This is a genomic window from Micromonospora sp. NBC_00389, assembly GCF_036059255.1.
Classification (GTDB): Bacteria; Actinomycetota; Actinomycetes; order Mycobacteriales; family Micromonosporaceae; genus Micromonospora.
On sequence record NZ_CP107947.1, the window covers coordinates 2,156,963 to 2,212,260 of the forward strand.

The 55,298-nt window shown below is 71.0% G+C and carries 57 protein-coding genes, 1 tRNA gene and 3 pseudogenes (2 of these 61 running past the window's edge); 37 read left to right on the forward strand and 24 right to left on the reverse strand.

The features are described 5' to 3' along the window. Positions 1–1,245, forward strand: the 3' portion of a protein-coding gene (locus OG470_RS10305) for a glycoside hydrolase family protein (RefSeq protein ID WP_328423087.1). It extends 174 nt beyond the left edge of the window; 1,245 of the gene's 1,419 nt are visible here — the last part of the coding sequence; its start codon lies off the left edge, out of view; its stop codon occupies positions 1,243–1,245. 11 nt (positions 1,246–1,256) lie between these two features. Here OG470_RS10305 and OG470_RS10310 read toward each other — a convergent pair whose 3' ends face one another. Then, complete coding sequence (locus tag OG470_RS10310; protein WP_328423089.1) at positions 1,257–1,817, reverse strand: GNAT family N-acetyltransferase; 561 nt, start codon at positions 1,815–1,817, stop codon at positions 1,257–1,259. 136 nt (positions 1,818–1,953) lie between these two features. Between OG470_RS10310 and OG470_RS10315 the strand changes: the two genes are divergently transcribed. From OG470_RS10315 to OG470_RS10340, 6 genes are all read left to right on the forward strand, one after another. Beyond that, on the forward strand, positions 1,954–2,676 hold the full coding sequence (locus OG470_RS10315; protein WP_328423091.1) for a siderophore-interacting protein: 723 nt from the start codon (positions 1,954–1,956) through the stop codon (positions 2,674–2,676). A gap of 92 nt (positions 2,677–2,768) precedes the next feature. Continuing rightward, positions 2,769–4,256: an MFS transporter gene (locus tag OG470_RS10320; protein WP_328426263.1), complete on the forward strand. Its 1,488-nt coding sequence runs from the start codon at positions 2,769–2,771 to the stop codon at positions 4,254–4,256. A gap of 79 nt (positions 4,257–4,335) precedes the next feature. After that, a complete protein-coding gene (locus OG470_RS10325; RefSeq protein WP_328423093.1) occupies positions 4,336–5,505 on the forward strand; it encodes an ATP-grasp domain-containing protein in 1,170 nt (389 codons plus the stop codon). Further along, positions 5,502–7,127 carry an IucA/IucC family protein gene (locus OG470_RS10330; protein ID WP_328423095.1) on the forward strand — a complete coding sequence of 542 codons (1,626 nt, stop codon included), beginning with the start codon at positions 5,502–5,504 and terminating at the stop codon, positions 7,125–7,127. Before OG470_RS10325 ends, OG470_RS10330 begins: the two co-directional genes overlap by 4 nt. Then, entirely contained in the window at positions 7,124–8,722 is a 1,599-nt protein-coding gene (locus tag OG470_RS10335) for an IucA/IucC family protein (protein ID WP_328423097.1), read from the forward strand. The genes OG470_RS10330 and OG470_RS10335 overlap by 4 nt, the downstream gene beginning before the upstream one ends. Then, a complete protein-coding gene (locus tag OG470_RS10340; RefSeq protein ID WP_328423099.1) occupies positions 8,719–9,864 on the forward strand; it encodes an alanine racemase in 1,146 nt (381 codons plus the stop codon). The genes OG470_RS10335 and OG470_RS10340 overlap by 4 nt, the downstream gene beginning before the upstream one ends. A 72-nt stretch (positions 9,865–9,936) precedes the next feature. On the opposite strand, the gene OG470_RS10345 is transcribed toward OG470_RS10340, so the two are convergent. Beyond that, entirely contained in the window at positions 9,937–10,125 is a 189-nt protein-coding gene (locus tag OG470_RS10345) for a hypothetical protein (protein ID WP_328426881.1), read from the reverse strand. Here OG470_RS10345 and OG470_RS10350 point away from each other — a divergent pair. The 3 genes and pseudogenes from OG470_RS10350 to OG470_RS10360 all read left to right on the forward strand — a co-directional run. Next, positions 10,103–10,915 (forward strand): annotated as a pseudogene (locus OG470_RS10350) (RNA polymerase sigma factor); the annotation flags it as partial. The gene OG470_RS10345 and the pseudogene OG470_RS10350 sit on opposite strands and share 23 nt — an antisense overlap. A 200-nt stretch (positions 10,916–11,115) precedes the next feature. After that, on the forward strand, positions 11,116–12,546 hold the full coding sequence (locus OG470_RS10355) for an MFS transporter (RefSeq protein ID WP_328423101.1): 1,431 nt from the start codon (positions 11,116–11,118) through the stop codon (positions 12,544–12,546). 101 nt (positions 12,547–12,647) lie between these two features. Further along, entirely contained in the window at positions 12,648–13,502 is an 855-nt protein-coding gene (locus tag OG470_RS10360; protein WP_328423103.1) for an alpha/beta fold hydrolase, read from the forward strand. Positions 13,503–13,514: 12 nt separating this feature from the next. Here OG470_RS10360 and OG470_RS10365 read toward each other — a convergent pair. Together OG470_RS10365 and OG470_RS10370 are read right to left on the reverse strand one after the other, a co-directional pair. Further along, positions 13,515–13,905 (reverse strand): annotated as a pseudogene (locus OG470_RS10365) (transposase); the annotation flags it as partial. Positions 13,906–13,960: 55 nt separating this feature from the next. Further along, entirely contained in the window at positions 13,961–14,674 is a 714-nt protein-coding gene (locus OG470_RS10370) for a TetR/AcrR family transcriptional regulator (protein WP_328423105.1), read from the reverse strand. A gap of 3 nt (positions 14,675–14,677) precedes the next feature. Between OG470_RS10370 and OG470_RS10375 the strand changes: the two genes are divergently transcribed. The 3 genes from OG470_RS10375 to OG470_RS10385 are packed head-to-tail and all read left to right on the forward strand — an operon-like array spanning position 14,678 to position 16,748. Beyond that, positions 14,678–15,373 (forward strand): NAD(P)-dependent oxidoreductase, encoded by a 696-nt coding sequence (locus tag OG470_RS10375; RefSeq protein ID WP_328423107.1) that lies wholly within the window; start codon positions 14,678–14,680, stop codon positions 15,371–15,373. Next, positions 15,370–15,972, forward strand: coding sequence for a pyridoxamine 5'-phosphate oxidase family protein (locus tag OG470_RS10380; RefSeq protein ID WP_328423109.1), 603 nt, complete (start codon positions 15,370–15,372; stop codon positions 15,970–15,972). Before OG470_RS10375 ends, OG470_RS10380 begins: the two co-directional genes overlap by 4 nt. Continuing rightward, positions 15,954–16,748: an endonuclease/exonuclease/phosphatase family protein gene (locus OG470_RS10385; RefSeq protein WP_328423111.1), complete on the forward strand. Its 795-nt coding sequence runs from the start codon at positions 15,954–15,956 to the stop codon at positions 16,746–16,748. The genes OG470_RS10380 and OG470_RS10385 overlap by 19 nt, the downstream gene beginning before the upstream one ends. A 36-nt stretch (positions 16,749–16,784) precedes the next feature. Here OG470_RS10385 and OG470_RS10390 read toward each other — a convergent pair whose 3' ends face one another. After that, positions 16,785–18,110: an IS4 family transposase gene (locus tag OG470_RS10390; protein ID WP_328423113.1), complete on the reverse strand. Its 1,326-nt coding sequence runs from the start codon at positions 18,108–18,110 to the stop codon at positions 16,785–16,787. 555 nt (positions 18,111–18,665) lie between these two features. On the opposite strand from OG470_RS10390, the gene OG470_RS10395 reads away from it, so the two are divergent. Genes OG470_RS10395 through OG470_RS10405 form a run of 3 tightly spaced genes read left to right on the forward strand, consistent with a single transcriptional unit; the run spans position 18,666 to position 19,385 of the window. Beyond that, positions 18,666–18,845 carry a hypothetical protein gene (locus OG470_RS10395; protein WP_328423115.1) on the forward strand — a complete coding sequence of 60 codons (180 nt, stop codon included), beginning with the start codon at positions 18,666–18,668 and terminating at the stop codon, positions 18,843–18,845. A 28-nt stretch (positions 18,846–18,873) separates the two neighbouring features. After that, complete coding sequence (locus OG470_RS10400) at positions 18,874–19,023, forward strand: hypothetical protein (RefSeq protein WP_328423117.1); 150 nt, start codon at positions 18,874–18,876, stop codon at positions 19,021–19,023. Further along, the gene (locus OG470_RS10405; RefSeq protein WP_328423119.1) at positions 19,020–19,385 is read left to right on the forward strand and encodes a hypothetical protein; all 366 of its coding nucleotides are present in this window, start codon (positions 19,020–19,022) and stop codon (positions 19,383–19,385) included. Before OG470_RS10400 ends, OG470_RS10405 begins: the two co-directional genes overlap by 4 nt. A 257-nt stretch (positions 19,386–19,642) precedes the next feature. Here the strand turns inward: OG470_RS10405 and OG470_RS10410 are convergent, their stop codons facing one another. Then, positions 19,643–20,584, reverse strand: coding sequence for a DMT family transporter (locus OG470_RS10410; protein ID WP_328423121.1), 942 nt, complete (start codon positions 20,582–20,584; stop codon positions 19,643–19,645). A gap of 99 nt (positions 20,585–20,683) precedes the next feature. Here OG470_RS10410 and OG470_RS10415 point away from each other — a divergent pair, with 99 nt between their 5' ends. Together OG470_RS10415 and OG470_RS10420 are read left to right on the forward strand one after the other, a co-directional pair. After that, positions 20,684–21,673, forward strand: a complete 990-nt coding sequence (locus tag OG470_RS10415) for a LysR family transcriptional regulator (protein WP_328423123.1) — start codon at positions 20,684–20,686, stop codon at positions 21,671–21,673. Continuing rightward, complete coding sequence (locus tag OG470_RS10420) at positions 21,654–21,944, forward strand: helix-turn-helix transcriptional regulator (RefSeq protein ID WP_328423125.1); 291 nt, start codon at positions 21,654–21,656, stop codon at positions 21,942–21,944. Before OG470_RS10415 ends, OG470_RS10420 begins: the two co-directional genes overlap by 20 nt. A 265-nt stretch (positions 21,945–22,209) precedes the next feature. Here the strand turns inward: OG470_RS10420 and OG470_RS10425 are convergent, their stop codons facing one another. Continuing rightward, the gene (locus tag OG470_RS10425) at positions 22,210–23,124 is read right to left on the reverse strand and encodes an AraC family transcriptional regulator (protein ID WP_328423127.1); all 915 of its coding nucleotides are present in this window, start codon (positions 23,122–23,124) and stop codon (positions 22,210–22,212) included. 142 nt (positions 23,125–23,266) lie between these two features. Here OG470_RS10425 and OG470_RS10430 point away from each other — a divergent pair, with 142 nt between their 5' ends. Further along, the gene (locus OG470_RS10430; RefSeq protein ID WP_328423129.1) at positions 23,267–23,677 is read left to right on the forward strand and encodes an organic hydroperoxide resistance protein; all 411 of its coding nucleotides are present in this window, start codon (positions 23,267–23,269) and stop codon (positions 23,675–23,677) included. Positions 23,678–23,781: 104 nt separating this feature from the next. Beyond that, positions 23,782–25,248, forward strand: coding sequence for an MFS transporter (locus tag OG470_RS10435; RefSeq protein ID WP_328423131.1), 1,467 nt, complete (start codon positions 23,782–23,784; stop codon positions 25,246–25,248). A 321-nt stretch (positions 25,249–25,569) separates the two neighbouring features. On the opposite strand, the gene OG470_RS10440 is transcribed toward OG470_RS10435, so the two are convergent. Beyond that, on the reverse strand, positions 25,570–25,788 hold the full coding sequence (locus OG470_RS10440; RefSeq protein ID WP_328423133.1) for a hypothetical protein: 219 nt from the start codon (positions 25,786–25,788) through the stop codon (positions 25,570–25,572). 402 nt (positions 25,789–26,190) lie between these two features. Between OG470_RS10440 and OG470_RS10445 the strand changes: the two genes are divergently transcribed. The 5 genes from OG470_RS10445 (at position 26,191) to OG470_RS10465 (ending at position 29,802) form a co-directional block, all read left to right on the forward strand. After that, positions 26,191–26,266: transfer RNA gene (locus tag OG470_RS10445), tRNA-Arg, on the forward strand. Positions 26,267–26,404: 138 nt separating this feature from the next. Next, positions 26,405–26,905: an HIT family protein gene (locus OG470_RS10450; protein ID WP_328423135.1), complete on the forward strand. Its 501-nt coding sequence runs from the start codon at positions 26,405–26,407 to the stop codon at positions 26,903–26,905. A gap of 250 nt (positions 26,906–27,155) precedes the next feature. After that, a complete protein-coding gene (locus OG470_RS10455; protein WP_328423137.1) occupies positions 27,156–27,992 on the forward strand; it encodes a CPBP family intramembrane glutamic endopeptidase in 837 nt (278 codons plus the stop codon). Beyond that, entirely contained in the window at positions 27,992–29,146 is a 1,155-nt protein-coding gene (locus tag OG470_RS10460) for a sensor histidine kinase (RefSeq protein ID WP_328423139.1), read from the forward strand. Before OG470_RS10455 ends, OG470_RS10460 begins: the two co-directional genes overlap by 1 nt. Further along, positions 29,143–29,802 carry a response regulator transcription factor gene (locus tag OG470_RS10465; protein ID WP_328423141.1) on the forward strand — a complete coding sequence of 220 codons (660 nt, stop codon included), beginning with the start codon at positions 29,143–29,145 and terminating at the stop codon, positions 29,800–29,802. The genes OG470_RS10460 and OG470_RS10465 overlap by 4 nt, the downstream gene beginning before the upstream one ends. 89 nt (positions 29,803–29,891) lie before the next feature. Here OG470_RS10465 and OG470_RS10470 read toward each other — a convergent pair whose 3' ends face one another. The 5 genes and pseudogenes from OG470_RS10470 to OG470_RS10490 all read right to left on the reverse strand — a co-directional run. Further along, positions 29,892–30,656: a hypothetical protein gene (locus OG470_RS10470; protein WP_328423143.1), complete on the reverse strand. Its 765-nt coding sequence runs from the start codon at positions 30,654–30,656 to the stop codon at positions 29,892–29,894. Between the two features lie 293 nt (positions 30,657–30,949). Next, positions 30,950–31,549 (reverse strand): ClpP family protease, encoded by a 600-nt coding sequence (locus OG470_RS10475; protein ID WP_328423145.1) that lies wholly within the window; start codon positions 31,547–31,549, stop codon positions 30,950–30,952. Positions 31,550–31,684: 135 nt separating this feature from the next. Beyond that, a complete protein-coding gene (locus tag OG470_RS10480) occupies positions 31,685–32,182 on the reverse strand; it encodes a helix-turn-helix domain-containing protein (protein ID WP_328423147.1) in 498 nt (165 codons plus the stop codon). 113 nt (positions 32,183–32,295) lie between these two features. Then, positions 32,296–33,414: a hypothetical protein gene (locus OG470_RS10485; protein WP_328423149.1), complete on the reverse strand. Its 1,119-nt coding sequence runs from the start codon at positions 33,412–33,414 to the stop codon at positions 32,296–32,298. 13 nt (positions 33,415–33,427) lie between these two features. Next, a pseudogene (locus OG470_RS10490) lies at positions 33,428–33,898 on the reverse strand (SigE family RNA polymerase sigma factor); the annotation flags it as partial. Between the two features lie 210 nt (positions 33,899–34,108). Here OG470_RS10490 and OG470_RS10495 point away from each other — a divergent pair. Further along, complete coding sequence (locus OG470_RS10495; RefSeq protein WP_328423151.1) at positions 34,109–35,122, forward strand: potassium channel family protein; 1,014 nt, start codon at positions 34,109–34,111, stop codon at positions 35,120–35,122. A gap of 16 nt (positions 35,123–35,138) precedes the next feature. Here OG470_RS10495 and OG470_RS10500 read toward each other — a convergent pair whose 3' ends face one another. Next, positions 35,139–35,624, reverse strand: a complete 486-nt coding sequence (locus tag OG470_RS10500; protein WP_328423153.1) for a MarR family winged helix-turn-helix transcriptional regulator — start codon at positions 35,622–35,624, stop codon at positions 35,139–35,141. 82 nt (positions 35,625–35,706) lie between these two features. Between OG470_RS10500 and OG470_RS10505 the strand changes: the two genes are divergently transcribed. Continuing rightward, complete coding sequence (locus OG470_RS10505) at positions 35,707–36,351, forward strand: FMN-dependent NADH-azoreductase (protein WP_328423155.1); 645 nt, start codon at positions 35,707–35,709, stop codon at positions 36,349–36,351. 69 nt (positions 36,352–36,420) lie between these two features. Here OG470_RS10505 and OG470_RS10510 read toward each other — a convergent pair whose 3' ends face one another. The 3 genes from OG470_RS10510 to OG470_RS10520 all read right to left on the reverse strand — a co-directional run bounded on the left by OG470_RS10510 (position 36,421) and on the right by OG470_RS10520 (position 41,056). After that, complete coding sequence (locus OG470_RS10510; RefSeq protein ID WP_328423157.1) at positions 36,421–37,455, reverse strand: 2-oxoacid:ferredoxin oxidoreductase subunit beta; 1,035 nt, start codon at positions 37,453–37,455, stop codon at positions 36,421–36,423. After that, positions 37,448–39,295: a 2-oxoacid:acceptor oxidoreductase subunit alpha gene (locus OG470_RS10515; protein WP_328423159.1), complete on the reverse strand. Its 1,848-nt coding sequence runs from the start codon at positions 39,293–39,295 to the stop codon at positions 37,448–37,450. Before OG470_RS10515 ends, OG470_RS10510 begins: the two co-directional genes overlap by 8 nt. A gap of 315 nt (positions 39,296–39,610) precedes the next feature. Further along, on the reverse strand, positions 39,611–41,056 hold the full coding sequence (locus OG470_RS10520) for a hypothetical protein (RefSeq protein WP_328423161.1): 1,446 nt from the start codon (positions 41,054–41,056) through the stop codon (positions 39,611–39,613). 129 nt (positions 41,057–41,185) lie between these two features. Here OG470_RS10520 and ndhC point away from each other — a divergent pair, with 129 nt between their 5' ends. After that, positions 41,186–41,563 carry an NADH-quinone oxidoreductase subunit A gene (gene ndhC / locus OG470_RS10525; protein ID WP_328423163.1) on the forward strand — a complete coding sequence of 126 codons (378 nt, stop codon included), beginning with the start codon at positions 41,186–41,188 and terminating at the stop codon, positions 41,561–41,563. A 67-nt stretch (positions 41,564–41,630) separates the two neighbouring features. Here the strand turns inward: ndhC and folP are convergent, their stop codons facing one another. Further along, positions 41,631–42,500, reverse strand: a complete 870-nt coding sequence (gene folP, locus OG470_RS10530) for a dihydropteroate synthase (RefSeq protein ID WP_328423165.1) — start codon at positions 42,498–42,500, stop codon at positions 41,631–41,633. 152 nt (positions 42,501–42,652) lie between these two features. On the opposite strand from folP, the gene OG470_RS10535 reads away from it, so the two are divergent. The 4 genes from OG470_RS10535 to OG470_RS10550 are packed head-to-tail and all read left to right on the forward strand — an operon-like array spanning position 42,653 to position 45,050. Continuing rightward, complete coding sequence (locus OG470_RS10535) at positions 42,653–43,279, forward strand: DivIVA domain-containing protein (protein WP_328423167.1); 627 nt, start codon at positions 42,653–42,655, stop codon at positions 43,277–43,279. Next, positions 43,276–43,773 carry an SRPBCC family protein gene (locus OG470_RS10540; RefSeq protein WP_328423169.1) on the forward strand — a complete coding sequence of 166 codons (498 nt, stop codon included), beginning with the start codon at positions 43,276–43,278 and terminating at the stop codon, positions 43,771–43,773. Before OG470_RS10535 ends, OG470_RS10540 begins: the two co-directional genes overlap by 4 nt. A 58-nt stretch (positions 43,774–43,831) precedes the next feature. After that, a complete protein-coding gene (locus OG470_RS10545) occupies positions 43,832–44,413 on the forward strand; it encodes a DNA-3-methyladenine glycosylase I (protein ID WP_328423171.1) in 582 nt (193 codons plus the stop codon). 13 nt (positions 44,414–44,426) lie between these two features. Next, positions 44,427–45,050 (forward strand): hypothetical protein, encoded by a 624-nt coding sequence (locus OG470_RS10550; RefSeq protein WP_328423173.1) that lies wholly within the window; start codon positions 44,427–44,429, stop codon positions 45,048–45,050. A 12-nt stretch (positions 45,051–45,062) separates the two neighbouring features. Here OG470_RS10550 and OG470_RS10555 read toward each other — a convergent pair whose 3' ends face one another. Together OG470_RS10555 and OG470_RS10560 are read right to left on the reverse strand one after the other, a co-directional pair. Then, positions 45,063–45,854, reverse strand: coding sequence for an enoyl-CoA hydratase-related protein (locus OG470_RS10555; RefSeq protein WP_328423175.1), 792 nt, complete (start codon positions 45,852–45,854; stop codon positions 45,063–45,065). Positions 45,855–45,858: 4 nt separating this feature from the next. Continuing rightward, positions 45,859–46,677: a PaaX family transcriptional regulator gene (locus OG470_RS10560; RefSeq protein ID WP_328423177.1), complete on the reverse strand. Its 819-nt coding sequence runs from the start codon at positions 46,675–46,677 to the stop codon at positions 45,859–45,861. A 189-nt stretch (positions 46,678–46,866) separates the two neighbouring features. Between OG470_RS10560 and OG470_RS10565 the strand changes: the two genes are divergently transcribed. Further along, positions 46,867–47,034: a DUF3117 domain-containing protein gene (locus OG470_RS10565; protein ID WP_007455245.1), complete on the forward strand. Its 168-nt coding sequence runs from the start codon at positions 46,867–46,869 to the stop codon at positions 47,032–47,034. Between the two features lie 147 nt (positions 47,035–47,181). Then, positions 47,182–48,657, forward strand: a complete 1,476-nt coding sequence (locus OG470_RS10570) for a leucyl aminopeptidase family protein (RefSeq protein ID WP_328423179.1) — start codon at positions 47,182–47,184, stop codon at positions 48,655–48,657. 6 nt (positions 48,658–48,663) lie between these two features. Here OG470_RS10570 and OG470_RS10575 read toward each other — a convergent pair whose 3' ends face one another. Then, complete coding sequence (locus OG470_RS10575; RefSeq protein ID WP_328423181.1) at positions 48,664–49,251, reverse strand: O-methyltransferase; 588 nt, start codon at positions 49,249–49,251, stop codon at positions 48,664–48,666. A 281-nt stretch (positions 49,252–49,532) separates the two neighbouring features. Here OG470_RS10575 and OG470_RS10580 point away from each other — a divergent pair, with 281 nt between their 5' ends. Together OG470_RS10580 and OG470_RS10585 are read left to right on the forward strand one after the other, a co-directional pair. Next, positions 49,533–50,993 (forward strand): S1C family serine protease, encoded by a 1,461-nt coding sequence (locus tag OG470_RS10580; protein WP_442931187.1) that lies wholly within the window; start codon positions 49,533–49,535, stop codon positions 50,991–50,993. 76 nt (positions 50,994–51,069) lie between these two features. Continuing rightward, on the forward strand, positions 51,070–51,492 hold the full coding sequence (locus OG470_RS10585) for a preprotein translocase subunit TatB (protein WP_328423183.1): 423 nt from the start codon (positions 51,070–51,072) through the stop codon (positions 51,490–51,492). A gap of 154 nt (positions 51,493–51,646) precedes the next feature. Here OG470_RS10585 and OG470_RS10590 read toward each other — a convergent pair whose 3' ends face one another. From OG470_RS10590 to OG470_RS10600, 3 genes are all read right to left on the reverse strand, one after another. After that, a complete protein-coding gene (locus OG470_RS10590) occupies positions 51,647–52,795 on the reverse strand; it encodes an Mrp/NBP35 family ATP-binding protein (protein ID WP_109819779.1) in 1,149 nt (382 codons plus the stop codon). Positions 52,796–52,884: 89 nt separating this feature from the next. Continuing rightward, complete coding sequence (locus OG470_RS10595; protein ID WP_328423187.1) at positions 52,885–53,535, reverse strand: DUF1003 domain-containing protein; 651 nt, start codon at positions 53,533–53,535, stop codon at positions 52,885–52,887. Beyond that, complete coding sequence (locus OG470_RS10600) at positions 53,528–54,814, reverse strand: magnesium transporter MgtE N-terminal domain-containing protein (protein ID WP_328423189.1); 1,287 nt, start codon at positions 54,812–54,814, stop codon at positions 53,528–53,530. The genes OG470_RS10595 and OG470_RS10600 overlap by 8 nt, the downstream gene beginning before the upstream one ends. 33 nt (positions 54,815–54,847) lie before the next feature. Here OG470_RS10600 and OG470_RS10605 point away from each other — a divergent pair, with 33 nt between their 5' ends. Next, positions 54,848–55,298 carry the 5' portion of a PhzF family phenazine biosynthesis protein gene (locus OG470_RS10605; RefSeq protein ID WP_328423191.1) on the forward strand. It continues 419 nt past the right edge of the window, so 451 of the gene's 870 nt are visible here — the first part of the coding sequence; it begins with the start codon at positions 54,848–54,850; its stop codon lies beyond the right edge, outside the window.

Below are 55,298 nucleotides of genomic sequence, written 5' to 3' on the forward strand. Positions count from 1 at the left end.
CCCAATCCACTGTGGCGCAAACGACTGGCCCGGCACGTCCGGGACTGCGCGTCCTGCGGGCGCCTGGGCACCGGCCTGGTGCCGATCGACCGGCTGCTCGCCGGTCTGTCGCTGCTGCCGCTGCCGGCCAGCCTCAGCGCCCACTTCCCGAGCGCGGCCCTTCCCCCGGCCGCCTCGCAGGCCGTCGGGTACCACCCCCCGGACCCGACGGCCGGGCACACCGCCGGGACGACCCCACCCGGCGGTGTGCCCGCCGACATCGGCAGCGGACAGGGCATCGCCAACCTGGCGGTGAACCGGCCCCGCGGCCTGCTTCCGGCGCTGGTCGGTGGCGCCGCAGCCGTCATCCTCGCCCTCACCGCGTTGGTGGTGATCCGACCGGACGATCCGCCCGCACCCTCGTGGGCCGTCCCGCCCGCCGTGACACCTGCCGCCGTCCCATCCCCGAGCGGCGCGCCGTCACCGAGTGCGCGACCGTCGTCGAGGGCGCCGGCCGCACCGGCGGTCAGTTCGACGAGGAAGGGCGTCGGGGTGTGGAACTTCGCCGGGGTCAGCCAGGCGTTGGCGAACTCGAAGGCCGGCTGGTACTACACCTGGGGCACCCAGCGCCCAGGGATCAGCAGTCCGCAGGGTGCGACATTCGTACCGATGATCCGCGGCGCGGAGAATGTCACCGCCGCCGATCTGGCCCGGGCCAGGGCGGCCGGGCCGTACCTGCTCACGTTCAACGAACCGGACCTGCCCGAGCAGGCGAACATGACCGTCGAGCGGGCGCTGGACCTGTGGCCGCAGTTGATGGCGACCGGAAGCAGGCTGGGCAGCCCGGCGGTCGCCTGGGGCGGGGCCGACCCGCAGGGCTGGCTCGACAGGTTCATGACCGGCGCGACCACCCGCGGCCACCGGGTCGACTTCATCACCCTGCACTGGTTCGGTGCCGAGTTCACCACCGCCACCGCGGTGAACCAACTCAAGCAGTACCTGCAGGCCGTGTACCAGCGGTACAAGAAGCCGATCTGGCTGACCGAGTTCGCGCTGATCCGCTTCGACGGCGGGCGCCAGCAGTTTCCCAGTCAGGAGCAACAGGCGGCCTTCCTCACCGCGGCCACCAGCATGCTGGGCCAACTCTCCTACGTGCAGCGCTACGCCTGGTTCGGCCTACCCGCCACCGACAAGGACCGGTCCGGGCTGTTCAGCGACGGCACCGAGGCGACCCTGGTCGGACGCGCGTTCCAGGCCGCCCGCTGAGCAGCCGACGGTCAGGCCGACGTCGGGTGGTTCGACTCAAACCGGGCGCGCGTCAGGAACGCGAGTTGGGCACGCTTGTCCGGCATGTCGATCTCGGACCCGAAGGTGAAGCCCTCGCTCTCCAGCCGGCGTAGCGCGAGGTGGTTGCGGACGTCCGGCTCGACCACGATCCGCTGGGCAGCGGGGTCACGGAACAGGAAGCGGGCGAGGGCGGGGCCGACGGCGCTGGTGATGCCCTGGGCGAGGCGCCGGTCAGGGCTGAGCAGCAGGTGCATCCCGACATCGCCGGGCCGCACCGGGTAGCGCTCGCCGACCGGGTCCGCCTCGGGCTGATAGGTCTGGAAGAGGCCGACCGGTTCCGCGTCGATCATGATCAGGTACGCGTGGTGCGTCGGCAGGCTGTCGACGTACGCGTAGATCTCGCGTACCTCTTCCAGGGTGTGCGACCCCATGCCCCAGAAAGAGTTGCGGGGCCGGGTCACCCAACTGTGCAGCAGTTCGGCGTGCAGGTCGGGTTGCACGGTTACCAACGACAACTCGCCGAGGCCCGAGATCTTCTCCTGGTATGTCATGAGGCGCCGTCCCTTGCTGCGGAGTGGTGAGTGGCTCATCGGTGCGTGGCACCGAGGCGAGAGGAATGCATGTTCCGTCGGGCGCTCAACTTAGGTTACCCTGCCCTAATGAAGGCTGACCTTACTTGGAGGGTGCGTGAAACGGAACTGGGAGGCCCTGGTCCTCAAGGCCATGGGAGGCCGGGACTTTCGGTTGACCGTGCTGGGCACCGAGTCGGTCGGAGGGCACTACCAGCGGCTGCTCCTGGACGGTGGCGGCCTGCTGGAGGCGTGCGGGGTTCACCCCACCATGTGGATCCGGCTGTGGTTCGACAACGACGGCCGGGCGCACCAGCGTGCCTACACGTTGGTGGACCCCGACCCGGCCACCGGCCGATTCAGCCTCGAATTCGCCATCCACGACGGCTGCGCCGCCCGCTGGGCCACCACGGCGCAGGTCGGCGACACCATCGGCGCCACCGTCCAGGGCAGCGCCTACCAACTGCCCGACCCCGCGCCCGAGCACCTCTACCTCGTCGGCGACGCGGCGTCTCTGCCAGCGGTGAACAGCCTGCTCGACGCCGGCGCCGACATCCCGGCGACGGTCTGGCTGGAGTACGCCCACGAGGGTGAGAAGGCACTCGCGCCACGGGCTCGGGCGCACCACGACGTCACCTGGGTGCCCCGGCGCGACGCGGGTCAACACCTGGTCGACGCGGTCTGCGCCACCCTGCCGGCCAGCGACACCGCCCACTACTGGGTGGCCTGCGAGGCGGCCAGCACCCGCGGCATCATCCGGCACATCCGCCGTACCCTGGGCGTCGACAAGAGCCAGCTGATCTTCCTCGGCTACTGGAAAGCCGCGAAGGCCGTGGCGTGACCCCCGCTGGCCGACGCGGAGCGGTCGTCGACACGTCGACGAACACCCACGCGGCGGTTCAACCGACCGCCGCGCTCACGGCATCGACCCGGTTGCCCCACCGGTGGCTCATCCTGGCCGTGCTCTGCGTCGCCCAACTCGTCGTGGTGCTGGACAACACGGTGCTGACCGTGGCGGTGCCGGTACTCACGACCGAGCTGGGCGCCAGCACCGCCGATGTGCAATGGATGATCAACGCGTACGCGCTGGTGCTGTCGGGTCTGCTGCTCACCGCCGGCAGCGCCGCGGACCGGTACGGGCGCCGCCGGATGTTGCCCGCCGGGCTCGTCCTGTTCGGACTCGGCTCGCTCGCCGCCGGGCTCGCCACCACCAGCGGGCAGTTGATCGCCGCCCGGGCCGGAATGGGCGTCGGCGGTGCGCTGCTGGCCACTTCCACCCTCGCGATCGCCATGCAGGTCTTCGACGGCGCCGAGCGGTCCCGGGCGATCGGCATCTGGGCCGCCACCAGCGCGTTGGGCTTCGCCGTCGGGCCACCGATCGGTGGCACCATCCTCGCCCACCTGCCGTGGGGCGCGATCTTCCTGATGAACGTCCCCATCGTGCTGGTCTGCCTTGTCGCCGGCCGTGCGCTGATACCCGAGTCCCGCGGCCCGGCCGGTGGCCGCCTCGACGTGGTCGGCGCGGCGCTCTCCACCGCCGGACTGACCGGGGTCGTCTGGTCCATCATCTCCGGGCCGGACCGGGGGTGGGCGTCGCCCGAGGTGCTCGGCACGGCAGCCGTCGGCGTGCTCCTGCTCGGGCTCTTCGTCCGCTGGGAGCGGCGGATCTCCGACCCCATGCTGGACATGCACTTCTTTCGGGACCGGCGCTTCGTCGGCGCGGTCTCCGGGGTCGTCCTGATCACGTTCGGGGCCACCGGCGCGCTGTTCCTGCTCACCCAGCACCTGCAGTTCGTCCGCGGCTACCCCGCCTGGGAGGCGGGCCTTCGGATGGCACCCTTCGCCCTGTCCATCGTGCTGCTCAACGTCAGCGGCGTCGCCGCCGCCCTGATCCGTCGGCTCGGCCTGGCGGCCGCCATCGCCGTCGGCATGACGCTGCTCGCGGGTGGCCTCGCGGTGATCACCCTCGTCCCCTCCGACGGCTACGGGCTGCTGCTGGGTGGGCTGCTCATCATGGGCGTCGGCTGCGCGCTGGCCAACCCGGCGATCGTCGAGGCGGTGATGAGCGCGATCCCGGCGGAGAAGGCCGGTGCCGGTGCCGGCGTCGACGGCACCATGACCGAGGTCGGCAGCAGCCTCGGCATCGCGGTGCTGGGCGCCGTGCTGAACGCCCGGTTCGCCGCCCTGCTGCCCGCCGCCCTGGCCGGCGCCGGGTCGTTCCCCGCAGCGCTCGCCGCTGCCAGCGAGGGGCCGGAGCGGGAGGCCGTCACCGTCGCCTTCGCCTCGGCGCTGGAGACCGGGCAGACGGTGGGCGCTGCCGCTGTGCTCGTCGGTGGCCTGGTCGCCGCCGGGCTGCTGCACCGGGCGCAGCGGTCGGAGTCCGTGCGCCCCGGGCCAGCCGATCCGGCCGTTGGCAGATAGTCAGGACAAGCCGCTTACATCCTGACAATAAGGGTAGGCTACCCTAATCACGACGATCGTCGCCCTCGACGGAGGCCGTATGCGGCTGTACATCACCGCGCTCAACCCCACCGACGCCGTCCTGGAAGGGTTCCTCCCAGCGGCGGCCGCACTCGAACTGCCGGTCACCGTGCTGACCGACCGGCCCGAGCAGTGGCCGGCCGAGGTGCCGGTGGTGCGGTGTGCGATCCGGGACGCGGCAGCGGTGGTCGCGGCGACAGCAGGGGACCGACCGGCGGCGCTACTGTCCAACAGCGACCACCTTCAGGAGGTCACCGCGATCGCCGCCCGCAAGCTCGGCCTGCCCGGCAACGATCCCGACGCCGCCCGGCTCTGCAAGGACAAGGCCGCCACCCGCCGGGCGATCGAGGCTGCCGGGCTCGACCTGGTCCGCGCCGTCGCCGTCGACCCTGGTGTCCCACCCGCCGTGCCGGGCGAGATGTTCCCGGCGGTGGTCAAACCCCGCGAGGGGGTGGCCAGCGAGGACGCCTACCTGGTGGCCGATCACCGAGAGCTGGACGCCCGGGTCGCAGAGATCCGTGGCCGGCGGCCGGATGTGGCACTGGTGGTCGAGGAGTACCTCGCCGGGGAGCTGCGGACACATGACACTCTCGGCGACGGTACGGCGCTGGCTGTCCTCGGCGGGTGGCGCACCCACCTCGGCCCGCCACCGACCTTCACCGAGGAGAGCCTCGACTGGTCGCCCCCGGCGGAGCAGATCAGCACCCAGCTTCGGGCGTGCCTCGACGCGCTCGGTGTCGGCCTGGGCGCCTGCCACACCGAGTACGTCGTCCAGGACGGCCGGGTCCGGCTGATCGAGGTGAACTACCGCCTCATCGGCGACCGGATGGACCTGATCCTCGCGGAGCTGCTCGGCGTGCCGCTGTTCGAGTACGTCATCCGGCTGCACCTCGGCGAGCCGCTGGCCGCCCTCGACCTGCCCGCCACCGTCGACCGGTACGCCCGGGTCGAGTACGTCTGCGCGGACCGGTCAGGCCGGCTCACCGCCGCACCCGGCCCACTGGACACGGTCCACGGCGAGGTCCGGTTGGGCTGCCGACCCCTGCGCGAGCTGGGCCGGATCGCGGACCGTACCGGCACGAACCGCGACTACCTCGCCGCGCTGCACGCGATCGGCCCCGACCAGGACACCGTCCGGGAGTCGCTGGCCGCCTTCCACCAAGGGTTGCAGTGGACGATCGTCGAGTGAGCGACGACTGCGAGCGGGAGGTGTTCGTCCGGGTGCTCGACGCCCTGCTGCGCGAGGACCACCTCGGTCTGCTCAGCCGAGGCCGGCCGGACGGCCCCGACAGGTGGGAGGTGCCGCACGGTGCCGGGCTGCTGCGGATACCGGTCCGCGCTGGCGGCTTCCAGCAGGCCCTGCGCAGCGCCGCACCGATGGTGCACGTCGTCGTGGACGGAGACACCCGCCGGACGGACACCGTGGAGGGGCTGCTGACGTTGCTCGCTCCGCACGACGACTCCGAGGCCGAGGCAGGCTGGCGGGACTTCGGAGCCGAGTGCCGAGCCGACCTGCGGGCGCGACGGCTCGCCACCGCTGCCCGGCCACGGGTGCTCGCCGAGGTGGCCGTCGAGCGCGCGATCACCCCCACGGGTATGCCGGCGGCGCTCCTGGACGACGTACTCGCCGCGCACCACGGTCATCCGGTCTACCCCACCGACCGCTCCCGTCCGGGGCTCAGCGACGACGAACTGCTCCGCTACGCCCCCGAACACGCGCCGCGTTTCCGGCTGAGCTGGTACGCCGCCTCCGCCGAACAGGTGCGGCTCACCGGTGATCTCCCGCCGTGGTGGCCGCGGGCACAGCGCCAGGATCAGCTGCTGATGCCGGTGCATCCGCTCATCGCGGCACGCGACGCGCTACCGGTGGCGGACCTGCCGACGTTCTCCGCGCGGCCCACCCTCTCCATGCGGACGGTGGCGCTCGACCACGACCCGTACGTTCACCTGAAGTTGCCGCTGCCGACAGCGGGCCTCGGCGCCCGCAACCGGCGGACACTGGACCCGGGCTCGCTCGCCGACGGCGCGGCGGTCGCCGGGCTGCTCGACCGGATCGCCAGCGCGGAACCAGCCTTTACCGGCCGGATCCGGCACGCCGACGAGAGCACCTACGCACACGTCGACGGCGACGAGCGCCGCAGTTTCCTGCTGCGCCGCTTTCCGCGCGACCTGACCGGCGTGCACGTGGTGCCGGTCGCAGCCCTCGCCGCACCCGACCCGGTCGCGGGCACCGTCCTCGAACGCATCAGCGCCGGGCAGCCCGAGAGGGTGCTCGGGTCCTACCTGGACCTCCTGCTCGACTGGCATGTCTGTCTCTGGCTACGCCACGGGGTGGCCCTTGAGGCGCACCCGCAGAACATCCACCTGCTGGTGCACCCCGACGGGTCGATCGGCCTGCTCTACAAGGACAACGACGGCGCCCGACTGGACCTCCGGCATCGCGGTCCCGGCGGGCTCCCGCTGCGGGACGACCGGATGTGGGCGCGCGATCCGCAGGAGCTCGCCGACGTGTTCATCACCATCACCCTGCACCTGGCCGCGGCGGCGCCCCTGATCGCCCTGGCCGCCCGAGGCCTGCCCGTGCCGTCACCGGCCGCCGCGCTGGCACCCCGGCTGGCCGCAGCCCGCGACCGTTGGGGCGACGGGCCGGCGGTGCGATCCTTCACCGAGGGGGTTCTCCAGGCGGCCCGACTACCCATCAAGGCGATGCTCACCGCCGGCACCCTGCTGCCCAAGCAGCGGCTGGGCTGCGCCGACATCAACAAGTACTACCGGCGCACCGGCCCGAACTACCTACAGGAGACACGATGACGAGCGCACAGTTGCGCTCCCGGCCGGGCCTCGACACCAGCCAGCGCGCCGACCTGGCCACCGCCCACGCCGTGTTCGGCTGTCTGCTGCGGGAGATCGCCCTGCCCGACGGCGACACCACCGTGGCCGGCGGTGCCGCGCGTCTGCTGTTGCGGCACCTCGACGTGACGCTGCGCTGCGCCGTCGCGCGAACCTCCCCGCTCGGCGCGCACCGCTACGCAGGCCCGGTGCAGCGGATGGCCGACGACGGCCGGTGGGAGGACCTGGACGCGGACGGGTTGGCCACGCTGGTCGCGGCGGAACTCGCCGCCCGTACCGGCCTGGTGAACGACGAGTTCGTCGGGCAGGTCCGGGCCAGCCGCGACACGGTGGCCCGGCTGCTGGCCGAGCGCCCGGCAGAGGACCCCACTCCCACCGGCGAGCCGGCCATCGACGCGTACGTCGACTCCGAGCAGTCGCTGGTCTTCGGCCACCCGCACCATCCGGCGCCGAAGTGGCGCAGCGGTGATCCGGACATCTGGCGGGGGTACGCGCCGGAGCTGCGTACCGCGTTCCGCCTGCACTGGCTCGCCGTGCCGGACGACCTCGTCGCCGGCGCCGGGCCGTTCGACCCGCTCATCGCCGCCCTCGACCCGCCGCGCCCCCCGGCCGGGCACCGGGTGCTGCCGGTGCACCCTTGGCAACTGTCGCTGATCCCGCCAGCGCATCCCCGGCTGCGTCACCTGGGTGCGTCCGGTGTTCCGGTACGGCCGACGGCGAGCGTCCGCACCCTCTACGCCCCCGAGGCCGATCTGTTCGTCAAGACCAGCCTGCACGTCCGGATCACCAACTGCCTGCGCAAGAACGCGCGGTACGAGCTCACCGGCGCGGTCACCCTGACCGACCTGCTGGCCAGGGTGCCGATGCCGGCCGGGGTCGGGCTGCTGGCCGAGCCCGCCTACCGCACGGTCGACCTCCCGGGAGCGGACGAGGCGTACGGGACGATCCTGCGCACCGGCCTGCGCCCGCACCTGCGACCCGGGGACACTCCGATCCTCGCGGCGGCGTTGGCCGCCGCGCCGCTGGCGGTACCGGATCCGGTGGCCTGGTGGCGGGCGTACATCGGGCTGCTGGTGCCGGCGGTGCTGCGCTGCTGGCTCAGCCACGGCGTCGTGCACGAGGCACACCTGCAGAACGTGGTCGTGGTGCTCGACCGGGAGCGCCGTCCGGTACGGATGCTGCTGCGCGACCTGGAGGGGGTGAAGCTGGACACCGACCGGTGGGTCACCTGGCCGGACGGCGTCCCACCGCAGGCCGGCTACGGTCCGCGGGCCGCTCGCCGCCGAATCGTCTACTGCCTGTTCGTCAACCACCTGGCCGGCGTCTGCGGTGCGCTCGCCGACGCGCAGCCGGCGATCGAACGGTCGCTGTGGCAGGAGCTCCGTGCCGTCGTCGCGGCGGTGGCCGCCGACCTCGGCGAGCCGCCCGAGCTGCGCGGGCTGCTGAACGGGGAGCCGCTGGTGGCCAAGGCGAACCTGCTGGTCCGGTGGCGACGCGACGCCGACCGGGCCGCGCCGTTCGTGCCGGTGCCGAACCCGATGGGCGGGCCACGGTGACCCGACCGGTCTACGTCCACGACCTCGACGGGCTGGCCGCGCACGTCCGATCCATCCGTGCCGCGCTGCCACGGCGGGTGGAGCTGCTCTACGCGGTCAAGGCGAACCCGGATCCGGGGGTGCTGCGTACCCTGGCTCCGGTTGTCGACGGGTTCGAGGCCGCCAGCCGCGGCGAGCTGCGGAGGCTGTCCGAGGTGCTGCCGGGGCAGGAGCCGGCCGCGTACGCCGGGCCCGGCAAGACCGACGAGGACCTCGCCGCCGCCCTCGCCGCCGGGGTGCACCGCATCCACGTCGAGTCGCCGACCGAGCTACGGCGTCTCGGCGCACTGGCCGCCGCCTCCGGCAGGTGGGCCCAGGTGCTGCTGCGCGTGAACCTGCCGGTTGACGCGCCCGGGGCGAGCCTGGTCATGGGCGGCGGACCCAGCCCGTTCGGCATGGACCCGGCCGACGCGGTGGAGTGTGCCCGCCGCCCACCTGCCGGCATCGAGGTACGCGGAATCCACGCCCACCTGGCCAGCGGGCTGGACGCCCCGCTCGCCGGCGAGGTCGCCGCTGCCGTGGTCCGCTGGTCCGTCAGCGAGATCGATGCCGCCGAGGTCGACGTCGGCGGTGGCATGGCGGTCGACTACGCCGACCCGACGGCACGGTTCGACTGGGTGAGCTACGGCCGGGCGCTGGCGGAGGTCGTCGACGCGTACACGCACCTGCGGCTGCGCATCGAGCCGGGCCGGTCGGTCACCGCCTACTGCGGGGCGTACCTCACCGAGGTGATCGACGTGAAACGCTCCTACGGCGAGTGGTTCGTGGTGGTGGCCGGCGGCACCCACCACCTGCGCACACCCGTGGCGAAGGGTCACCCGCAGCCGTTCCGCGTGCACCGGCGACGGGGTGTCGACGTTCCACGGACCGACGGAGGGCCGGTCACCGTGGTCGGGCAGCTCTGCACCCCGAAGGACGTGCTGTCCCGCTCGGCCACCGCGGGGCCGATCGGCGTGGGGGACGTGCTGGCCTTCGCCATGGCCGGGGCGTACGCCTGGAACATCAGTCACCGCGACTTCCTGCTGCACGAGCCGCCGCTGTTCCGGACCGGTGACCCAGATGAACTCGCCGCCGACTGGGCGGCCCGACCGCTGGGGTCGTGACCCCGGCAGGGGCTGGATGCCGGTGGGCCGTCGGAGCGCAGCGCGCCGACGGCCCGTGGTCGTCAGTTGCCGTCAGCCGTTGTCGATCAGGCTGGCGATCTCGTTGTAGATGAGGTGTGCCTTCGCGCCCTGGTTCGACGGGCAACCGCCGAGGTGGTGCAGGGCGATCACCCGGTGGCTGGCGTTCAGCACCGGCGAGCCCGAGTTGCCGCCGGAGGTGTCACAGCTGTAGCTGATGTTCCTGGTGCAGGGGACCACCATGGAGCAGCGGATCACCCGCGCGAAGGCCAAGATCAAGGCGGCCCGCATCCCGTATCGGATGCCGTCCGCGGACGATCTGCCGGCTCGTGTCTCCGGCGTACTCGCCGTCCTGTTCCTCGTGTTCAACGAGGGCTACCTGGCCAGCGGCCCCGACACCGACCCGGTGCGACACGACCTGACCACCGAGGCGATCCGGCTCACCCGCCTGATCCGCGCGCTCCTGCCGGACGACGGCGAGGTGGCCGGCCTGCTGGCGCTGATGCTGCTCACCGAGGCTCGCCGCACCGCCCGCATCTCGGCCAGCGGCGAACTGATCGCCCTCGACGAGCAGGACCGTGGGGCCTGGGACACGGACCTGATCGCCGAAGGTCACCGGCTGGTGCGCGAACGCCTCGCCGCTGCCGCCGCCGGGGAGGCCCCGGGTCGCTACCAAGTCCTCGCCGCGATCAACGCCGTGCACACCTCCGCCCGCGACATCCGCGACACCGACTGGTCACAGGTCCTCGCCCTCTACGACCAACTCGTCCGCCTCGACCCCTCGCCGATCATCGCCCTCAACCGGGCCATCGCCGTGGCCGAGCTCGACGGACCGGAGGTGGCGCTGGCCATCGTCGACCGCCTCGCCGAGGCGTTGGCCGGCTATCACGCCTACCACGCCACCCGCGCCGACCTGCTGCGCCGGCTCGGCCGCAGTCAGCAGTCGCGCGCGGCCTACGACAAAGCCGTCGACCTGGCGGGCAACACCGCCGAGACCGCCAACCTGACCCGCCGCCGCGACCAACTGCGGTAGCACCCACGGATCCCGATCGAAACTCCGCGCAGCGGCGACCGGCCCCGGGGCGCCCCGCCGATGCATCCCGCAACCGGCGAGAGGCGCGCCTGACGTTCTGGAAAAGATCTCGAAGGCGGTGTCGGATCGGACCCGGGGTGTTCGTAGTGGAGGTGAGGCCGCCCAGGAGGGCGCCCGGGGGTAAGGGAAGGACGTTCCTCATGACCACCTTGACGGAGCCGAGCACAGTCACCACACGCCGCTCCAGTCGCCGGATGTGGGCGATCCTGGGGCTGGTCCTGCTTGCCGACGCCATCGACGTGATCGATGGGACCATCACGAACATCGCGGCCCCCACCATCGCCCGCGAGCTCAACGGCGGTGAGAGTCTGATCAAGTGGTTGGGACCGGCGTACATGCTGGCCATGGGTGTCCTGCTCCTGATCGGCGGACGGCTGGGTGACAAGTTCGGCCAACGCAGGCTCTTCCTGATCGGCATGGGCGGGTTCACCCTGGCCTCAGCGGTCATCGGGTTCTCACCCGATCCGACCCTGCTCATCGCCGCCCGGGTTGCTCAGGGAGCGTTCGGGGCCATGCTCATCCCGCAAGGCATGGCGATCATGACGAAAGCGTTCAGCCGCGACATGCTCGCCAAGGCGTTCGGGCTGTTCGGCCCGGTTCTCGGTATCTCCAGTGTCGGCGGCCCGGTCCTGGCCGGATTCATCATCGACGCCGACCTGTTCGGCCTGTCCTGGCGCCCGATCTTCCTCGCGAACATCGTCCTTGGCGCTATCGGGCTGGTCATAGCCGTCAAGATCCTGCCGCGTGACGACGACGGCGACCGGGCCACCGTCGTCGACGGTTGGGGCTCCGGCCTGCTCGCGGTCACCATGCTCGGTCTGCTGTACGGCCTGATCGAGGGCTCGACCAACGGCTGGAGCGCCGTCGCTGTCGCCTCGATCGCCGCCGGCGTCCTGTTCTTCGCCGCCTTCGCCTACCGTCAGCGCACCGCAACCCACCCGCTCATCAAGCCCTCGCTGTTGAAGAACCGAGGCTTCACCTCCGCAATGATCGTGGGCCTGGCCGTCTTCGCCGCCGCCACCGGCCTGTTCTTCGTGCTGTCGCTGTTCCTGCAGGAGGGACTGCACGCCAGCCCGCGGGACGCCTCGCTCGGCCTGGTGCCGCTCACCCTGGGGCTCATCGCCGCCAGTTTCGCCGCCATGGGCGGCCTGGTCGCCAAGCTCGGTCGCAGGCTCGTCTCCATCGGCCTGGTCGTCACCCTCGTCGGTTGTGGTTGGGTCCTGGCCCTCGTCGATCACTCCGGGACGAACGTCAGCCTCTGGGCGCTGGCCCCGGCGTTCGGCGTCATCGGCCTCGGTACCGGCCTCTGCTTCGCCACGATCCCCACCGTTGCCCTCGGCGACGCGCAGCCAGACGAAGCCGGCAGCGCCAGTGGCTCGCTCGGCTCGATCCAGCAACTCGCTTCAGCGATCGGCTCGGCCGCGGTCACGTCGGTCTTCTTCCAGGCCGCGACCTCCGGACTGGCCCATGCGATGAACGTTGCCCTCATCGTCGTTCTGGCCGTCACCGCCCTCAGCCTGCCGATCGTCGCCCTGATGCCCCGCAAGGCGCCGCAGGAACCCAGCCATTGAGTGATCCCGGTCGCGCGTTCGTTCGGCCGGTGGGTTTCGATCAGGCCGATGAGTTTCCGGGCGCTGGTACGTACCAACTGATGAATCGGAAGGAGCTGAACATGCAGATCAAGGTCAACGGTGTCGAGTTGTGCGTGGAAACCTTCGGGGACCCGGCGGATCCGCCGGTGCTGCTGGTCGGCATCACCGTGCTGAGCTGGCCGCAGGAGCTGTGCACGGCGCTGACCGGGCGGTACGTGGTGCGCTACGACCTGCGCGACGCGGGCCTGTCGACGTTTGTCGACCCGGACGCGCCCACCTACGACCTGCGCGATCTGGTGACCGACGCGTCCGAGCTGGTGGTGGCGCTGGGTCTGGGGCGTACGCACGTGGTCGGGATGGGAATCGGCGGTTTCATCGCGCAGCTGCTCGCGCTCGACCATCCCGACCGGCTCGCGTCGCTCACGCTGGTCTCCACCCGTCCGGTCGCGCCCGGGCTGGTCGATCCTGACCTGCCCGACCACGCGCCGGAGGTGATGGCGCAGGTGTTCGGGCGTACGGGGCCGGACTGGACCGATCGCGACAGCGTGATCGGGTACATGACCGGTTCCGCGCGGCTGATGTCCGGGTCGCGGGGATTCGACGAGCAGGACGTACGGGCGGCGGTCGGGTCGGTCTTCGACCGAGCGCGACGCACGGCGAAAGCCCAGCGTGCGAGCCATCTTGGCAGCATGTTCGCGGCCATCGACTGCCGACCGCGGTGGCGCGAGCGGCTCGACGAGATCACCGCGCCGACCCTGGTGGTGCACGGGGACGAGGACCCGTTCTTCCCGCACGGCAACGGGGTCGCGCTGGCCGCGGAGATCCCGGGCGCCACGCTGCTCACCCTGCCCGGCATCGGTCAAGGCGTGCCGCGCGTGACGTGGCCGGCCGTCGTGGACGCCCTGCTGCGCCACACCTCCCAACGGCCGCTGTGACCCACGCCAACCGTCGTGTTTCAACTCGTCCCAGTACCGCCGTGAGGTGAGCCGGAACGTGTTGCGGATCAGATGGATGATGCAGACGTCTGCACGATCTTCGCGGTCACACGTTCGTGACCACCTCCGGCAGGCCTTTCAGGCCGTCGCAGACGAGGAAGAACACGTCCTTCACGCCCCGGTTACGCAGGTCGGTCAGCACACTCGTCCAGAACCTCGCACCCTCACCACCGGTGCCGGCCCAAAGCCCGAGGATGTCCTTCTCCCCGTCGAGGGTGACCCCGATCGCCGCGTAGAACGGCCGGTTCGCGACCTGCCCGTTCCTCGCCTTGACCACGATGGCGTCGATGAACACGGCCGCGTAGATCTCGTCCAACGGGCGGTGCGACCAGTCGGTCATCTCAAGACAGCCCATTCAAGACGATCTCCAGAGACAGAATCCTTGACGATGTCACCCTCTATTGGCTGACGCGGACCGGCGGTCGGGCCGGTCGGGATGGAAGGCCGGCGCGGTGCGGAGCGCGGGCGTGAAGCGCGGCGCGCAGGGCCGGGCCGAGGATCCGCCGCACGTCGGCGGCGGAGAGATCGGCGATGGGCGCGAGCGGGTTGAGGTGCCTCGTGAAGATGAGACCGCCGATCACAGCGACCGCCGCGGTGGCGCGTTCGGTCGCGTCAGGGCCGCCGAGAAATTCAGCAATCCGACCAAGAAGTTCACGTTCCAGATATTCCCGCAGTGCGCGCATAGTGTCGTCGTCCTGCAGCGCGATCCGGTTCTCACTCGGGGTGGTGGCGCCCCACAGGCTGGTGACGGCAGCCAGGAGCCGGTCGGCGAGCCCGGCCTGATCGCCGCGCAGTGCATGGTCCAGCGCGGTCGACTCGACACACAGCAGGTTGAGGCACTGCCCGAACAGGCCCTGTTTGGAGCCGAAGTGGTAGCTGATGAGTGCCGAGTCGACCCCCGCCGCCACGGCGATCGCACGCACGGTCGTGCCCCGGTAGCCGTGCTCCAAAAATAGGCCACGGGCGACCTCGGTGATGCGGGCCTTGGTGTCCGGGTTGCCGCGGGGCCGGCCCCGAGATTTATTCATCACGGTTGAATACTGCGGGGACCGGGCGGCAGTGTCAACGCCATCAATGCCTGGCACCACCGGGCCACAGCGAGAATCGAGCACCTCATGCGCACTGTCATCTTCGGCGCGAACGGCCCAACCGGCCGCCGGCTCACCGACCAGGCCCTGGCCGCCGGGCACGAGGTCGCCGCGGTGACCCGCCGTCCGGGCAGCATCCCGGCCCGCGCCGGACTCACCGTCCTCACCGCCGACATCACCGACCCCGCCGCCGTCGACAGGGCCGTCGCCGGCAGCGACGCAGTCCTCTCGGCGTTGGGCGTCCCGCCCACCCGCAAACCCATCACCGTGTACTCCCACGGCGCGGCCAACATCATCGAGGCCATGCACCGACATGGGGTGAAGCGCCTCGTCACCGTCAGCTCCAGCGTCATGGACCCGACCTGGCGACCCACCGGCGAGCACTTCTTCAACCACGTCATGGACCCACTGATCAACCGACGGGTAGCCCGGACCGCGCACGCCGACATGCGCCGGATGGAAGCCATCGTCGGCTCCAGTGACCTGGACTGGACGATCGCCCGACCGTCCGGGCTGTTCGACCACCCGACCGTCACCGACTACCGGGTCGCCCAGGACGTCGCCGACGGACTGTTCACCGCCCGGGCCGACCTCGCCGCAGCCATGGTGGCGCAGTTGACCGACGACCGGTTCGTCCACCGCGCCATGGCCGTGATCACCACCCGGGTCAGGCCCAGCATCCTGGGTCTGATCTGGAACGAGGCCGTCAAGAAAAAGTTGTGACGACGCTCCCGAGCCTGTCGACCCGTGCCAGGGCGTTCCTCACCGGGCCGCACGTCTGCACCCTGACCATGCTGCGACCCGACGGCTCCCCGCACGTGGTGGCGGTCCGGTTCACCTGGGACCGGGCCGCCGGCCTCGCCCGAGTGCTGACCGTCGCCGCCAGTCGCAAGGCCCGCAATCTGACGGTGAACCCGGGCAGCCGCGTCGCGGTCTGCCAGGTTGAAGGCTTCCGGTGGCTGACCCTCGAAGGCACCGCGACCGTCACCGACGACCCGACCCGGATCGCCGAGGGGGTGCACCGGTACACCGAGCGCTACGCGGCCCCGCCGCCCGAACCCCTCGGCCGGGTCTTGATCGAGATCACCGCGACCGGGTCCTCAGCCTCAACCTCTGATGTCCACGCCCCTTGGCGACGGCGATGGATGCGTCGACGCGCACAAGTAGCCGATGACAGGACATCCGTCGAGCGGCGTACCCGTCCGAATCGCTGCACCTCCGGCGCATTAAAATCGAGTCCCTGCCAGGCAGGCAGGGGCGGGCGGCGGGTAGGCGTCGACTCAGAGATGGCAGGTGTGTCGTTTTGCGGATCGCGAGTGTAAACGCCTGGGGTGGCGCGCTGTACGACGAGCTCATCAAGTGGTTGCCCGACAGCGGGGCGAACATCGTCTGCCTCCAGGAAGTGACTCGGACTCCTGGTCTGACCGGATGGACCCGCTTCGAAGACGGTGACTGCATCCTGCCCCAGCGAGCTGACTTGTTCGATGATGTCCGCATCGCGTTGCCGCACCATCAGGCGACCTTCCTCGCCAGCGACTCAGGACCTGTGCATGACGACAAGGGCGTCCGGCATCGACAAGACTTCGGTCTCGCGACCTTCGTCGCCGAGCAACTGCCGGTCATTGGTGTCGACTCCGCCTTCGTGCACGGCCAGTTCATCGACCATGATGCGTGGACAATCACAGACCGTCCACGCATCGCACTCGCGATGCGCACCGTTGACCGCGCCGCCGGCCGGTCGGTGTGGGTAGTGCAGGTACACGGATTACGCGATCCGGTCGGCAAGGCTGACACCCCAGCGCGGCTCCGCCAAGCGGAGCGACTCGCGGAACTCGTGAACCGGGTACGCAGTCCGCAGGACCTGGTGGTGGTCTGCGGTGACTTCAACCTGTTACCTGGCAGTGAGACATTCGACGTTCTAGCCGAAATCGGCCTGATGGACCTGGTCGGCGCGGCCAACACCCGGACGTCTCATTACCCTAAACCGATGCGGCATGCGAGCTACCTGCTCGTCTCCGATCTCGCCGCCGTCAAGCAATTCGAGATCTTGACCGAACCAGAGGTCTCCGACCACCGTGCCCTGATCCTCGACATCTAGCTCCAACGCCGTTCAGTTAGGCGGTTGGTGTGGGCGTCAAGGGTCGGGGATGACGATGTCGATGCTGGTGGTGGCTTGATAGCTGCGTCGGTCGATGTTGGGGCCGCGGGCTTGGTATTTGCTGTTCGAGCGTTTGATCATGCGTGTCTTGGTGCGCAGGCGGCGGTCGGGGAGCAGGTGGGCCAGAACATCGGCGCCGATGACGCCGACCAGGTCGATGGCGGTGTCGGCGATGACGCCGGCGGCGTGCACGATCTGGTCGCGGGCGGTGTTCAGGGCGGTGGTGAAGCTGGCCCGGTCGGGGTCGAGGCCGGGCCGGCTGTCGGTGGCGTCGACCATCGCGGTGCGGAGCAGTTGGTAGGCGCTGAGCAGGGCGTAAATTTCTTGCTGAACGCCGTCGGGGGTGCGGGCGCGTAGGACACGTCCGCCCAGGATCGAGGATTTGAGTTCGAGGTAGGCGGTCTCGATCTCCCAGCGCTGGTGGTAAAGCCGGATCAGTTCGGCGCCGGGATGGGTGACTGGGTTGAGCAACGTGGTGATCAGTCGGTAGCCGCTGGTGCGGGTGTCCTCGGTGGTGGTGATGCTGATCTGCGCGTCGATGACCCGGATCGGCAGCCCGCCGATGATCGAGGAGAAGGAGCCGTCGCGGTGGCGGCGCAGAGTCGGCAGTTTGCGGCCGTTCTTGCAGCGGATGAGCAGGTGCGCGCCGGTCGCGGCCAGGGTGGTGACCAGGTCGGCGGCGGCGTAGTTACGGTCGGCCAGCAGCAGCATCCCGGGCCGCAGGCTGCGGGCGAGGTGGCGGGCCTGGTCGAGTTCGCCGGTGCTGACCGGGTCGAACACGGCGTCCAGGACCGAGCGGGTGCCGCAGGACAGCAGGGCACTGAGCCGTAGTTGGGGGTAGCCGGAACCGCCGTTGTTGCATCGCTGTTTGGCATAGCGGCTGGTGTTCGCGGCTGAGTCCGCGACCGTCAGGAGGGTTCCGTCGATCACCGCCAGCAGCAGACCACGCCAGCGCACCTGGGCGGCGCTGGTGGCGGCCGGGCCACGCAGCAGATCGAACAACGCCCGCACCGGTTGCGGGCCGAGGCGTTGCCGGGCCTGGCGCAACGCGCTGCCGCTGGGCGAGACGATCGGCAGGCCGGACAACCCGCTGGTCACCTTGCGCCATACCTGCTGGTATCCCAGTTCGGCGAACAGGCATCCCGCGAGCAGTAAATACATCACGACCCGGGCCGGCAACAGCCGGACCCGTAACTCGGTACGCCTGGTCGAGGCTAGGACATCATCGACCATCTCGAACGGCACCAGACGAGTCAACTCGCCCAGGTGACCCGGCGCGAACACACCCGCGGCTACCGTCACCGTCCGAGTTATGGCAATCTGATCAGCCAGCGGAGCTCCAGGTTCAAGGGCGTCTTAGAGTGACCACCCTCTATACCGGAGCTCCGCTGCTTCGTCTCCACGACACGCTTGACAACCCACCACGCCGCCTAACTGAACGGCGTTGCATCTAGCTCTAGCTGGCGTGGGCTCGTCGCAGGCACGTACGAATCTGCCGCCGACCGGGCGTCGCGTTGAGTGACGGACCGCGATGGTGGCCTGCGCCGAAGTCGAATATGGCCATTCGTTGTCCGAGGCGACGTGGATGGTGGCTTCGTAGCGCACAGCAAACCCTGTCGAACGCGGTCGTGATCGCCCGACTGCATATCAGGCGGTTGATGCCGCACTCAATGGTGTGTCGCTGCTTGTAGAGCCCCGGGTCGACGGCCGGTGGTCGGCCGTCGACGGGGTGGTCGCCCTCAAACTGCGGGCTGTCGCCATGCTGCCCTGTCAACACGATCGACGTCGGCAACTCCCCTGTTCGCACGCCGGATGCACCTTCGTGTCACCCGCCACGGGAGCGATAACATTCTGCGCGTGACGCGCCCCGTACTGCTCCCGGGCATCGGCGGGCGCAGCGCCGCCGCGACGGTGGGCTGGTATGCGGTGCTGTTCGCCTCTTGGACCGTGTCGGACAGCTACCTGCCGCCACCCGAACCGAGTCCCTTCTTCACGCTCAGCCCGGCGTACTTCCTGATTCCCGCGTGTTCCTCGTAGGTGGCGGTGAAGCCGGTCGCTGGCGGGCGTGCTCAGCCTGCTCGTCTCGTTGGTGGTCGTATCGGTCATGGCGCGCCTACGGTTGCGGTCACAGCTGCTCGTCGGCGCGGTGGCGACGACGGCCGGCTGGGTCATCGTCGGCGGCGTTGCCGCGATGCTGTTCCGGGGTGCCGAGTGATCCGCCGCGCAGCCGGTGCCGGACCGGCCGTGCTCGTCGTTGGTTGGCTCTACGGTGGGGCGTTCCTGCTGCTGACCGGGGCCATGCTGTACTTCGACGACTGGCCCTCCGTGACCCGGCACGCCGGTGGGTACCTGTTGGCCGAGCTGCTCGTCGGGCTGCTCGTGCCGGTGGCGGGGCTGTTCATCGCCGCCGTGCTGCGCGGCGGTCGCTGGCTGCTCCGCTTCGGTGCTGCCCTGTGCGCGGTGCTGGTGGTGTGGGGCCTGGTGCAGCTGCGGCCGGAGTCCGAGCAGCCCTTCGAGCCCGGCGGGCGCGGCTGCTCCGTCCACAGCGGCGGCAGCAACACCTGCTCCGGCGGCTGACCCTGACGCGCCACGGCGACGGCGGCTCCCATCGACGAGCACGGAATCAGGCCGGGTGGCGGGTGGTGTGCGTCGGTGAGGACTGCTGCCCGTCGGGCGCGGACGGTCTTGGCTTGATCGCCTTGTACGGCGTTGGGGTGAGCAGCCCCAGACGGAGGACCCAGCTCCGGGTCAGACGGCATAATCGACTTGGAGGCGTCCTCCACGAATACGAACGTGCCGCCTGACTGTGCGTATGAGGTGCGGCAGGTACAGCGTCAGATTCTGGGCGTGGCCGGCGCCGCCGGGATTTCTTCCGGAGCCAGCGTCGACGGGGTCGGCTTCCTGAGGCGGGTCAGGCCGACCCCGACGAGTACCACCACCATCCCTGCGGCGATCCGGAGACTGAAACCCTCATCGAGCACGATGGCCCCCAGCGCCACCGAGACCACCGGCAGCAGATAGCCGACCGTCGCGGCGTTGGTGGCACCCTCGGCGGCGATGATCCGGTAGGTGAGGTGGAAGGTGATCCCGGTGGCTACGACGCCCAGGATGAGGACGACGATCAAGGTCTTCGGGCCGATCTCGATCGACGTCAGGCCACCGGCCGGCAGGGTCACTGCGGTCATTCCGGTCGCCGCGATGAGCTGCGCCGCGGATAGCGAAATGGTGGGGAAGCCCTTCCCGACCAGATTGCGGCCCATGTACGCGAAACCGATGGCGTAGCTCGCCGCCGCGACGACGATGGCGAGGGCGCCCCAGCCGACCGGCCCGGTGGTCTGCCATGGCGCGAAGATCAGCACTACCCCGGTGAACCCGAACAGGAGTCCGCCCAGCCTGACCGGGCGGAGCCCGCGCTCGGAGCCGATCACGACGCCGATCAGCAGGGACCACAGCGGGGTCGTCGCGTTCAGTACGCCGGCCACCCCGGAGTCGATGGTCTGCTGGCCGATGCTGAACAGGGCGAAGGGCAGGGCGTTGCAGAAGAAGGCTGCCACGCCGATGTGCCCCCAGGTCGCCCGGTCCTGAGGCAGCCGTCGACCCGAGCCGAGGCACGCGACCAGCAGGGTGATCGACCCGAGTACGCAGCGGCTGAGGGTGACCTGGACCGGAGTCAGGGCGTCCAGGGCCAGCTCGACCCAGAGGAAGGTCGATCCCCACAGCAGTGCGAGTACACCCACCCGCGCCCAAGCCCAGGTTTTGCCAGCGACACCGTTCACGCGTGATCTCCTTACTCGGACCTGACCTCCCGCGAACGGCGCCCTGACCGACCCGAAACGACAAGCGAAAGATTCTGCACTTACGTTAAGTTCTGCTACATGCTTGACGTGAGACGCATGCAGGTGCTGCGAGCGGTGGTCACCAGCGGGTCGGTGACGGCAGCGGCAGCGCACCTGGGCTACACCCCCTCCGCAGTCAGCCAGCAGGTGGCAGTGCTGGAAAAGGAGGCCGGCATCGCGCTACTCGAACGGGTCGGCCGAGGTGTACGGCCCACGGCAGCGGGCCGACTGCTCACCGGCCACGCAGCCATCATCAGCCAGCACCTCGCCGAGGCCGAGACCGCGCTGGCCGACCTGCGAGCCGGGCGTACGGATCGGTTGACGATCCGCTACTTCGCCTCGGTCGGGCCGACTCTGCTAGCCCCCGCCCTGGCTCGGCTCCGGCGCGAGCATCCGGGTGTGACGATCGATCCCAAACTGGCCGACCCGGATCCGCTGCCGGACGTGGAGCAGGGCAGCGCCGACCTGGCCATCGTGGTCCGCCGACCCGGCGACGAGAGCCGCCAGGGCATCCGGCTGGTGCACCTGCTCGACGACGCGTACCAGGCCGTGCTGCCCACCGGGCACCCGCTCGCCGCGCATCGGGTAATCGACCTGGCCGACCTCGCCGGCGAGCCCTGGATCAGTAGCGAACCGCCAGGTCCCTGCCTGGAGCCGATACTCGACGCTTGCGCCGGGGCAGGCTTCAGCCCGAAATTCGTGGCGAAGTCGGAGGACTACGCCACCGCCCAGGGATTCGTCGCCGCCGGTCTCGGAGTCAGCCTCATCCCCCGACTGGGACTGGGCACCCGCCATTCCGGCGTCACCGTCCGCCGGGTCCGCCGCCCGGAGCCGGCCAGGGCGATCTACGCCGCGGTCCGGGAGATCTCGCTGGCGCAGCCGGCGCTGGGCGCACTGATCGACGCTCTCAAGGCCGCCGCGAAGGAAGGAGACGCAGGCATCGCAGGTAACGGTCTCCACCCAGCAACCCGTCCAGTTCCCCACGCCCACCGATCCCAGCCTCCGGGCAGTGTGCGACCTGCTGCGTAACGACCCGGCCGACACCCGGACCCTCGCCGAACTCGGACGGCAGATCGGCGCGGGAGACCGGACCCTGAGCCGCCAATTCCGCACCGACCTCAGCATGACCTTTCCCCAATGGCGCACCCAACTGAGGCTCTACCACGCGCTGAACCTGCTGGCCGACGGCGACCCGGTCACCACCGTCGCCCTCCGCTGCGGCTGGTCTTCCACCAGCGCCTTCATCGACGCCTTCCGCCGCACTTTCGGCGAGACACCCGGCGCCCACCGCAAGCACTAAAACGACACCAACGACGACGTAAAACGATGGGCAAGACGGCGCGCTGCGCGAAGTCGCCAGACGCATTCGTCACCGACGAATCCGTGCTCGACTCCGAACCTCGCTGGTGATCCCACGATCGAGACCGTACTCGGCCGGGTCCCTGATGGCGGTAGCACTGAATGACGACGGTCGTCCGAACGGACATTAATCAAGGCGCGCTCATCGCGGCAGGTCAGGATGGTGTCCAACAGGAGGTCGTCGTCGTCACGGCGGGCTGAGCGGACTACCTCCGCGACTGCTGGCGGTACCGACCGGGGGCCAAGCCGTACTCTCGTTTGAACGCTTTGGCGAAGGCGAATTCGGAGGTGTATCCGGTGCGCTGCCCGACGGTTTGCACCGGTCTGTCGGTGTCGCGCAGCAGTTGCGCCGCCAGGGTCATCCGCCACCAGGTCAGGTAGCCCAGCGGCGGTTTGCCGACCAGCGAGGTGAACCGGCGGGAGAAGGCCGCCCTCGACAGTCCGGCTTTCGCGCCCAGCGATTCGACCGTCCACTGCCCGGCGGGTTCCTCATGGATGTGGCGCAGCGCTGCGGTGATCGCCGGGTCATGTAGCGTCGCAGCCCACCCGGTGGCCGGGCCGTCGTCGGTTTGCTCGTCGAGCCAGGCCCGCAGGATGTAGAGCAACATGATGTCCAGCAGGGCCGACACGACAGCTTCGGTCCCGTGGTCGGGGTTGGCGATCTCGTCTCCGAGCAGGTTGACGGCAGCATGGAGCGGCGTGCGGTGGCCGAGACGTGCCGGCAGGTGGATGACCTCGGGCAGTTCCTCGAACAGTGGATGTGGCCGGGTCTGGTCAAGCGTGTACGCGCCGCACAACAGGATCGTCGTGGCCCTCTCGCCGTCGTCGGCGCTCGGCGCTATCTCCCGCAGGGAGGCCGAGGGTGCGCCCGTCAGGGGCGTCGACGGGCTGTCGGCCAGAGCGTGCCCGCAACCGTGCGGCAGGCACACCACATCGCCCACGCTCAGGGCGATCGCGGCGCCCTCCGGAGGGATCAGCCAGCATGTCCCCTCCAGCACCACATGGAAGCCGGCCCCGGAGAACGGCTCGGCCCGCACTCCCCACGGAGCTCGCTTGCGGATCTCAGTGGAATGCGGGCGCCCCATACGCATGACACCGATTGCATCGCTGAGCACATCCATCACCAGATCGTATCGCTTAATGCCATCGAGCAAGACGATCAGATATGAAACGGAGACGGTGAGCCATGGGGGGCAGCTCCTGATCTTCTTAGGCTGAGTGCGTCAAACAGATTGACCGATCGGTCTACCAGAAGGGCAGGACATGAGCCTGTACACCGCCGTCGCGACCGCGACCGGCCGCGACGGCCGCGCCTTCAGTTCTGACGGCAAGTTGGACGTCGGGTTGGCCCTGCAGAAGGAGTTGGGCGGCACCGGCGACGGCATTAACCCCGAGCAGCTGTTCGCGGCGGGCTACGCGGCCTGCTTCGCCACCTCCATGCAACTGGTGGCGCTGGAGAAGCAGATCGACGTCTCGGGCATGTCGGTCACCGCCGAGGTCGGCCTCGTCCCCAACGGTCAGGGCGGCTTCCAGCTCGAAGTCACCCTGCGGACGAAGCTGCCGGAGAACCTGTCCCGGAATATCGGTCGCGAACTCATCGAGGCCACCCACCAGGTGTGCCCGTACTCCAACGCCACGCGCGGCAACATCCCGGTCGAGTTGCTCGTCGAGTAACCACCGTCGGCAGACCGCCACCTGGACCGCGGCAGTCCGCGATCCAGGTGGCGTTGTCGTTCCCGGTTGCCCCACAAGTCTGGACGAACAACCCGAGTCGGAGCATGAGCATGATAGAGACGTCTACGTCGTCCGCCTTCAGGCCGGATCCCGCCGCGACAGGCGGTGGCGCCGCCACGGGTGGACGCGTCAGGAACGCGGCGCTGCTGCTCTTCGTCGTGTGCGCGGCGCAGTTTCTCGACGCGATGGACATCGCGACGATGGGGCCCGCCCTACCGCAGATCCAACGGGAACTGGGCATGACGCCTGACGCCCTGCAATGGGTGGTGAGTGCCTACACGCTCGGCTTCGGCAGCACACTGCTGCTGGGTGGCCGGCTGGCCGACCTCTTCGACCGTAAGAAGCTGCTGATCGGCGGGCTGTTGGTGTTCGCGATAGCCAGCATCGCCGGCGGCTTGGCTGACGGGACTGCCGTTCTCGTGGTCGCGCGCCTGCTCAAAGGCGTCAGCGCGGGATTCACGGCCCCGGTGGCGATGGCCATCCTGCTTGACGCCTTCCGTGACGAGAAGGCACGCAACCGCGCCCTCGGCACGTTCCTGGCCATCACCACGGTCGGCTACTCGCTCGGTCTGGTCGTCGGCGGGGTCCTCGCGGGTGTCACCTGGCGGCTTGTGCTGTTCCTACCGGCGGCGGTCGCCGTCATCGTCGCCGCCCTGGCCCTCGTGGCGGTGCCGGGCGGCTCTGGCCGGCAGGAGCAGAACCGGCAGCGGATCGACGTCGTCGGCGCGGCCCTGGTGACGGGCGGTGCCATCGCGCTCGTCTACGGGATCAGCCGCGCCGCGGCCGTCGGTTGGACCGACATCGCCGTCATCGGCCCACTGGTGGCCGCGGCCGCACTGCTGGCGGTGTTCATCCTGGTCGAACGGGCACACCCGACCCCGTTGATCCCGTTCGCCATATTCACACGCCCTCAACTCGTGCGGGCCAACCTCTGCATCCTGATGTTCGGCGCCTACGTCGGCTTCCAATTCGTCCTCACGCTCTACTATCAGGACGAGCTGGACTGGTCGCCCCTGCAGGCCGGACTGGCTTTCCTTCTCGGCGCGGCGCTCACTGGTGCGACGGCTCGATACGCCGCCGTCGCCGTCACGAAATACGGACCCTGGCCGGTGGCGACTCTCGGCCTGCTCACGCTCGGCGTGGGCTACCTCGCCTGGGCCCTGCTCATCGGCCACACCAGCACGATGCTGATCCTTCTCGTGCAGCAGGTGCTCGGCGGCATCGGATTCGCGGCCGCCTACACCGCGCTCAACATCGCAGCCGTCGGAGGTGCCCGCCAGGATGAGCAGGGCCTGGCGTCCGGCCTGTTCAACGCTGCCAGCCAGATCGGGGCCGGGATCGTGCTCGCGGCGATCACCACCGCCTTCACCGCGCACGCCGACCATGGGCTGGGCAGCTATCGCGCCGGCCTGTGGACGATCACCGCAGTCTCCACCGCGATCACGCTGCTCGCCGCCACGGGAATCCTCGCTAATCGCACGAAAACTCGGCTTCCTGACCTCCTCGCTTGACCCTCCTGAGCCTGCCGAACGCAACAAGAGACGGTGCTCCGCCGCTCGGGGCCACACGGGGGACCACCTCAGTGAGCGAGACGAACGGCGGCAGCGTCGTCGCCCCGCCGACGGCAGCGCTCCGGGATGCCACCGAATCGTCCTATTAGCGCCGACCATACTCACCTTCGAGACGGTGTTACGGTGCGATCGTTCCCGCGATACCGCGCGCGACATACCTGGACTCCGGCATCGCCGATGAAATGGGTCGATGCGATGCGGAGGACCGCGTTGGGAGGAGACCTTGCGGCTCCGCGGCTGTTGGGTGAGTGTTCTCACCGGTCATGCCCGACCGTTCGTTCTCGCCTGGTCCGCGGTTCGTGCGGCGAGGTAGCCCGCCCCGTCACGGCGCGCGTAGCTCACCCAGCGGACGGCGGTGGTGACGTGCATGCCGAGCAGGTCGGCCATGACGGCATCGGGCAGGGCGGCGGCGAGGGCGGCGAGGGCTGTGTTGCGGGCCGAGCGAACCGTGATGCCGTGACGGCCGAGCTTCTGGGTCATGGCGTGGGTCGAGATCGGCAGACCTGGAACCATGCCGGGGAACAGCAGGCTTGGGCCGGACTGAGCTTGGGCGAGCAACGGCCGGGGCTGGGGGCTGTTCGGCGAGGCGCCGTAGGAGATCAGCGAGCCTCGGTGGCAGCAGCACCGGGTGCTGGCGAGGGTCCGCCGTCGGGTCCTTATTGATCTTGGCGCTGTGCTCGCCGTGTGGTCTCCAGCGGAGGTCACCCCGGGTCAATCCGTGCCACTTCAGGTCAGTCGGGGTCAACGATCATGGTCGCTGACCCGTCTGGTGTGATCCGCGTGTGGTCGTCGGTCGGGTCGGCCCGCCGGGTCACGCAGGTCAACGGGGGTCAGTCCCTGCCAACGCGGGTCGATCCGCAGGTCGCTAGACTGGCCATTCGCGCCCCCGTAGCTCAGGGGATAGAGCATCGGTTTCCTAAACCGTGTGTCGCAGGTTCGAATCCTGCCGGGGGCACCAGGTCACACCCTTGAGCGTGCCTCCGGCGGGGATCTCCGGTCCCGGGGGGGGCATGCAGGCCGGCAGGCGGCGGCTGGCTGCATCATCGTCGCTCGGGAATCCGGTTGCCATATAGATTCTGATGATTACGTTTAGTGCATGAACTTGCCTGGCAACGAGCTCGCCCAGCCAGAGGACTGCCTCTTCTGCGCCATCGTGCGCGGTGAATTGGAAGCAAGCCTTGTCCATCAGGATGACGAGATCATCGCATTCATGGACCTGCACCCCGTGACCCCGGGGCATCTGCTCGTCGTGCCACGCCTGCACGCCGTCGGCTTGGAAGACCTGCCCGAGGATGTTGGTGGACGGATGTGGACGCAGGCGCATCGGCTCGCCAGAGCGCTCCGCCGTTCCACACTGCGGTGCGAGGGGGTAAACATGTTCCTCGCCGACGGAAAGGCTGCATTCCAGGAGATCTTCCATGTGCACCTGCACGTGTTCCCGCGCTTCGCCGGTGACACATTCCGTATCGACGCGGACTGGCGGCGCAGGGAGCGCGTCGAGCTGGACACGACAGCAGCTGCCGTTCGCGAGGGGATGACCGCCGCTCAGGTGGCGGCTCGGCCATCCCCGGGCCAGCCGCCAAGCGCAGGCGTTTAGGGCATCCCTGTCGGTTGGCCAGCGGCACCGGCAGGTCGTTCCTCAAGTCCGGCATACGCGTCGTTTGTTCATTCGGTCAGGTTCCCCGACCTTCAGCAAGGCCCGCCCGACGGCCTCGTGCGCAGGTGCTTGTCCCCCGTGCGAGCTACCCGCAAGTGTCCACCGCACGGTGACGATTCCTGACCGGCGACTCCATAGCGTTTGACGTGGCCGCTGCGCTCCAGCCGCGGACCTCGTTGAAGGAGTCGTCATGCGCTTGTTGAAGCAGCTTGTGGCCGTTGTGGCGGTCACCTTCATCGGCAGCCAGGCCATCGCCGCGGTGGAGGGGAACGCCTGGCTCACCCTGGCCCTGGGTGTGTTGACGGCGGTGGCCGCGATCCTCGTCTACGCGTGGGTGGTACGGCGCACCGAACGTCGCGCGGTCACGGAGGTGGCTCGGGCCGGAGCCGGCGCTCGGATCACCCGAGGGGTGCTGATCGGGTTCGGGATGTTCGCGGCAGTGATCGTCAACATCGCCTTCGTCGGCGACTACCACGTCAACGGCCTGGGCTCGGTGACAGGCGCGGTGGCGCTGTTCGGGTTCATGGCCGCCGCCGCCACGACCGAGGAGCTGATCTTCCGCGGCGTCCTGTTCCGAGTCGTCGAGGAACGCATGGGCACCTGGATCGCGCTGTTGCTGACCGGCGTGGTGTTCGGCTTGATGCACCTGCTCAACCCGGACGCCAGCCTGTGGGGCGCGATCGCCATCGCGGTCGAGGCCGGGTTCATGCTCGCCGCCTGCTACGCCGCCACCCGCAACCTGTGGGTGCCGATCGGCCTGCACTTCGGCTGGAACTTCGCCGCCGGCGGCATCTTCAGCGTCGTGGTCTCCGGCAACGGCCAGTCCGAGGGCCTGCTGGACACCACGATGTCGGGCCCGACCCTGCTCACCGGCGGCGACTTCGGGCCGGAGGGAAGCCTCTACACGGTGGCGGCGGGTGTGGCGCTGACCCTGGTGTTCATGTGGCTGGCCCACCGCCGCGGTCACCTCGTCCCGCGTCACCGTCGCGCGGTCGGCGTCCAGCCGGCGACCGCTACGGTCTCCTGATGGTCGGCCTTCGGATGGTCCCGGACTCGTGGCGGCGGTGGGACGTCACGGTCCGGGATCTCCCGTTGGCGCTGCTGCTCGCCCTCGCGTCGGTGGTGCCGGCCCTACAAAACCACGGTACACAGCTCGGCGACCTGCCGGGGCGTCCCTTCGACGCGCTGACCGTCGTGGTGCTCGCCCTGGAGTGCCTCCCGCTCGCCGTCCGCCGGCGCTGGCCGGCCATCTGCCTCGCCCTGGTGTCGGTCGGCTTCGCGATCGACCAGCTCCGCGGCTATCACACGGTCGCGGGCTCCGCGCTGGCCATCGCGCTGCTGAGCGCGGGGGCCCACCTGGAACGTCGTCGGCGCACCACCATGATCCTGGCCTCCGCCGCGTACGTGGCGCTGGCCGTCGCTCTCGACCGGCACGGGTCGACCGAAGGCGTGACCGGGTTCGTCACGTTCTACCTGGCGGCGGCCCTGGCGTGGGGCATCGGAGCCTGGCTGCGGCAGTCCCGGGCCGTCGAGGCCGAACGCCGCCGCGACGTCGCCCTGACCGCCCGCGCCGCCGAACGCACCCGGATCGCCAGCGAACTCCACGACATCGTGACCCACCACGTGACGGCGATGGTCGTGCAGGCCGAGGCTGCGCGCTACCTGACCGCCGCCCCCGAACGCCTCGACACGGCCCTGACCGCCATCACCGACACCGGCCGGCGGGCCATCACCGACCTGCGCCATCTGCTCGACCTGCTCAACCCCGACCACAGCATCGATCCGCGTACGCCGTCCGTCGGCGAGCTCCACGCCCTCGTGGAGCAGACCCGGCAGGCCGGGCAGCCGGTGGAGTTCACCGAGGAGGGCAGCCCGGCGGGCACGACCGGCGGTGCCGAGGTAGCGGCCTACCGAGTCGTGCAGGAGGCGCTGACGAACGCCCTCAAGTACGCCCACGGCAGCCGCACCACTGTTCACGTGCACCATGGCGAGAGGGAGACCACTGTGGAGGTCAGCACCGAAGGCTCGGGCTCGTACGCCGGGGCCCCCGGCGGGAGTGGACGCGGCCTCGCGGGGCTCAGCGAACGGGTCGGCGTGCTCGGTGGCGAGTTCAGCGCAGGACGACGGGCGGACGGCGGCTTCGTCGTGCAGGCCCGGATTCCTACCGGGAGCCCGTCATGACGGCGCCGATCCGGGTGCTGGTCTGCGACGACCAGGCGCTGATCCGTACCGGCTTCGCGACCATCATCGATGCTCAGCCCGACCTCGAGGTGGTGGGCGAGTGCGGGGACGGGCGCGCCGCGGTCGACCTCGCCGGCCGGCTGCATCCGGACGTGGTCGTGATGGACGTACGGATGCCGGTACTCGACGGCATCAAGGCAACCCGCCTGCTGGCCGGTGCCGGAGTGGCTCAACCCGTCAAGGTGCTCGTGGTGACGACGTTCAACCTCGATGAGTACGTGTACGAGGCGCTGCGCGCGGGAGCAAGCGGGTTCCTGCTCAAGGACGCCCCTCCGGCCCAGTTGCTGCACGGTATCCGCACCGTCGCGACCGGTGCCGCGCTGCTGGCGCCCGAGGTGACCCGGCAACTCGTGGGCAGGTACGCGGCGCGGATCCGTCCCGCCGAGGGCACGCGGGACGACGTTGGGCTGACCCCGCGCGAACTGGAGGTGTTGCGTCTCATCGCCAACGGCCTGTCCAACGGCGAGATCGCCGCGACCCTGGTGATCAGCCAGGAGACCGTCAAGACGTACGTGTCACGCATCCTCACCAAGCTCGACCTGCGCGACCGCGTGCAGGCGGTGGTCTACGCCTACCGTGCTGGCCTGGTGACCTGAGGGAGCGCCGTCGGTGAGATCCGACGACGCTCCCTTTCGCTACCACAATCAGGCCTGTTGAGCGCGGTGAGCCAGACGTGCCGGCCCGGTCAGAGGAACTTGTACATCTCCTCGGACGCTTCCTCGACCTCGCCGGCGGGCGGCGCCGACACCGAGACAGACTTGCCGAAGTCGCTCATCTTCATGTCGGTGACGAGATCACCCAGAGTCTTCGTGGCGACCGTGTAGGACAGTGCGGTGAGCCGGCCCTCGCCGTCGACGGTCGCTTCGAACGGGATCGCCTTGGGGTCCTTCGCCAGTTTGGCGGACGACTCGATGCCCTCGCGCATTCCGCCATCCGAGCTGGCGGCGGCGGCCGCCTTCTCCAGGTCAGCGGTGCCCTTGTAGGTGCCAGCGCCAGTCGACTCGGCGGTTACGATGCCGCCGATGATGCCGGTCTGCGACTTGAGGTCGAAGGACTGGCGCAGCGCGCTGGTGGGCCGGAGCTTGGTGAGGTCGACCTTCATCCACGGCTTCTTGCCTTCGCCCGACTCGGACTTGATGTAGGCGGTGTCGCCGATCAGCCGGGCCTCGATCGGCTCCGGGGCGTTACCGGTGACCTGGATCGTCTTGGTGGCAGGGTCCATCTTTCCGCTGAGAGTGATGGACTGGCCGCCGGCCTTCACAGCGGCGTCCATGGTGACCGGGCCGGAGAGACTGCGGTCCATCGCCTGCTGGATGGCTTCGACCGGGTCGGCCGCGGACGTTGCGGGGGCGGGTGAGGTGTTCTGCGCGGTGTCGCCGGAGTCGGTGCCGCAGCCAGCCATGAGGGCGGCGGCGAGGGCGATCGAAATGGCAGGGATCAGTCGACGCATAGAGGTGACCCTAACGGGCGACCGCTACCCCATTTCCGCGAGCATGGCACCTGCGTGACGCTGTAACGAGAATCCATGGAAATGCGCTGCGACTCGCGGGCCGCCCGTATTCCCACCGCTGGGAATAGGCTCCGACGTATCGATGGCCAGCACCACAGGCCCGTGCCTGGTCGGACGCGGATCGAGGGGGCCGCGTCCGGCGTCGGCACGGGTCACCGCTGGACTCGTCGGAGGACGTCGTGCGCCGTGCCGCGGTGGCGGCCGGCGGGACCATCGCCGGCCGCCACCGCGGGTCAGACCGCCGGTAGCTGCTCGGCTCGGGTGAGCACCTGGTCGATCAGGCCGTACTCGCGGGCCTGCTCGGCGGTGAACCAGCGGTCCCGGTCCCAGTCCCGCTGGATCTCGTCCAGTGTCCGTCCACTGTGCTGGGCGATCAGTTCCTGCATGGTCCGCTTCACATGCAGCATGTTCTCGGCCTGGATGGTGATGTCCGAGGCGGTGCCGCCCATTCCGCCGGAGGGCTGGTGCATCATGATCCGCGAGTGTGGCAGCGCGTACCGCTTGCCGGCCGTGCCGGCGCAGAGCAGGAACTGCCCCATCGAGCCGGCGAACCCCAGCGCCAGCGTGGCCACGTCGTTGCGGACGTAGCGCATCGTGTCGTAGACCGCCATCCCCGCGCTCACCGAGCCGCCCGGCGAGTTGATGTAGAGGTAGATGTCCCGATCGGCGTCCTCGGCGGCGAGCAGCAGGATCTGCGCACAGATCTGGTTGGCCGATTCCTCGGTCACCTCGGTGCCGAGGAAGACGATCCGCTCGCGCAGCAGCCGCTCGAAGACCTGATCACCGAAGGACGGCTGCCCGCCGTCCAGCATTCGCACGCCGTACCCGATCATTCGCCGCCGCCTTCCGCCGTGCCGGCGGGCGGCGGACCGCCCGGTGGACCGGCTCCTCCAGCGTGCGTGCGGCGGCGGTGGCGGGACCAGGGATTCTGCCAGTGGCAGATCCGCCGATGGCAGAACCGGCGCGACCTACGCGGCGGTCAGCCGCCGCGCGCCCGCCCTGGCCCGCGCGCAGCCCAGCAGGGCGGCGGTACGCGGACCGGGGCGCGAGCCACCGGCGGAGGCCATCGGGCGGACGCACAGTGTCGGCCCGGCCGCCCCCGGTGCCCGGTGCAGAATCGGCCCGGCGGTGCGTGGGCCGACTCGCAGGGTGTGGTTGCCGGCGTCGCGTCGCGCCACCTCGACCCGCTCCAGCCGGGTCAACACGGCCCGTGGCGCGGTCGGGATGCGCGGCTCGACCTGGCGCAGGTCGTCGCGGGCCTCCTCGAGCAGGTCGGAGAGGCGGATGCCGAGCGCCCGGCAGATCGCGGCGAGCACCTCCGACGAGGCTTCCTTGCGGCCCCGCTCGACCTCGGAGAGGTAGGGCACGGAGACCCCGGCCGCTGCGGCCACCTCGCGGAGCGTGCGGCCCTGGCGCTGGCGGAGCCGGCGCAGCACCCCGCCGATCACTCGTCGCAGCAATGACATGCGGGCCTCGCTTTCGCGGTCGTCGTGCGGGGAACACCCCCATCATGCCCGTTCCCGGCCGTCCGGGCCGACCCGCGCGGGCCGCGCCGCCACTTTGGCGCGGGCCCGGGGCCTCATCGGCGCAGGTGGGTGTGCCAGTCCGCCGGCTCCGGCACCAGCGTGACCGCGCGGAACAGAGCCCGGGTGCCGCCGCTGGGCAGCAGCGCGCGGTCGTCGATCGTCACGGTCGCCCCGTTCACGTCGTAGACCGTCAGCGACTCGTCGCCGTCCTGCCCGCCGAACCGCGCCGGATGCCCGTCGAACGTGGTGTTCGGGTTTACGAACGCCTTGTCAGCGGGATCGGTGACGTGGCGGTATCGGGAGGCGCTCACAGTCAACGTGCGAGCCCGCTGCCAGCTGGGCTCGGCGGTGGCCGGCTCCGGCGACCAGGTGGTCGAGGCGTGCCAGGACGCAGGTTCTTCCAGCGACTCGAACACCTCGACAGTGATCACCCGCAGGTTGGCCGGTAGGCCCGCCACCGTCGCCGGCATCGGGACCGGGTCGTTGCCGAACCGCAGCGACTCAGCCACCCGCGCCGCGGCGCCCCGCGCATCCGGTCCGGCCCCGACCACCCGGGCCTGTGCCCAGCCGTCCGGGGCGTACCGCCAGCGCAGGATTGCCTCCGGCCGCTCCGCGCCGCTGTACGCGACGAAGCTGCTGACCGCGCCGTTCAACTCGGGTCCGTCGCTGGTGCCGATCGCGGTGGCCGGCTCCCCGCTGTCCCGCTGCGGCGCCGGCGGCTCCACCCCCGCCGGGTAGAGCGTGACGGAGACGCCCTGCCACGGGTCGCCGTTTTGGCTGCTGGTCGCGCCGAGGTACACGCCGGGGCCGGCGAGCAGCAGCCCGGCCTGGTACTGGAGGTCGCGGATCCCGTCCGGCAGCCAGCCGAACCGCACGTACACCCGCCCGGGGTCGACCGTGGTCAACGCGGCCGGCAGGCCGGTCGCTGTCTCCTTCCCCGCGTCGCCGGGCGACATCGTGGCCGGCGAACGGTTCGAGGTCAGCAGGTTGGGCACGGTCAGCGCGCCCACGGTCAGCGCCGCCGCGAGCAGCACGGCGCTGGTGCCGCGGGCGACGCGACGCTGACGGCGCGCGGCGCTCATCGCCCCTTCCACGTCGAGCACCCGGGAGGGTGTTTCCGCCGATTCGACCTCGGCGAGCATCAGGTCGGCCATCTGGCGTTCGTCCAGCATCTCGTCGCTCCTCTCAGTTTCCGGTGAGGCTGGGGGTGAGCAGGGCGCGCAGGGTGGCCAGACCCTTGGCGGCCTGGCTCTTCACGGTGCCGGCCGAACAGCCCAGGGCCTGCGCGGTCTCCTCGACGCTGAGGTCCTGGAAGTACCGCAGCACCAGCACGGCGCGCTGCCGGGGCGGGACCCGGCGCAGCGCCCCGACAAGGGTGATCCGGTCCGTGGGATCGGCGGTGGCGGTCGGCCGTTCGGGCAACGCGGCCCCGAGCCGTACCCGGGACCAGCGCAGGCGTCGCTCGTCGATCAGCCGCCGTAGCAGCATGGTGCGCACCAGGGCGTCCAGGTGGTCGGCGCGGCGGGCTCGCGCCCAGGTGCGATACAGGTCGGTGAGGACCCGTTGCAGGATGTCGTCGCCCCGGTCCCAGTCCCCGCTCATCAGGTACGCGGTCCGTCGCCACTGGACCATCCGGGCCCGGACGTACTCGGTGTACTCGTCGTCGCCCCGCCGCCGCGTTCGCCGCTTCTCGTCACGAGGGTCGTGCCCCCTCCGTCTGCCGGCCTCGACCGGTTCGTCGCTGTCGGCTGGTAGTCGGGTCCGGCGCCGTGATCGGTTGCCCCGGTCGGCGACCCGGGGGTGCGGACCGCGCCGTAACCGCTATGTTGTGGGCGTGCAGGCGACGGTGGTGGAGCAGGTTCGACGGTGATCCATTTTCCCGCGCAGCGCCGGGGCCCGCTGAGTGCGCTGAGCCTCCGGCTGGCCGCCGCCCTGGGTCTGGTCTTCTCAGTGGTCGCCGCGGTCTACCTGGACCGGGACGGCTACCGCGACGTCAACGAGGATGGCCTCACCCTGCTCGACTGCTTCTATTACGCGGTCGTCTCGCTCTCCACCACGGGCTACGGTGACATCACTCCTGCCGCGCCGTCGGCCCGGCTGGTCAACGTCCTCTTCGTCACCCCGGCCCGGGTGCTTTTCCTGATCATCCTGGTCGGCACCACCCTGGAAGTCCTGACCGAGCAGTACCGGACCGGCCGTCGCCTGTCGCGGTGGAGGAGAACCGTGAAGGACCACGTCATCATCTGCGGCTACGGCACCAAGGGCCGCAGCGCGGTCTCCGCCCTGGTGGAGAACGGTCTGGACCGGTCGAGGATCGTGGTGGTGGAGCGCAGCGGCCCCGCCCTGCGGCAGGCCACCTCCGCCGGGCTGGTCGCCATCGAGGGCTCGGCGACCCGGTCGTCCGTGCTGGAGGAGGCGCACGTCCGGACGGCGAAGGCCGTGATCATCGCGACCGATAGTGACGATGCCTCGGTGTTGGTGGCACTGACCGTCCGCCAGGTCACCGCAGGGCAGGTACGGATCATCGCGGCGGCCCGGGAGGCGGAGAACGCCCCGCTGCTCAAGCAGAGCGGCGCGCACCACGTGATCGTTTCCTCGGCCACCGCCGGTCGGCTGCTCGGCCTGTCCACCTCGGCGCCGCCGCTGATCGACGTGGTGGAGGACCTGCTCACCCCGGGTCAGGGAATGGCGCTGGCGATGCGCTCGGCGGAGCGGGACGAGGTGGGTCGCTCACCGCGCGAGCTGGAGTCGTTGGTGATCGCCCTGGTCCGCCGGGGCAAGGTGGTCACCCTGGCCGACCGGGCAGGCGCGGTGATCGAGACCGGCGACATGCTGGTGCACGTCCGCGACGACCGCCCTCAGTCCGCCTCGACGGTCTGAGCCACCCCCGGCGGGGTCAGCAGTTGTCGGCGGCCGACTCGTCCGGGTAGATCGCTGCGCAGGTGATCGCCGTCCCGCTGGTCGCCTGCCGGAGCAGCAGGTAGAGCCTCTCCCGATCGGCGGGCTCCAGCGCCCCCAACACCTCGTCCTCGGCGCCCACGAGGGCGCATTCGGCCTGGTTGAGGCGTTTCGCCCCGTCGTCCGTGAGCTCGACGACGTGCCGGCGACGGTCCTCGGGTGAGCGGCGACGCTCGATCAGCTGCATCGCCTCCAGATCGTTCAGCAGCCCGACGATGTTGGTGCTGTCCATCTCCAGGGTGCTGGCGAGCGCCTGTTGGCTGATTCCGCCGCCGTCCCGCAGCACGGTGAGCGCGACCAGATGCCGCGGCCGTAGACCCAGCGGCGCCAGCACCGACTCGGACCGCAGCCGCATACGGCGGGCCAGGTGGTCCAGCAGCGCGCCCGAGCGGTGCTCCGGGGGGTCGAGCTGCATGGCGGACATGTGACCCAGTCTACCGAGCTGATGAAACATCTGCCTGCTATAAATAGTTGGTGCTACACAGACGATCCTTGGAGGAGGAATAATGCATCTGTTGCATATCGATTCGAGCATCCGAGGCGATTGGTCGGTCAGCCGGCGGCTCACCGCCCGCGCCGTCGCCACCTGGCGTGCCGCCCACCCGGACGGCACGGTGACCTATCGAGATCTGGGAGCCGAGCCGCTGCCCCACCTGGACGCGGCGGGTGGCCTGGCCCGGATGACGCCACCGGACCAGCACACCCCGGCGCAGCGTGACTCCTGGGAGCTCAGCGAGCGCGTGGTCCGTGAGGTGCAGCAGGCCGACGTGGTGCTGCTCGGGCTGCCGCTCTACAACTACGGCGCGCCCAGCAGCGTGAAGGCCTGGGTCGACCACCTGATCCTGCCCGGGTTGGCCTATGACCCGGTGACCCAGAAGGGCCTGCTCGGCGGGCGGGAGTTCGTCGTGCTCGCCACCCGTGGTGGCGGCTACGGCGAGGGCACGCCCCGCAACGGCTGGGACCACGCCGAGCCGTGGCTCCCGCACGGCCTGTCGCAGACCGGCCTGGAGCCGCGCTTCATCGCCACCGAACTGACCCTCGCCCCCGCGGTCCCGGCGATGGCCGAACTCATCCCGCTGCACGAGGCGAGCCTCGCGGCGACCGAGAAGGAGATCGACAACCTCTGGCTGCCGGCCTCCACCCAGCGCTGAGCAGAGCCGATACGACGAGAGCGGCCGCCCCCACCAGGGGACGGCCGCTCTCTCGTCAGGTCGTACGGGTCAGAGGATCGTCCAGGTGTCGCCGCTGCCCAGCAGGCCGGCGAGTTGCTGCTCGGGGGTCTCGGTGACCTCCGCCTTGGCGGCGGCGAGCTGGCTCTGCACCACGCTGTCGTAGGACGGCCGGTCCACGTTGCGGAACACCCCGATCGGGGTGTTGCGCAGGTCCAGGCCGGGCAGCCGGGACAGCGCGAAGGCGTACGCCGGGTCGGCCACCGTCGCGTCGTGCACGACGATTTCCTCCGGGCGGACCGAGCTGGTGTCCCGGACCTCCAGGCCGAACCCGCCCGGCGGGTGTACGACGCAGAACCGCCCGTCGGCGCCGAAGGTGATCGGCTGCCCGTGCTCCAGGCGAATCAGGTAGTCGTCCCGGGTGGACGGGTCCTTGAGCTGGTCGAACGCCCCATCGTTGAAGATGTTGCAGTTCTGGTAGATCTCCACGAACGCCGAGCCCTCGTGCTCGGCGGCGGCCCGCAGCACCGACTGCAGGTGCTTGCGGTCGGAGTCGATGGTCCGGCCGACGAAGCTGGCCTCCGCGCCGAGGGCGAGGGAGAGCGGGTTGAACGGGGCGTCCGCCGAGCCGGACGGAGTGGACTTGGTGATCTTCCCGACCTCGGAGGTCGGCGAATACTGCCCCTTGGTCAGCCCGTAGATCCGGTTGTTGAACAGCAGGATCTTGAGGTTGACGTTCCGCCGCAGCGCGTGGATCAGGTGGTTGCCGCCGATGGAGAGCGCATCACCGTCACCGGTGACCACCCAGACCGAGAGGTCCGGCCGGGACACCGACAGGCCGGTGGCGATCGCCGGGGCGCGGCCGTGGATCGAGTGCATCCCGTACGTGTTCATGTAGTACGGGAAGCGGGACGAGCAGCCGATCCCGGAGACGAAGACAGTCCGCTCCCGGGGGATGTTTAGCTCCGGCATGAACTGCTGGATCGCCGCCAGGATGGCGTAGTCGCCGCAGCCGGGGCACCAGCGCACTTCCTGGTCGGACTTGAAGTCCTTGGCGGTGAGCTTGAGCGCGACGGACTCAGACATTCTTCAGCACCTCTTCCAGCGTCGTCTCCAGCTCGGCGGACGTGAACGGCAGGCCGCGGACCTGGTTGTAGCTGATCGCGTCGACCAGGTAGCGGGCCCGGATGACGTGCGCCAGCTGGCCCAGGTTCATCTCCGGAATGACCACGCGGTCGTAGGAGCGCAGCACCTCGCCGAGGTTGGCCGGCATCGGCGCCAGGTGCCGCAGGTGCGCCTGGGCGACGGACAGGCCCCGCTGGCGCAGCCCACGGCAGGCCGCGCCGATCGGCCCGTACGTCGAGCCCCAGCCGAGCACCAGCACCCGGGCGTCGCCGTCCGGGTCCTCCACCTCGATGTCCGGCACCGGGATGGTCTCGATCCGGGCTGCCCTCGTACGCACCATGAAGTCGTGGTTGGCCGGATCGTAGGAGATGTCCCCGGTCTTGTCGGCCTTCTCCAGCCCGCCGATCCGGTGCTCCAGCCCCGCGGTGCCCGGGATCGCCCACGGCCGGGCCAGGGTCTCCGGGTCGCGCAGGTACGGCAGGAAGGTGGTGCCGTCCTCGCCGTTGGGCTTGGTGGCGAACTCCACCCGCAGGTCGGGGAGTGACTCGACGTCGGGCAGCAGCCACGGCTCCGAGCCGTTGGCGACGTAGTTGTCCGACAGGAGGATCACCGGGGTGCGGTAGGTCAGCGCGATCCGGGCGGCCTCCAGCGCGGCGAAGAAGCAGTCCGACGGCGATCTGGGCGCGATCACGGCGATCGGCGCCTCGCCGTGCCGGCCGTAGAGCGCGATGTTGAGGTCGGCCTGCTCGGTCTTGGTCGGCATGCCGGTCGACGGGCCGGCGCGCTGCACGTCCACGATCACCAGCGGCAGCTCCAGCGCCACCGCGAGCGAGATCGTCTCGCTCTTGAGCGCCACGCCGGGGCCGCTGGTGGTGGTCACCCCGAGCGACCCGCCGTACGACGCGCCCAGTGCGGCGCCGACCGCGGCGATCTCGTCCTCCGCCTGCATGGTGAGCACGCCGAAGCGCTTGTGCTTGCTCAGCTCGTGCAGGATGTCCGAGGCCGGCGTGATCGGGTACGCGCCGAGGAAGACCGGCAGCCCGGAGCGGACTCCGGCAGCGACCAGACCCAGCGAGAGTGCGGCGTTGCCGGTGATGTTGCGGTAGGTGCCCGGCTTCATCTTCGCCGGCTTGACCTCGTAGCGGACCGCGAAGTCCTCGGTGGTCTCGCCGAAGTTCCAGCCGGCCTTGAACGCGGCCACGTTCGCCGCGACCAACTCCGGGCGGGCCGCGAACTTACGCTCCAGGAAGCGCAGCGTCGACTCGTACGGCCGGGAGTACATCCAGGAGAGCAGGCCGAGGGCGAACATGTTCTTCGACCGCTCGGCGTCCTTCTTGGACACCTCGTGGGCGGCGAGCGCGCCGACCGTCATCGAGGTCAGTGCCACCGGGTGCACGACGTAGCCGGCCAGCGACTCGTCGTCGAGCGGGCTGGTCTGGTAGCCGACCTTGGCCAGGTTGCGCCTGGTGAACTCGTCGGTGTTGACGATGATGTCCGCGCCGCGCGGCAGGTCGGCCAGGTTGGCCTTGAGCGCCGCGGGGTTCATCGCCACCAGCACGTTGGGCGCGTCGCCCGGGGTGAGGATGTCGTAGTCGGCGAAGTGAACCTGGAAGCTCGACACGCCGGGCAGGGTGCCGGCGGGAGCCCGGATCTCGGCGGGGAAGTTGGGCAGCGTGGAGATGTCGTTGCCGAGCTGTGCCGTCTCCGAGGTGAACCGGTCGCCGGTCAACTGCATGCCATCGCCGGAGTCACCGGCGAACCGGATGACCACCCGGTCGAGTTGACGGATCTGCTTGGTCACGCCTGCACCTCGCTTCGCTGCGCGCGGTCGCGCGGGCGGCTGAACATGATGGTGACCTCGCCTTGCCCGGCCACGGAACCTCCTTGACGCAACGCTGCAACGCACCGCCCCAGGCTGGTCCGGTCCGCTGTCGTTCCTCACCTGAGAGCCTACGTCGAACGGACCCCCGACCCTTCCCAGAGGTCCGCCGACTGGGACCGGATCGGGCCGAGAATTACCCGGTTTTGCGACGTTTCGCCCGGCCCGCCGTAATCCAGATCACCGTCGGCGTCGCGCCGGCGACCCCGATCGGCCGGCGAGCCCAGGTGTCGCTGCTCAGTCGGTGGCGGTGGTGGGCCGGTTGGGCGCCCGGTCGGTGAGCCGGCGACGCAGCGAGATGGTGGCCAGCGCCAGGGCCAGCACCACCAGCAGCGCGGAGACCGCGATCAGGATGACCGCAGTGCGCCGTACCGAGGTCATCGGGCCGTCGTCGGCGGTCCCGCCGCCGCCGAGTACGCCCTGAGAGCCGGTCGGCGCGGGGGGTGAGACCACCGGGGTGGCCAGCGCGGCCGCCGCGGTGATCCGGAAGCTCATCTGCACCTGTCGGGTCGGGCCACTGCGCGGGTCGAGCTGGCCGATCACCGCACCGGACAGCGGCGCTTCCCGCTGGGCCTGCGGCGTCGCCTCCACCGGGAGCAGCAACTCGACGGTCCTGCCCGCCGGTACCGAGCCGACGTCGCAGCGGGTGCGGGTCGGGTCGACCGCCACGCAGCCAGCCGGCGGGGTCGGCACGCTCACCCCTGCCGGCAGGACCACCTCTACCCGGCCTGGGGCGTCCGCCCTGCCGGTGTTGCCCAGCCGGACCGCGAGGGTGCTCGGGGCGCCGCTGATGTCGAAGGCCACCTCGTCGGCGGCCAGCGAGATCCCGGAGACCGGCGGGCCGGGCGGGAAGAGCACCGCGAAGCCCTGGTCGTCGGTCGCCTCGCCGGCCACTCCCGGCGCGTCCGCGGCGACCTGCACGGACCCGCTGAGCGGCATCTGGCGCCAGGCGTTGCCGGCCACCCGCAGCCGGAGCAGGCTGCTGAACCGGGCGCCCGCCATGGCCGTCCAGGCCCCGCACCGGTACGCGCCGCCGCCGGTGGTGGCGCATCCCCTCGTCCCGGCATCGGTCAGGCCGGCGGGCAGGGTGTACGAGAGCCGGATCCGCTGGGCGGCGGTGGCTGTATTGGTCACCGTGACCCGGAGCGTGGTGACCGTGCTGGCCGCGTTCCAGTACGTGCCGGTGACGGTGACGTCCTCGGTGGTGACCTGCACGCCGAGCGGGTTCGGCGGCGGGGCGTCCGGGCCCGGCGCCGACGGGCGGACCGGCGGCACGGTGGGCGCCGGCGGCCGAGGCGTGGGAGGCCGGGTGGTGCTGCCCGGCGCGGGTGCGGTGGTGGTCGGTGCCGGTGGCACGTCCGGCGCGGTGGTCTCCGGGGCCGGTGGCGTCGTCTCCGGCGGCGGCGCGGTGGTCTCCGGGGCCGGGTCGGTCGGCACGGGATCGTCGCCCGGTCCCTCGGTCGAGGTGGGCTCATCCGTCGGGGTTGTCCCGGGGCCCGGCTCGGGTTCCGTCGCCGGGTCGGTCACCACCGCGATCGGGTTGGCCTCCGGCACCGCCGCGCCGGCCCAGGTCGGCCCCACGGCGAGTGCCGCGAGCAGGCCGAGCGCGAGCGATGTCGGCAGCAGGGGCGTGGAACGCCGACCCGCCGCCCGGCCACCGGGCGGTACGTTCAGGCGGGCCATCTGTCCTCCGGTGACATGGGTGAGGGTTCCAGTATTCGGTCACAGTTGCCCCAGTGCACTAGTCCCATCTGGAAACAAATCCGTAACGTGTTTGGGACGGCCGTTCGGGGCGGGCGGTAGGCTCCCGTCGTGACCGGTTACCTGGGCTCGTACGCGACGCTCGGGCTCTTGCTGCTCGCCAGCGTCCTGTTCTTCGTCACTGCGTTCTCTGCCAACCGGGTGTTACGTCCCGCCCGTCCGGCCAATCCGGTCGGTAAGCGGACCAGCTACGAGTGCGGGCTCGACCCGGTCGGCGCGGACTGGGCGCAGATGCAGATCCGCTACTACGTCTACGCCTACCTGTACGTCCTGTTCGCGGTCGAGGCGGTGTTCCTCTTCCCCTGGGCGGTGGTCTTCGACCGGCCGGGCTTCGGCCTGGTCACGGTGGTGGAGATGGCGGTGTTCGTGGCGGTGCTCGCGCTCGGCATCCTCTATGCCTGGCGCAGGAACATCCTGCGCTGGACCTGACCGCCGCGACCTCCGGCGATCGTGCCGGTCCGCCCGGCCGTTCGCGGCCTGTTGTCGCGACGACCGGTCAGGCCAGGCCCCGCCGGGTCACCGCGGGCGGTCGGTCACCGCGGATCGAGGCCACCATGTCCAGCACCCGGCGGGTGGGCCCGACCTGGTGTGCGCGGAACACCTGGGCACCCAGCCAGGCGGAGATGGCGGTCGCGGCGAGCGTCCCCTCCAGCCGCTCGGCCACCGGCAGGTCCAGCGTCTCGCCGATGAAGTCCTTGTTGGACAGCGCCACCAGCAGCGGCCAGCCGGTCCCGGACAGCTCGTCCAGCCGGCGGGTGATCTCCAGGGAGTGCCGCGTGTTCTTGCCGAAGTCATGTGCCGGGTCGACGAGGATCCCGTCGGGGCGTACCCCCGCCGCCACCGCGCGCTCGGCGAGCCCGGTGACCGTCGCGACCACGTCGGCGACCACATCGTCGAAGGCGGCCCGGTGCGGTCGGGTCCGCGGAACCAGCCCGCCCGCGTGTGAGCAGACCAGGCCGGCGCCGGTCTGCGCGGCTACCCGGGCCAGCGTCGGGTCGGCACCCGACCAGGTGTCGTTGAGCAGGTCGGCACCGGCTGCCACGGCCTCCACCGCCACCTCCGCACGCCAGGTGTCGATGGAGATCACCACGTCCGGGAAGGCGGCCCGCACGGCGGCGATGGTGTCGACCGTGCGGCGGATCTCCTCGGTGGCGTCCACCTCGGCGCCCGGCCCGGCCTTCACCCCGCCGATGTCGATGATCTCCGCACCCTCCTCGACCGCCCGCTCGACCGCCCGCAGCGCGCTGTCGGCGGCGAAGGTGGCGCCCCGGTCGAAGAACGAGTCCGGCGTGCGGTTGACGATCGCCATCACCACCAGCTCACCGGGGGCGAACGTCCGCCCACCCAGCCGAAGCGCCCCGGCCATGCCCGCCTCCTGAGAATCCGCACCGTCGCCGCTAGCGCCGGCCGGTCCGACGCTAGCCGGTCAGCCGACCGCCATGTCGGTCGGGCGTCGACGCCGATCGTGATCGGGGTGGTGGGGTCGCTCCCGGCCGGTCGCCGTGCCACGATCAGTGCATGGGTCAGCTTCTGCTCCTCCTGGTCGTGGCGTTGACCGTCGCAGCGGTGGTTTTCGGCGTGACGGTGCTGGTCAGCGGCCGTGATCCCGGCCTGGCGCCGGCCGAGCCGGATTCGCAGGCCGTGCCCCTGCCGGGCACCCGGCCATTGCGCGAATCCGATGTGGGCTCGGTCCGTTTCGATACCGCGCTGCGCGGGTACCGGATGGCCCAGGTCGATCAGACGATGCGTCGCGCCGCCTACGACATCGGCTACAAGGCTGAGCTGATCGGCGTGCTGGAGGCGGAGGTCATCGCGTTGCGCGAGGGACGCACCACCGACGCGGACGCGCTGCGCCAGGCCCGTGAGCAGTCCGCTGGCGCGGCGACCGACGAGGGCGCGGTGGCCGGGCCGGGCGCGGCCGGCACTGGTTCGCTGCCCGACGCCACCTCTTCCCCCGCGGACTCCGACGGCGTGGCGCCGGCCAACGGCGAGCCGACCACGGCCGCGGCCGGGTCGGCCGGCACTGGTTCGTTGCCCGATGCCACCTCCTCTCCGGCAGACTCCGACGGCGTGGCGCCGATCGTCGGCGAGCCGGCCGACGGCAACGGACAGCACGGCGCGGTGGTGCGGTCGGAGAGCGCGTGACCGGCCCGGAGGGCGCCGACGATCTTCGCGAGGCGGCCCAACCGGGCGCTGGCGAGGTGACCGCCACGGTGATCGTCAAAGCCCCGGCGGAGCGGGTCTTCGCCGCGCTGCTCGCCTGGGACCGTCAGTCCGACTGGATCCCGTTCACGCGGGTGCGGGTGGTCGAGGGCGACGGCCGCGAGGGCAGCCGGATCGAGGCGGTGACCACGGTCGGCCCGGCGGTGCTGCGCGACGAGATGCGGGTGGTCCGGGTCGACGAGCCGTACGAGATCGGCGTGGTGCACTGTGGCCAACTGCTGCGCGGCCCGGGCGTGCTGCGCTGCACCCAGATGGACCGGGACCGCACCCAGGTGGTCTGGCACGAGTGGTTCCACCTGCCGGGTGGCCGGGCCGGTCAGCTGGCGTGGCCGGTGCTCTGGCCCGGCTCCAAGGTCGGCCTCACCCAGACGCTGAAGAGGTTCGCCCGTCTGGTCGAGCAGGGCCGACTGCCCTGACCCACGCCCGGCGGCCGGCGGCAATGGCGTGTCAGTCGGATGGCCTAGCGTGTACGAGGTGACTGACCTGGTGATCGGCGCCGACGGGCTGCCCCGCTGCGCCTGGGGGGCGAGCACCCCCGACTACGCCGTCTACCACGACACCGAGTGGGGGCGGCCGCTGCGCGGCGACGACGCCCTCTACGAGCGGATGACCCTGGAGGCGTTCCAGTCCGGTCTGTCCTGGCTGACCATCCTGCGCAAGCGCCCGGCGTTCCGGCTGGCCTTCGACGAGTTCCGGATCCCGACCGTCGCCGGCTACGACGACGCCGACGTGACCCGGCTGCTCGCCGACGCCGGCATCGTCCGTAACCGGGCCAAGATCGAGGCGGCGATCGCCAACGCCCGCGCCGCGCTGGAGCTGCCCGACGGGCTCTCCGCGCTGCTCTGGTCCTTCGCCCCGCCGGCCCGGCCCGCCCGTCCCGCCTCGTTCGCCGAGCTCGCGGCGATCACCCCCGAGTCGACCGCGATGGCCAAGGCGCTCAAGAAGCGCGGCTTCCGGTTCGTCGGCCCGACCACCGCGTACGCGCTCATGCAGGCGACCGGGATGGTCGACGATCACATCGTCGGCTGCCACGTCACGCTCCCACTCGCGGCGTGATGGGATGGCAGGCATGACGACCGAGACCGCGCGCCGGGCCGGCGAGGCCGGCCACACCGACGGGACGGGCACGTGGGCCGTGCTGCTGCCCGCCGAACGGTACGAGGCCGAACGGCTCGTGCACCACGACGCGCTGGAGCTGACCGGGTTGACCGACGTCGGCCGGCCGAGCCCCGGTGACCGGGTGGCGGTGCTGGCCGACGCGCCGCTCCGGCTGGTGGCGCTCGGCCGGGTCACCGCCCCGGGCCAGCGGCACCGGGAAGACCCGGACGACCCCCAGTCCCCGGTCGAGCCCGGGACGCTCGTCGTGGCGTACACCCGGCGGGCCTTCGACGAGCCGGTGCCGGCCGACCGGCTGACGCTCGACGGGCCGGTCACCGCGTTGGCCCCGGCGGCCTTCCGGGCGCTGGCCGACCGGCTCGGCCCGCCCCCGGCGCGGCGCACCTGGCTGGTCAGCCTCGACCTGCCGATCGAGGCCGGCACGCCGGCCGAGGCGGTCCGGCTGTTCTGGTCGTACGTGCAGGAGCTGGGCCCGCGTGAGCTGCCCGCCTTCGTCTCGCCGTCCGGGGACGAGCTGGCCATGCAGGCGTTCGTGCTGGGCGAGGAGGCCAACCAGGACCCGGAAGAGGACGACTAGAAGGCCCAGCCGTCAGCGTCCCTCGAAGACCGGTTTCTGCTTACCGACGAAGGCGATGGTGGCCGCACGGTGGTCGGTCGTGGCGCCGCAGATCGCCTGCGCCTGCGCCTCGGCGGCCAGCGCGTCGGCGAGGGTGCCGGCGTCGGCGATGGAGAGCTGCCGCTTGATCGCCCCGTACGCGACGGTCGGGCCGGCGGCGAGCCGGGCGGCCAGTTCCTGCGCGGCCGGCAGCACCTGCTCGTCGTCGTCCACCAGCCGGTTGAGCAGCCCCAGCTGGCAGGCCTCCTTGGCGCGGACCGGCTCGGCCAGCATCAGCAGCTCCACCGCCTTGGCGTGCCCGACCAGTCGGGGCAGCGTCCAGGAAGCGCCGGTGTCAGCGGCGAGGCCGACCTTGGCGAAGGCCATCAGGAAGCTCGTGGCCGGGCCGCCGATCCGGATGTCAGCGAGGAAGGCCAGCGAAGCGCCCGCCCCGGCGGCCATCCCACGGACGGCAGCCACCACCGGCTTGGGCAGATTGGCCAGCCGGGCGGCGATCGGGTTGTAGTGCGCCCGCACGGTGTCCAGCGGGTTACCCGCCCCGCCCTCCAGGGTCGCCACGTGCTCGCGCAGGTCCTGGCCGGCGCTGAACGACCCGCCCGCGCCGGCCAGCACGACCGCCCGGCAGGACCGGTCGGTCTCCAGCTCGGCCAGGGCGTCCCGCAGGGCCTCCTTGAGCGCCACGTCGAGCGCGTTCATGGCGTGCGGCCGGTTCAGCGTGAGGGTGACGACGGCATCGGTCCGGTCGACCAGCAACGGCTCGGTCACGTGTCTAACGACCCTTCTGTCGGACGATGCGGTTACCGGCGTCGAGGCACTGCTCGACGTACCGGTCTGCGGCCGGACGCAGGCGTGCCGCGTGCCGGTCGAAGAAGCTGGCCGCGGCGGTGCCGGGCCAGCGCTCGGGCAGCAGCGCCGGGGGCAGCTGCGGGTCCCGGAACAGGAACGTACGCCACGCGTGCACGAGCCGGAACCGGGCCGCGTACGCCTCCTCGTCGGTGCTGCGCACGGTGACCGCGCCGAGCAGCGGGCGCTGGTCGCCGACGAACCGCTCGTAGGCGCGGCCGATCTCGGTCAGGTTCCAGGCCCGGCGGACCACGCCCATCGCGCCCGGGGTGCCGGAGAAGTGGGAGGCGGTGAACCGCTCGAACCGGACACCGGCCTCAGCGAGCAGCAGGTCGACGTCCTCGGCGGGCCGGGTGGCCACCCAGGTCTGCTCGTCCAGCGTGCCGTAGCCGAGGAAGCTGAGGTTGGCGGCGAGTCGCTGGCGGTCCCGCCGGGAGCCCGGCGCCTCCAGCACGAGCAGATCGAACCGGCCGTCCCAGCTGACCCGGCCGGTCCGGTAGATCCGGGCTGCCGCTTCGTCCAGTCGTCGGGCAGCTTTCGGTGTGATCGAATATCCCGGTCCGGACGCCAACCGGAGCGGGTCGAGCCAGCCCTGACGCACCATCCGGGACACGGCGGTGCGAACGGCCGGCGGCGCGATTCCCAACGGCGCCAGCAGCTTGACCAGGGCGGCGACCGGTGCCCGGCCACCCCTCGGTCGGAGGTGGTCGCCGTACAGGTCGAAGAGTGCCGACCGTGCCTGCATGACCGCACATTGTGACAGGCCTTCTCAAGATAAGCTAGATGCTGTTACATCAATGCTGCTCCGGTTTGGGTCCGGCGGTGTTCATCAGGGAAAATCGTTGGTCGACACCCCCGCGACTGTTGCGGGTGGTCGTGAGAAGTGGCTGTGGGGCAACCCACCGACCCTGGTGTAGGTCTGAGGGGAGACAACATGGCGGCGATGAAGCCGCGGACGGGCGACGGTCCGCTGGAAGTCACCAAGGAGGGTCGGGGCATCGTTATGCGGGTCCCGCTGGAAGGCGGTGGCCGGCTCGTCGTCGAGATGACTCCCGACGAGGCCAACGCGCTCGGTGACGCGTTGAAGGCAGCTGCCGGCTGAGTGAGGAGTGATCCGGGCGGTGTATGCCGCCCGGGCCGTTCCTCGGTCCCTGAGCCACCGGTATCGCCGGTGGCTCAGGGTCTTCATCGCTGCGGACAGGCGGGTCCGGTCCCGCTCCGCGACACTTTCCTGGAGGTACGGTTCCGCGTGCTCGCCATCCGCCCGATCGCCGAGCCCGACCGGCTCGACGTCCTCGTTCTACCCGTCCGTCCCGCCGAGCAGGCAGCTGATGGCGATGCCCCGGCCGTACCGGTGCCCACCGCCGTGGCACCCCCGGACGGCACCGCCGAGGAGGCCGCCGCGCTGGCGCCGGCCGCCCGACTGACCGGTCGGGCCGGCGAGGTCCACACCCAGCTACGCGCCGGGCGTTCCCCCGGCCGGCTGTTGCTCATCGGCATCGGCGACGGCGGTGAGGCCGCCTGGCGGGCCGCTGGTGCGGCTCTGGCCCGCTCCGCCGTAGATGAGACGCATATCACTATCGCGCTGCCGGCCGACGTGACTCCGGCCGCGGTCCGCGGGTTGACCGAGGGGCTGCTGCTCGCCTCGTACCGGTTCCGCCTGACCGAGGCCGGCGATCCGCCCGCACTCAGCGGCGTCGATCTGCTGCTTGCCGACCCGGCCGCACACGAGGCCACCGTCGCCACGGCCCGGACCACCGCCGCGATGACCCGCCTCGCCCGCGATCTGACCAACGCACCCTCCTCGGTGAAGAACCCGGAGTGGTTCGCCGACCAGGTGGCCTCCGCCGCGGCCGACCTGCCCGACCTGCGCCTGCGGGTCCGTGGTCCGGCCGAGCTGGCCGCCGAGGGCTTCGGCGGGATCCTCGCCGTGGGCGGCGGCTCCGCCAGCGGCCCGCGTCTGGTCGAACTGGACTGGCACCCGGCCGACGCGCGTACCCATGTGGTGCTGATCGGCAAGGGCATCACCTTCGACACCGGCGGCATCTCGATCAAGCCGGTGCCGGCGATGAAGCTGATGCGCAAGGACATGGCCGGCGCGGCGGCGGTCGTCGCCGCCACCCTCGGCGCTGCGGCGCTGCGGCTGCCGGTCCGGGTCACCACGCTGGCCCCGCTGGCCGAGAACATGGTCAGCGGTTCGGCGTTCCGCCCCGGCGACGTCATCCGGCACTACGGCGGGACGACCAGCGAGACGACCAACTCCGACGCCGAGGGCCGGCTGGTCCTCGCCGACGCGCTGGCGTACGCGGTGGACCAGCTCGCGCCGGACCTGCTGCTCGACCTGGCCACCCTCACCGGGGCCAACGCGGTGGCGTTGGGCAAGCGCACCGCCGCCCTGTACAGCGAGAACGACCAGCTGGCAGCCGACGTGCTGGCCGCGGTCGAGGCGGCTGGCGAGGCGGCCTGGCGGATGCCGCTGCACACCGACTACGTCGAGTACCTGGGCAGTGAGGTTGCCGACCTGTACAGCGCACCGGCCCAGGGCGCCGGGTCGGTGGTGGCCGCGCTCTACCTGCGCGAGTTCACCGGCGAGCTGCGGGACCGCTGGCTGCACCTGGACATGTCGGCCCCGTCCTGGGCGGATGGCGACCACGCCGAGCTCAGCCGCGGTGCGACCGGCTGGGGCGTCCGCTCGCTGCTGCGCTGGCTGGCCAACGTCAACTGACCGGGGTCAGCACTTCACCGCCGCGAGCACCCCGTGACCGACCGGAAGGAGCGCGGGTATCCAGTGCTCCGACTCCCGGACCGCCTTGATCGTCTCGCGGACCGTCACCGTCTCGGCGTCCCGGGCGGCCGGGTCACCGATCCGGCCGCCGGCCAGCATGCCGTTGAGTGCCAGCACGCCTCCGGGGCGCAGCAGCCGCAGCGCGGCTTCCACGCAGGCGTGGAAGCCGGTCGCCTCGGCGTCCACGAAGACCAGGTCGTACGCCCCGTCGGCGAGCCGCGGCAGCACGTCCAGTGCGCGACCGGTGATGATCCGGGTGCGACCGGCGGCGAAGCCGGCCTCGGTGAAGATCCGGCGGGCGATCCGCTGATGCTCCACCTCCACGTCGATGGTGGTGAGCACGCCGTCGGCGCGCATGCCGCGCAGCAGCCAGACCCCGCTCACCCCGGTGCCGGTGCCGATCTCCACCACCGCCCGGGCGTTGCCGGCCGCGGCCAGCAGCCGCAGCGCCGCTCCCGCGCCGGGGGTGACCGCGTCGAGGCCCACCTCGTGGGCCAGGCTGCGCGCGGTACGCAGGACAAGATCCTCGGTCACGTACGACTCGGCGAACTGCTGAGCCTGGGTCGTCGAACTGCCGGAACCGGCGACCGTGGCGATGGGGCACCTCCGGGACGGTGCGTGGTGCGGGGGCGGGTTGGCACTGTGAGCGTAGAGGCGACCGCCGCGGGGCGCAGCCGCGCCTCCGTCCCTCGCGATCACCGGGGGCAACCGCTGACTCCACCGCGCGCATCCGTGCAATCCTGGAGGCGGTATCCCGTCAGCTGCGACCGCGCCGGTCCGTGGCCGGGCGACGCGGCGCGGGATCCGGGGACGGACTGGGAGGCACCTACGTGACCGACGGCTGGGACTGGCGCCGGGGCGGTGAGACTCCGGCTCCGGCAACCCCGCCCGGGGCAGGGACCCCGCCGGCGGGGCCGCCGACCGCGCCGGGGGCCGGTAGCACGCCCGCGGCGTCGCCTGGTGGCCCACCGGCGGCCGGGAGCCTGCCGGTGGGATCAACGCCCGTGGCGGGCGCACCGATCGCTGGGCCGCCCACGACCTGGCCGGCACCGACGACTCCGTCGAGCGCACCCGGCACCTCGCCCTGGTGGTCGGACGCGCTGGCCGATCCGTGGCGGGACCCGGCGGCTCCGGCCGCGGTGGTGGTGCCCGCGGTGGTGATGGCCGGCACCGAGCCGGAGCCGGTCACCGACCCGGACGCACCAGGCCGTCCGACACTGCGCCACCTGCTGCTCATCCCGGTGATCACCGCGCTGCTGGCCGGCACCCTCGGCGGCGCGCTGGGCTACGCGTTCGCCGTACGCGGCGCGGCCGGCGGGACGGTTCTCGGCGGCGAACCGGCGCAGGCGCCCGCGCTGGCCCAGCGCAAGCCGGAGTCGCTGGCCGGGGTGGCCGAACGGGTCCTGCCCAGCGTGGTCACCGTGCGGGTGAGCAGCCTCGTCGGGACGAGTGAGGGCTCCGGCTTCATCGCCAGCGCGGAAGGTCATGTGATCACCAACGACCACGTGGTGGCCGGCAGCAACGGCAAGGCCTCCGTGATCTTCAACGACGGCAGCTCCGCGCCGGCGACCGTCGTTGGTCAGGACCCGGAGTCGGACATCGCGGTGATCAAGGTGAGCCGGACCGGGCTGCGGCCCGTGGAGTTCGGCGACTCCGACGCGCTGGCCGTCGGCGACCCGGTGCTCGCCATGGGCTCACCGCTCTCGCTGGCCAACACCGTCACCGCCGGCATCGTGAGCGCCCTGGACCGGACGATGCAGGCCGGGGAGCCGGGCGGTCCGGTGCGTTACTACGCGGCGATCCAGACCGACGCGGCGGTCAACCACGGCAACTCGGGTGGCCCACTGGTCGACGGCGCCGGGCGGGTGGTCGGGGTGAACTCCACCATCAAGTCGCTGGTCGCCGAGGGGCAGGAGGCCGGCAACATCGGGCTCGCCTTCGCCATCCCGATCAACCAGGCCAAGCGGGTGACCCAGGACATCATCGGCACCGGCAAGGCCCGGCGTACGGTGATCGGCGCCCAGGTCGGCGGCCCGGGCGCGGGTGCCGGCGGCGGCGTACGGCTGGCCGCCGTGGAGCCCTCCGGGCCGGCGGCCGGCGCCGGGCTGAAGGTCGGCGATGTGATCACGAAGCTCAACGGCCGGCCGATGACCGAGCCGACGGATCTGATCGCCCTGGTCCGCAAGTTCGCGCCCGGCTCGGTGGTCACCGTCGAGTTCCGGCGCGGCGCTGACCGGCAGAACGCGTCGGTCACCCTCGCCGCGGACGCGAAGTGAACAGCGGGTCACCCCCTGCCCGAAAGCGGTCTGGCGTGCGTAGTCTTGCTGCTGACGCCGAGAGGAGGCCCGCGGAATGCTCGACAACCTGAACTGGTGGGAGATCGGTGCGCTGCTGCTCCTGGCGCTGTTGATCTTCGGTGACCGGCTGCCCGGAGTCATCACCGATGGCCTGCGGCTCGTGCGTAACCTGCGCAACATGGCCCGCAACGCCACCGGCGACCTGAGTCGCGAGTTGGGCACCGACATCCAGCTCGAGGATCTGCACCCGAAGGCTTTCATCCGCAAGCACCTCCTCAGCGAGGAGGACGAGGCGGCGATCCGTAAGCCGTTGCAGGGCGTCTACGACAACCTGCGTGCGGACGTCGGCGGCGTGCACGACGAGCTGAAGGACGTGGCCAACGCGGCGGACCCGCGGTCGAAGGGGGCCCGGTCCAGCACGGCCACCGGCACCCCGTCGACGCCGGCCCCCCGGGCCAGCTACGACGACGCCACCTGACCGACCCGGGCAAAGCGGGCCGTCACCTGACCGATCGAGCAAATCGACCCGTCACCTGACCGGCCCGGTAAAACGGCCCGTCACCCTGACCGGGGTCGGCCCCTGACCGGACCCGCCGGCCGAGCGGCCGGCGGGCGAACGGTGGATCGGGCGCTCAGCGCCCGGCGGGCTTGAGGCCGAGCGGCTTGCCGAGCAGCGACTCACGGCGCAGCGCGAGCCGGTCGGCGATCGTGCCGAGTGCCTGTGCGGCCGGCGACTCCGGCTCGGCCAGCACGATCGGGTTGCCGGCGTCGCCGGCCTCCCGGACGCGGGTGTCCAGCGGGATCTGCCCGAGCAGCGGCACCTGCGCGCCGATGGTCCGGCTCAGCGACTCGGCGACCGCCGCGCCACCGCCGGCACCGAAGATCTCCATCCGGGAGCCGTCCGGCAGCTCCAGCCAGGACATGTTCTCGATGACGCCGACCACCCGCTGGTGGGTCTGCAGAGCGATCGCACCGGCCCGCTCCGCCACCTCGGCGGCAGCGGCCTGCGGGGTGGTGACCACCAGGATCTCCGAGTTGGGCAGCAACTGGGCCAGCGAGATGGCCACGTCGCCGGTGCCCGGGGGCAGGTCGAGCAGGAGCACGTCCAGGTCGCCCCAGTAGACGTCGGCCAGGAACTGCTGCAACGCCCGGTGCAGCATCGGGCCGCGCCACACCACGGCGGCGTTGCCGGAGGTGAACATGCCGATCGAGATCACCTTCACGCCGTGCGACTGCGGCGGCATGATCATGTCCTCGACACGGGTCGGCCGGCCGTCCGCGCCGAGCATCCGGGGCACCGAGTGGCCGTAGATGTCCGCGTCGACCACGCCCACGGAGAGCCCGCGGGCGGCCAGCGCCGCAGCCAGGTTGACCGTCACGCTGGACTTGCCGACGCCGCCCTTGCCGCTGGCCACCGCGTACACGCGGGTCCGCGAGCCGGGCTGGGCGAACGGGATGACCGGCTCCTCGCTGGCACCCCCACCGCGTAGCTGCGACTGCAACGACTGCCGCTGCTCCGGGCTCATCACACCGAAGTCGATCTCCACACCGGTCACTCCGGGTACCGCGGCGACGGCGGCGGTGATGTCCGTACGCAGCTTGTCCTTGAGCGGACAGCCGGCGACGGTGAGCAGCAGCTCGACCCGTACGACGCCACTGGCACCGATCGTCGCGGAGCGGACCATGCCCAGCTCGGTGATGGGCCGGCGGATCTCCGGGTCGTTGACGGTGGCCAGGGCGGCCTGGATCGCGTCCTCGACGGTGCTGACAGGTGCTGACATGCCCGCAATGCTACGTCGCGGGGCATCCGCTACGGCCGTTGGCCGGGAACGGTGTGAGCCAATCGATGGCCGGCCTCGACCCCTCCGGGTCAGCCGTCCTGCGGGCGTGGCCCGGTGCCGTCCGGCCGGGCCTCGGAGGTGAAGTCGCCGTCCAGGTCGTCGCGGGGTTCGTCCAGCCCGGCGCCGTCGGTCGGCCGCTGGCCACGCTTCTCCTGCCGGCTGTCCTTCTGCTGCTGGCGGCGCTCCAACCGCTGTCGGCGCTGCCCCGCCTCGTCCAACTCCTCGGCCAGCCGGGTCAGCTCGGAGCGGAGGAAGTCGCGGGTGGCCACCTCACCCAGTGCGATCCGCAGCGCGGCGATCTCCCGGGCCAGGTACTCGGTGTCCGCCTTCTGCGCCGTGGCCCGCCGCCGGTCCTCCTCCAGTGCCACCCGGTCCCGGTCCGCCTGCCGGTTCTGCGCCAGCAGGATCAACGGCGCGGCGTAGCTGGCCTGCAACGACAGCACCAGGGTGAGGAACGTGAACGTGTACGGGTCGAAGCGCACGTCGGCCGGGGCGAGCGTGTTCCAGCCGAACCAGATCGCGATCACCACCGTCATGACGACGATGAAGTTCGCGGTGCCCATGCCGCGGGCGATGCCCTCCGACCACCGGCCGAACGCCTCCGCGTCGAATCGGGGCAGCTTGATGCCCCGGGGCTCGCGTGGCTGGTCGAGCCGTTCCGCCCGCCGCTGGTCAGCCATCCGTGCCGTCCAGCGCCGCGTCGGTGGCGCCCGCTGCGCCAATGGCGTCGCGGTCCCGCCAGTCCCGGGGCAGCGAGTGGTCCAGTACGTCGTCCACCGTCACGGCGCCGACCAGCCGGTTGTTCCGGTCGATCACCGGCATGGCGACCAGGTCGTAGGTGGCCATCCGGCGGGTGATCTCCGGTAGCGGGGTGGTCGGGCGCAACGGATCGATGTCGTTGACCACCACCTTGCCCAGCAGGTCGGCCGGCGGTTCGCGCAGCAACGCCTGGAAGTGCACCATGCCCAGGTAGCGGCCGGTCGGGGTGTTCTGCGGGGCCCGGGTCACGAAGACCTGGGCGGCGACGGCGGGGGAGAGCTGCGGCTCCCGGATCCGGGCGAGTGCCTCGGCGACGGTGGCGTCCGGCGGCAGGATGACCGGCTCCGAGGTCATCACGCTGCCCGCCGTGCCGGGGGTGTACTTGAGCAGCTGGCGCACCGGGTCGGCCTCGTCCGGCTCCATCAGGTCCAGCAGCACGTCCTGCTCCGGTGGGGGCAGCTCGTTGAGCAGGTCCGCGGCGTCGTCCGGGTCCATCTCCTCCAGCACGTCGGCGGCCCGTTCCCGGTCCAGCGCGGCGAGGATCTCCACCTGGTCGTGCTCCGGCAGCTCGCTGAGTACGTCGGCGAGCCGCTCGTCGTCCAGGGCCGCCGCGACCTCGTTGCGTCGCGCGTCGGGTAGGTCCTGCAAGGCGTTGGCGAGGTCTGCCGGTCGCATGTCCTCCAGTACGGCGAGCAGGTTCGCCGTACCCCGGTTGTCGGCGATGCCGCTCAACCCGCGCACCCGGTCCCACTCCACCTGGTGCAGGTGGCCGCGGCGGCTGAGCCTGCCGGTCTGCTCGCGGACCGCGACCCGGGTGAGCGACCACTCGCCGCCTCGGGCGCATTCCATGGCGACGTCCACCACCGCGCCGGGCTGGCCGCCCGGTTCGAGCTGCACCCGCCGGTCCAGTAGCTCCTGGAGTACCAACAGCTCGTTCGGGCGCTTCTCGAAGCGCCGCAGATTGAGAGTGCCGGAGCCGAGCACGACGGCGTCCGCGTCGATGGACGTGATCCGGTTGATGGACAGGAAGATCCGCCGACGCATCGGCATCTCGGCGACCAGGCCCACGACCTCCGGGGGACGCGAGGTCGCCCGCAGCCGGGCAACGGCGTCGCGGACCCGGCCCACCTGGTCACCGTTCGGGTCGAAGACGGCGACTCCGGCGAGACGGGCGATGTAGACCCGGGTCGGCGTGCTCACGGGCACCAGCCTAAGCGCCTAGTGTTTATCAACATGTCGACCTTGGCCTACGAGATCGTGGACGTCTTCACCGACCGCCCCTTCGCCGGCAACCCGCTGGCCGTGGTGTTTGGCGCGGAGGCGTTGGCCACCGAGCAGATGCAGGCGCTCGCGCTGGAGTTCAATCTCTCCGAGACCGTGTTCGTGCTGCCCCCGACCCAGTTCGGCGCCACCTACCGGGCACGGATCTTCACGCCGGTCGAGGAGTTGCCGTTCGCCGGGCACCCCAGCGTCGGCGCGGCGGTCACCGCGAGCCGGCGCGGAATGTTCGGTGTGGGGCAGGTCACCCAGGAGTGCGGCGCCGGCGTGCTGCCGATCGAGGTGACCGCGTCCGGGGCGACGCTGACCGGTGGCAGCGCCACGCTCGGCCCCGAGTTGGACCCGGAGCCGCTGCTGGAGATCGCCGGGCTGGTCGCGGACGACCACGCCGGGCCCGCACCACGGG

What these genes read in the sequence shown, in the direction of transcription:
- OG470_RS10310 (WP_328423089.1), bottom strand. Translation starts at nt 1,817, where the DNA reads ATGACATACCAGGAGAAGATCTCGGGCCTCGGCGAGTTGTCGTTGGTA.
- OG470_RS10325 (WP_328423093.1), top strand. Translation starts at nt 4,336, where the DNA reads ATGCGGCTGTACATCACCGCGCTCAACCCCACCGACGCCGTCCTGGAA.
- OG470_RS10335 (WP_328423097.1), top strand. Translation starts at nt 7,124, where the DNA reads ATGACGAGCGCACAGTTGCGCTCCCGGCCGGGCCTCGACACCAGCCAG.
- OG470_RS10345 (WP_328426881.1), bottom strand. Translation starts at nt 10,125, where the DNA reads ATGGTGGTCCCCTGCACCAGGAACATCAGCTACAGCTGTGACACCTCC.
- OG470_RS10355 (WP_328423101.1), top strand. Translation starts at nt 11,116, where the DNA reads ATGACCACCTTGACGGAGCCGAGCACAGTCACCACACGCCGCTCCAGT.
- OG470_RS10360 (WP_328423103.1), top strand. Translation starts at nt 12,648, where the DNA reads ATGCAGATCAAGGTCAACGGTGTCGAGTTGTGCGTGGAAACCTTCGGG.
- OG470_RS10375 (WP_328423107.1), top strand. Translation starts at nt 14,678, where the DNA reads ATGCGCACTGTCATCTTCGGCGCGAACGGCCCAACCGGCCGCCGGCTC.
- OG470_RS10415 (WP_328423123.1), top strand. Translation starts at nt 20,684, where the DNA reads ATGCTTGACGTGAGACGCATGCAGGTGCTGCGAGCGGTGGTCACCAGC.
- OG470_RS10425 (WP_328423127.1), bottom strand. Translation starts at nt 23,124, where the DNA reads ATGGATGTGCTCAGCGATGCAATCGGTGTCATGCGTATGGGGCGCCCG.
- OG470_RS10430 (WP_328423129.1), top strand. Translation starts at nt 23,267, where the DNA reads ATGAGCCTGTACACCGCCGTCGCGACCGCGACCGGCCGCGACGGCCGC.
- OG470_RS10435 (WP_328423131.1), top strand. Translation starts at nt 23,782, where the DNA reads ATGAGCATGATAGAGACGTCTACGTCGTCCGCCTTCAGGCCGGATCCC.
- OG470_RS10440 (WP_328423133.1), bottom strand. Translation starts at nt 25,788, where the DNA reads ATGACCCAGAAGCTCGGCCGTCACGGCATCACGGTTCGCTCGGCCCGC.
- OG470_RS10450 (WP_328423135.1), top strand. Translation starts at nt 26,405, where the DNA reads ATGAACTTGCCTGGCAACGAGCTCGCCCAGCCAGAGGACTGCCTCTTC.
- OG470_RS10455 (WP_328423137.1), top strand. Translation starts at nt 27,156, where the DNA reads ATGCGCTTGTTGAAGCAGCTTGTGGCCGTTGTGGCGGTCACCTTCATC.
- OG470_RS10460 (WP_328423139.1), top strand. Translation starts at nt 27,992, where the DNA reads ATGGTCGGCCTTCGGATGGTCCCGGACTCGTGGCGGCGGTGGGACGTC.
- OG470_RS10465 (WP_328423141.1), top strand. Translation starts at nt 29,143, where the DNA reads ATGACGGCGCCGATCCGGGTGCTGGTCTGCGACGACCAGGCGCTGATC.
- OG470_RS10470 (WP_328423143.1), bottom strand. Translation starts at nt 30,656, where the DNA reads ATGCGTCGACTGATCCCTGCCATTTCGATCGCCCTCGCCGCCGCCCTC.
- OG470_RS10475 (WP_328423145.1), bottom strand. Translation starts at nt 31,549, where the DNA reads ATGATCGGGTACGGCGTGCGAATGCTGGACGGCGGGCAGCCGTCCTTC.
- OG470_RS10480 (WP_328423147.1), bottom strand. Translation starts at nt 32,182, where the DNA reads ATGTCATTGCTGCGACGAGTGATCGGCGGGGTGCTGCGCCGGCTCCGC.
- OG470_RS10485 (WP_328423149.1), bottom strand. Translation starts at nt 33,414, where the DNA reads ATGCTGGACGAACGCCAGATGGCCGACCTGATGCTCGCCGAGGTCGAA.
- OG470_RS10500 (WP_328423153.1), bottom strand. Translation starts at nt 35,624, where the DNA reads ATGTCCGCCATGCAGCTCGACCCCCCGGAGCACCGCTCGGGCGCGCTG.
- OG470_RS10505 (WP_328423155.1), top strand. Translation starts at nt 35,707, where the DNA reads ATGCATCTGTTGCATATCGATTCGAGCATCCGAGGCGATTGGTCGGTC.
- OG470_RS10510 (WP_328423157.1), bottom strand. Translation starts at nt 37,455, where the DNA reads ATGTCTGAGTCCGTCGCGCTCAAGCTCACCGCCAAGGACTTCAAGTCC.
- OG470_RS10520 (WP_328423161.1), bottom strand. Translation starts at nt 41,056, where the DNA reads ATGGCCCGCCTGAACGTACCGCCCGGTGGCCGGGCGGCGGGTCGGCGT.
- folP (WP_328423165.1), bottom strand. Translation starts at nt 42,500, where the DNA reads ATGGCCGGGGCGCTTCGGCTGGGTGGGCGGACGTTCGCCCCCGGTGAG.
- OG470_RS10535 (WP_328423167.1), top strand. Translation starts at nt 42,653, where the DNA reads ATGGGTCAGCTTCTGCTCCTCCTGGTCGTGGCGTTGACCGTCGCAGCG.
- OG470_RS10550 (WP_328423173.1), top strand. Translation starts at nt 44,427, where the DNA reads ATGACGACCGAGACCGCGCGCCGGGCCGGCGAGGCCGGCCACACCGAC.
- OG470_RS10560 (WP_328423177.1), bottom strand. Translation starts at nt 46,677, where the DNA reads ATGCAGGCACGGTCGGCACTCTTCGACCTGTACGGCGACCACCTCCGA.
- OG470_RS10565 (WP_007455245.1), top strand. Translation starts at nt 46,867, where the DNA reads ATGGCGGCGATGAAGCCGCGGACGGGCGACGGTCCGCTGGAAGTCACC.
- OG470_RS10585 (WP_328423183.1), top strand. Translation starts at nt 51,070, where the DNA reads ATGCTCGACAACCTGAACTGGTGGGAGATCGGTGCGCTGCTGCTCCTG.
- OG470_RS10590 (WP_109819779.1), bottom strand. Translation starts at nt 52,795, where the DNA reads ATGTCAGCACCTGTCAGCACCGTCGAGGACGCGATCCAGGCCGCCCTG.
- OG470_RS10595 (WP_328423187.1), bottom strand. Translation starts at nt 53,535, where the DNA reads ATGGCTGACCAGCGGCGGGCGGAACGGCTCGACCAGCCACGCGAGCCC.